Here is a 57,671-nt window from a genome sequence, read left to right on the forward strand (position 1 = left end):
TCAGCTATAATTATACTGTAGTAATTACAGAGGAGGACGCTGAATATGGAGAGAGAAAATCTGATTGCACCTGAAAAGTATAACTTGGTGTCGGAGGTAGAGCGTTTCACTGATGAGAGCAATAGGCTTGCCGTAATGTGGGAAAACGAGACCGGAGAACGCAGACAAATTACATATAAGCAATTGATGGAAGCTGTAAATAAAATTGGAAACGTTTTCTTGGACAGCGGATTAAAGAAAGGTGATGTAGTTTTAGTCATCGTTCCCCGTTTGATTGAGGCTTACCAAGTTTATTTAGCTGCCCTTAAAGCTGGATTGGTAGTAATACCCAGTTCAGAATTGTTAAGGTCAAAAGATCTTCAATATCGGATCACTCATGGTGAAGTTAAAGCAATAATCAGCTACTTTCCATACATCAGCCAGTTCTCTGACATAAAAGAAGCAGAACAGATTAAACGGTTCGTTGTAGGAAAAGAAGCTGAAGGCTGGCTGCACCTTGATAAAGAGATGGAGAAGGCATCTCCTGTTTTAATGTTATCTCCTACCTCAAGAGACGATATGGCATTTTTATCTTATACATCCGGTACCACAGGCAATCCAAAGGGAGTGGTTCATACCCATGGATGGGCATTCGCACATCTACGAACGGCTGCAGCAAACTGGCTCGGTATTGAAGATGGAGATACTGTATGGGCAACGGCTGGCCCTGGATGGCAGAAGTGGATCTGGAGCCCTTTTCTCTCAGTTTTAGGAACTGGTGCAACTGGCCTTGTATACAACGGGAAGTTTGAGCCAAAAAAATATTTGCAGCTTTTAGAGGACTACTCAGTAAATGTCCTTTGCTGTACTCCGACTGAATACAGATTAATGGCAAAGGTTGATAACCTTAATGACTATAGGCTTCCAAATCTCCATAGTGCGGTCTCAGCTGGTGAACCATTAAACAGGGAAGTTATTGAAACTTTTAAAAAGCATTTCAATGTGGATGTCAGGGATGGATACGGGCAAACAGAGAACACTCTTCTTGTCGGTGTAACCAAAGGGATGGAGTTAAAACCTGGCTCAATGGGAAAACCTACTCCAGGAAATCATGTAGACATTATTAATGAAAATGGTGAGTCATGCAAACCAGGTGAAATAGGGGATATAGCTGTTCATGCTGATACACCGGCATTGTTTAAAAATTACTTTAAAGATCCAGAACGAACAACGATGCAGTTCAGAGGGGATTTCTATATTACCGGTGATAAAGCAACGAAGGATGAAGATGGCTATTTTTGGTTTGAAGGCCGTGGAGACGATATAATTATCAGCTCAGGATATACAATTGGGCCATTTGAAGTAGAAGATGCTCTTGTTAAGCATCCTTATGTCAAAGAATGCGCCGTTGTGGGGAGTCCTGATGAAATACGAGGTCATATTGTCAAAGCGTTTGTTGTATTAAAAGAGGAAGTGGACAAAGATGATCCAGCATTGGTAAAAGCTTTGCAGGATCATGTGAAAAGCCTGACAGCACCCTATAAGTACCCTCGCAAAATTGTTTTTTTGCAGGAACTGCCTAAAACCACCTCAGGTAAAATCCGCAGAATTGAGCTTCGAAAACAAGAACTTGAAGGCATTAAAAAATAACTAAGTCTTGCAAAAGAAAAATACAGGCGAACGTAGCCTGTATTTTTTTGCGGGATTGCTTAACTGGACATCGAGTCAGCTGTTTTTTATACTAACAGGAATACACGACTCATAAGAAGGAGAAATGAGTATGGGAAAACTCTGGTTTGGCGGAAAGATTTATACAATGCAGCTTGAAGGGGATATGGCTGAAGCCCTTTATACAGAGAACGGGAAAATTATCGACCTGGGGGATAAATCAAATCTCGAAGCAACCTATAAACAGAGAATCACCGAGCGTATAGATCTCAAGGGAAAGACCATGCTTCCGGGCTTTGTGGACAGTCACATGCACCTTATTGGACACGGCGAATCTTTAATACGTCTTGACTTATCGGAATGTACTTCTAAAAATCAAGTATTTGAGGCACTTGTTAGATACGCAGAATTGCTAAAAGATAAAGAGTGGATAATTGGTGAAGGCTGGAATGAAAATCTCTGGGATAATCAAGAAATCATTCATCGCAAAGAGCTTGATCTGCTGGTACCGGATCGTCCTGTAATCTTAAAAAGAGTATGCCGCCATGCTTTGGCCAGCAATACAGCTGCCTTGGAGAGAGCAGGTATATTATCATCAGCTGTTGTTTGTCCTCCTGGAGGAGTCATTGAAAGAGATGAAAATGGCACTCCAACAGGGATTCTCAAAGATCAGGCTCAGGATTTATTGCTTTCGGCAGTGCCAGATGTCAGTGAAGAATATCTGAAAACGGCTCTTCGATCAGCCATAAAAAGTTCATATAAACTCGGTCTGACAGGAGTTCACACAGAGGATATGAATTACTATGGGAGCTTTAGCCAGACATACGGTGCCTTTCATAAAGTCATAGAAGAGGAAGGATATAGATTTAGAGCCCATCTGTTAATTCATCATGAAGTGGCCCATCAAATTGAGTTTGTCAAGGAGACAAATGCCTCATCAGCTTGGCTTGAATTTGGACCTGTGAAAATTTTTGCGGATGGTGCTCTTGGAGGGCGGACAGCGCTGTTAAGCCACCCCTATGCCGATGCTCCTGAAACACATGGGGTTGCAATATATACTCTGGCGCAGCTGAAGGCACTTGTGGGCAAAGCTCGCAGCCTTGGCCGGGCAGTAGCCATTCATACTATTGGAGACTTAGCTTTTGAATATGCTCTTGATGCAATTGAAGCGAACCCTTTAAAAGGAAATTTACGAGATCGGTTAATACATGCACAAATTTTAAGGAAGGATCTGATTGACCGAGCGAAGCAGCTTCCCATTGTGCTGGATATTCAGCCTCGATTTACGGCAACTGATTTTCCTTGGGTGATTGATCGGATTGGCAGAGATAACATGGAATTCTGTTACGCTTGGAAAACCTTGCTGGATGAAGGCGTACCGTGTGCAGGCGGTTCTGATGCACCGATTGAACCTGTTAACCCCTTACTTGGGATCCATGCAGCAGTCACGCGAACTAATCTTTCAGATCCAGATAAAATTGCTTATTATATTGATCAGGCTTTGACTGTATATGAAGCCGTGTCTCTTTTCACAAAAGGAAGTGCGTACGCTGCCTCTCATGAAAATTTTCGTGGTCAGATCAAACCTGGCTTTGATGCAGATTTCACTATATTTTATGATGATATTTTTGAGACAGCTCCAGATGACTTAGCAGACCTGAAAGTAGCTAAAACTGTGATCGGAGAAAGTACTGTATATGACGGAGACAATTAGAACTAGGGGACTATCCGGGAATAACATTACTTTTAATCGTTGAGATATTTATTTCTCGGAGTTTTGTTGACTCACTCATCATTCTTAAAAGTATTGCAATAATGGCATAATAATATAGTTGTTAAATCGTTCATTGCCACTCAAAGAGGGCAGACCTGACAAAAAATGTGTTGTCAGGTCTTTTTCTTTCGTTTTATAATTAATATTATTTCGAGACTAGAAAGAAAGGGGGATTTCATATGGATACTCAGGAACAAGAGCAGAGGATGGGAATTTTCTACGCAGGATTTGCATACGTACTGTGGGGGTTTTTACCGATCTATTGGAAATTGCTTAATGATATTTTGGCTTATGAAATTCTAGCTAACCGGGTTTTTTGGTCTTTGTTATTTATCCTTGTATTTCTTGTTTTATCAAAGAAGTGGGGAGTTTTTATTCAGACCTTTAGGGGCTTGGCTAAGAAGCCTCGCCAGTTACTCGCCCTAACCGCTGCCTCTTTATTAATTAGTACCAACTGGTTTTTTTACATATGGGCTGTCAATACAAATCAAATGGTAGAAGCAAGTTTGGGTTATTATATTAACCCTTTGGTAAGCGTCCTGCTGGGAATGATATTCCTGAAAGAACGGCTTTCCAAAGCCCAGTATATTAGCTTTGTATTGGCTGGTATAGGGGTTCTGATCCTGACGATCTCATATGGGAAGTTCCCATGGATTGCTGTAACCCTGGCTGCTTCTTTTGGATTGTACGGCCTTGCTAAAAAACTGATTAGGGTTGACTCAGCAATTGGGCTTGCTCTTGAAACAATGGTAGTAATGCCGATTGCTATCGGATACATGGCTTTCTTGTTTTATAAAGGAACAAATTCATTTATGAGCCTTTCAATCACGACCGATCTGCTGTTAATTGGGGCTGGTGCCGCAACAGCTGTACCTTTGTTGTATTTTTCAAAAGGGGCCCAGCGTATTCCACTCTCTATGCTTGGATTTTTACAGTATATTGCGCCGACAATAATGCTGATTTTAGGGATATTTGTATTTCATGAAAGTTTCTCAAAACTTCATTTATTATCGTTTACATTTATCTGGGGTGCCTTGACACTTTATTCCCTTTCTAGAACAAAATTAGCAACGGGCTGGCATCTAAAAAGGAAAAAAGGGCTAGAAATGTAAAGAGAGGTTCGTTTCCGAACCTCTCTTTTTTGCCGTATGTTTTTTGAAGAAAACCCGCTTCTTAGTCGGAGTCTCCAGTTTCTGCGTTTCTTACAGTCGGCTCCGCTTTTCATTGTCCAGCTCCAGCGCCTAGCTCCTCGAGTCGCTTCGGTCTTGCTGATGAAGTCAAAGTACGACTTCATCTCAAGCCCTCCAGCGCTTGTCGGAGCTGATCAAGGCGCTTCCGCTTTTCATTGTCCAGCTCCGCCTCCTAGGGGCTCGGGGTCATAAGTCAATCGCTTCTGAAGGCAAAGAATGCCTTCTGCCAGCGCTCGGCTTATGCCTGTCGCCCCTGGTCAGTCGGCTCCGCTTTTCATTGTCCAGCTCCAGCGCCTAGCTCCTCGAGTCGCTTCGGTCTTGCTGATGAAGTCAAAGTACGACTTCATCTTCAAGCCCTCCAGCGCTTGTCGGAGCTGATCAAGGCGCTTCCGCTTTTATTATAAAAATGTTCTTTTTACTTTTTCCCAGAATGAGTTATCTTTTAATTTTACTGTTTTGATTCTTTTGTCGCTTAGTTTGATATCGATTTTTTCTACATGCTGTATGCTTAATGCTTCATTATCTAACCCCATGGTTGGGTAATCGTTGCCGTCTTGAACAACTTTTAGGGTAAGAGTCCTCTCTTTGCTTAGAATAAAGGAGGAGCCAAGTGTGCGGTACCTGTTATTATTCACGGATGCCAGCTCACTTACCTGAAGGCATGGAAGGAGCGGATCAACAATTGAACCATTAAGAGATTTGTTATAGGCAGTACTGCCTGTTGGTGTTGCAACTACCATTCCATCTCCTCTGAAAGTTTCAAAGTGGAGTTCATCTATAAATACATCCATAACAAAGGTTTTGATAATAGATGAGCGGATGCTAAATTCATTTAAGCAGGAAAAAGCAGTTTCATCATCAATTGTCACATCCAGAATGGGATAGCGTCTGACCTCTATTTCGGTATTGGTAATGGCTTCGATCATTTTTGAGGTGTCTGTTAAATGGAAATCACAGTAAAGGCTAAGACTGCCGGTTGTGGAAATCCCGCCATATAAGCAGTCCTCTCTGTATCCTGTTTTTCTGACGGCCTGCAGGAAGGTGCCATCCCCCCCGATGCTGACTATTATATTCGCTTCTCTGAAGTCTTTTACAATTTTGAAGTTATATCGGTTTGCAATATCATATAAGGGTTCAACTTTTTCGATCATTTCAGAATCGGGCTTGTGGTAAAAATATATATTGCGGCGTTCAGGCATATCTATTCCTCCAGACATTTATGTAATCTCTTATATTGTTACCCATTTGCGGTAACTCTTTGCTAAAATATAGGGGATTGACACAAGTTTAACATGTATAAGGATTTTTTTAAAAGGACGACGCAATGAGAAAAATGAAGGAGGAAACAGCATTATGAGCGGAAAACGATGGGCAGCTCTTGGAATAGCAGCAGGGCTTTTCATAATATCGGCCGTTATCAACCTTTTATCGGTTTTTGCCTTTAACGAGGTTGATTCATCATTAACAGATTTCTTTGCCTCTACAGAAAAAGCCTTTGAAGAACAAATAATTGAAGAGGGCAATGGAATTAAAAAGATTGCTGTTCTGTCAGTGGACGGAGTGATACAGGATACAGGTGATGCAACATCATTTTTGCAAAGTCCCGGGTACAACCACCATTCTTTTATGGATCAGCTCGAGCACGCTAAGAATGACAAATCAGTCGCGGCTATTATCTTGAGAGTTAATTCTCCGGGAGGCGGAGTAGTGGAAAGTGCTCAGATTCATGACAAAATAAAAGAGATTAAAGAAGAAGCTAAAAAACCTGTCTATATTTCCATGGGTTCAATGGCCGCTTCTGGCGGTTATTACATAGCAGCACCGGCAGATAAGATCTATGCAAGTCCAGAAACCATTACTGGTTCCCTTGGAGTCATTATGCAGGGAGTAAATTATGCTGAACTTGCTGAAAAATATGGGGTCGAATTTGTGACTATTAAAAGCGGACCTTATAAAGATATTATGAGCTCAACCCGTGAAATGACCGCCGAGGAACGAGCAATATTGCAAAGTATGATAGACAATTCGTATGAAGGGTTTGTCAAAGTAATCTCGGAAGGACGAAACATGTCTGAAGAAAGAGTCAAGGAAATAGCGGATGGAAGGATATATGATGGCCGCCAAGCGATGGAGATAGATTTAATTGATGGTCATGGCTATTTTGATGATGTGGTGGAGGTCTTGAAAAAAGAACACAATCTCAAGGATGCTCAAGTGGTCAAGTACGAAGAAAATCTAGGATTCGGGTCGCTGTTTAGTATGGGGGCGCAGAAAATGTTTGGGCCTGATTTAGAAACAGCTGCCCTCACCAAGCTGCTTTCACAGCCTAACTCTCCACGTCTCATGTATCTTTATGCTGAATAGGAGGCTCGTCTTATGAGAGAAGATGACGTTTACAATCATAATGAACAACCAAATGAGAAAGCATCGCCAATGAGTTTTTCAGAAGATCAGCCGGCTGGAGAAGTAACCGATGAGAGCGGCGAACGTGGTAATCTGCTGACTGATTCACCGAGTGATAAGGGCACAATGAGATATGCTGGATTTTGGATGCGCTTTTGGGCTTACTCCTTAGACTTAATTGTTATTGGCAGCCTAAATCGTTTAATTCTAGCCCCATCGTTTCGGGCAGCAGGCCTTCCGTTGGCAGAAAGTAATATGTTAGCACCAATGGCAATCGCAACAGCGGTCATTTTTTACCTGTATTTTGTGCTAATGACCAAGCACTATGGCCAGACTCTTGGGAAAATGGCATTTGGTTTAAAAGTAGTGAACTTAAAAGGAAAACAGCTCACCTGGGGGACCGTACTGTTTCGTGAGTGGATTGGCAGATTTATATCAGTGACCATTTTAATAAGTTATATTATTGTTGCGTTCTTGCCGAAAAAACAGGGACTTCACGACCTTTTCGCGGATACGACTGTTGTTCATGAAAATTAATAATAAAAATAACCTTGCCATGCGGCAAGGTTTATTTTTTTTGAATCTGCCGATAATAAAGAGCTGAAAGGTGTGATCTTATTGTGCTCTGGTTATTGGCTGCCCTTACAGTTATTTTACTGGCTATCCTATTGATTTTGCTAACACGAGTCAGTATAACGTTTAGCTATTCGCAAGTTCTTAATGATGTTCAAATTCAAGTAGCTTTTAAAATGTGGTATGGACTTATTCGTTATAAATTGGATATCCCCTCAGTGAAAATGGAAGATTTTCCAGATTCAGTTGTTGTGGAAGAAAAAATAGAAAAGGGCAAGGATCAAACCGTTAGCCAAGAGACAATTAATTTAGAAACAGAGAATATGCTTGTTTTTTTTGAAGACATCAAAAGTTTTGTTGGCCATATAGCTGGGTTTCATAAGATAGTCCGCTATTTTTTAAAAAAGGTATCTTTGTACGATTTGCAATGGAACTCTGTTATTGGGATCGGTGAAGCCGCACATACAGGTGTCATGGCTGGTTCTTTTTGGGCTTTGAAAAGTGGTGTTTTAACTTTGCTTAGCCGATATATAAGACTGCGAACCATGCCCTCTGTATCTATTACACCGCATTTTCAGTTAATGACAGTCCAGACGAGTATTAAATGTATGATTCGGTTTCGAATCGGGCATGCTATTTTGGCAGGAATGAAAATGGTTAAATTCTGGAAAGCTGGCTGGCCAGAATTCAAGTCAAGGCCTTTTTCTGGCTTTTCTAGTAACAAAGCCAAGTCCGTGTAAACAAGGAGGAACCTCGAATGTCTGACCATCCAATTCAAGGACTTATGACGACTGCAATGGAAAATCTAAAAGAAATGATCGATGTAAATACGATCATTGGTGATCCGGTCGAGACTCCGGATGGCAGTGTTATTTTGACTGTTTCCAAAGTCGGTTTTGGGTTTGCTGCTGGAGGAAGCGAGTTTGTTTTAGATAGCTCGGGATCTTCAGATGAGCAGACAAAGCACCCATTTGGAGGAGGAAGCGGCGGTGGAGTTTCTATCACTCCGATTGCTTTCTTAATTGTTAGTTCTAAAGGGGTGAAAATGCTTCACCTTGATGAGAATACGCACCTGTATGAAAAGCTGCTCGATCTTGCTCCGCAAGCAGTTGATAAGATTCAACAGATGCTTTCCAAAAAAAGTGATTCACAAAAATCCGGCCAACAGGACGATAAGAAGCAGGATGATCAAAACAGCAAGAAAAAAGACGAACAGAATGATCAAAAAAACGATCAGAACAAAGAAAATAGTGGCAGCATGAAATTGGATGTTGAATTTTAATCTCCCAAGTTAACTTTCAAGGAAAGTTAACTTTTTAAATGGGCAAGAATGCGCATTGCCCCCTATTTTCCACCCTGAAGCAAAGCCTGAAAGTTCTGAAAGATAGTGGCTATTAATTGCAAAACAAACCTTAAAAAGCTATGATTTACACTGTACATATAAAGAAAAAGGAGATGACTGCGCATGGCATCTGTTACATTTAAAGGAAACCCAGTTACACTAATTGGAAATGAAGTTAAAGTTGGTGACAAAGCACCCGACTTTACCGTTCTTGCGAATGATTTAAGTAAGGTCACACTAGAAGATTCCAAAGGCCAGGTGAGATTGATCAGCGTCGTTCCTTCTGTTGATACGGGAGTTTGTGATGCACAGACAAGACGTTTTAACGAAGAATCTGCAGGGCTTGAAAATGTCAAAGTTTTAACTGTAAGTGTCGATCTTCCATTTGCCCAAAAACGCTGGTGCGGTGCAAACGGTATTGAAAATGTACAAACCTTATCTGACCATCGCGATCTTTCTTTTGGAGAAGCTTTCGGGGTGGCAATCCAGGAGCTGCGCTTATTAGCTAGAGCTGTATTTGTGGTGGATTCAGAAGACAAAGTAACATATGCTGAATATGTTAGTGAAGCAACAAACCATCCAAATTATGAGGCAGCAATCTCGGCAGCAAAAGAAGCAAAGTAAACTTAAAGGTTAAGGGGGAGGTGCAGACATGCAGCTCCTTTACTTATAAAAAAAGAAAGAAAGTATAAAATTTTGAACATTGACTGCTGTCTAGCTCCAGCGCCTAACGGCCTCGAGTCGCTTCGGTCCAGCTGATGAAGTCAAAGAACGACTTCACCTTCTGGCCCTCCAGCGTTTGTCGGGGGTTGTTCAAGGCGCTTGGGCTTTTTTTTCATTCCCCGTTATCGGCCTTCCTGACATAACACGTAAAGCCTTCCCTTATGCTTGTGATTCTTGCAAATTATCGATACAATAAAAAATTATATCAGCAGGAGGAGAATATTTTGAGCATTACTCCGGTAGAAACTCTGTTTGCTGTTTTTAACGAAACTGCCGAACAATTAGAGGAAGAATTATCTTGTACATACTTAGAAGCGCTTGCCGAGACGGGTGAAAATATCTTTCAAGGTACAATCTTGCAAGAGGAACTCAGCGAGCTGACCCAAAAAAGGCTTGCTAAAGATTATGAAAAGGTCAATCTTTCACAATATACAAACGAGGAAATACGAAAGGCTTTTCAGCTAACTATTTTAAAAGGCATGCAACAGAACACACAGCCTAACCATCAAATAACACCAGACTCGGTTGGCATGCTTATAGGATATTTAGCAGCAAAGTTTATAAAAAAGGAAACAATTCAGCTGTTGGATCCTGCAGTTGGATCGGGTAATTTATTATCAACCGTTATCAATCAGCTCTCAGACAGGAATATTGAGTCTGTTGGTGTGGAGATTGATGATCTCTTAATCAGACTAGCTTATATTAATGCTAACCTGCAAAAACATCCGATTCAGCTCTTTAATCAGGACAGCATTGAACCGCTGTTTATCGATCCAGCGGATGCCGTCATTTGTGATCTTCCGATAGGATTTTATCCAAATGATCTCAGAGCTTCAGATTTTGATGTTAAGTGGCAAGAAGGCCATACCTATGCACACCATCTGTTTATCGAACAAAGTACCCGACATACCAAACCGGGCGGATATTTGTTTCTTGTCATCCCTAACGGTCTTTTTGAAAGTGAACAATCGCCTGTACTCCATAATTTTATAAAAGAACATGTTAATATCCAGGCGCTGTTTCAACTTCCGGTATCAATGTTTAAAAACAAAGCAGCTTCCAAAAGCATTCTGATTTTGCAAAAGAAGTCTGAAGATGTTAAACCTCCTAAACAAGCCTTGCTTGCTGAACTGCCAAAGCTCTCAAATGCACAAGCGGTAGAAAGTATTTTTGCTAAAATTGATAAGTGGATAACTGATAATAAATAGGTATATAACTTAGACCGGTGTACATGCACCGGTCTTCTTGAGGTTATGAGAGGCAATGTTCGGGTAAAACAATTAAAAACTAACGGAATTGTCAAAGTATCAGAATAAATCTTTATTTCACTTGAAAACGGTACCAATTACTCATTCTCTTGAAATGTTAAAAAGACAGTGTTTAAATGGGGAATTAAGAGATATATTAGCCTTTGTTTGTGCAAAATAATGAGGTACGAATTAAGTATAGGCTGTATAAAAGGAGCGGTAAAATGGCAAAGATTATTGCAATTAATGCAGGAAGTTCTTCATTAAAATTCCAACTATTCGAGATGCCTGAGGAACATGTCATAACAAAAGGTATTATTGAAAGAATAGGCTTAAACGATTCGATTTTCACCATAACTGTTGATGGGGAGAAAAAGAAGGAAGTTACGGATATCCCTAACCATGAAGTAGCGGTCAATATGCTGCTCGATAAACTTACTGCTTTTGGGATCATTCAGTCTCTTAATGAAATTGAGGGAATTGGACACCGTGTAGTTCACGGCGGTGAGGAATTTAATGATTCTGTTATCATAGACGATTCAGTGCTAGAAAAGATTAATAAGCTGTCAGAGCTGGCACCATTACATAATCCAGCCAATATTACGGGTATAAAAGCTTTTGAGCAGGCGCTTCCTAATGTACCAGCTGTAGCGGTGTTTGACACAGCATTCCATCAAACGATGCCAGAAAACTCTTTTTTATATAGCCTTCCATACCAATATTATAAGAGTTATGGAATTCGGAAATATGGTTTCCACGGCACTTCTCATAAATATGTTTCCCAAAGAGCAGCTGAGATGCTGGGACGGCCAATTGAACATCTTCGATTAATTTCCTGTCACCTTGGAAATGGCGCTAGTATCGCTGCTATTGAAGCAGGAAAATCAATTGATACATCGATGGGCTTTACGCCGTTGGCTGGTGTTACAATGGGGACTCGCTCCGGTAATATTGATCCTGCGCTAATTCCATACATTATGGAAAAGACAGACAAAACCGCTGACGAAGTCCTTAATGTTCTTAATAAAGAGAGCGGAATGTTAGGCGTTTCAGGATTTTCAAGTGATCTTCGTGATATCGAAGATGAAGCATCAAAAGGAAACCAACGTGCAGAACTGGCCCTCCAAGTATTTGGAGATAGAATTCATAAATATATAGGCTCATATGCAGCACGTATGTCTGGTGTCGATGCTATTATTTTTACAGCAGGAATAGGTGAAAATAGTTCTGCCATTCGTGAACGTGTGCTGAGAGGTCTAGAGTTTATGGGTGTCTATTGGGATCCAGCTTTAAACAAAGTTCGTGGTGAAGAAGCTTTTATTAGTTATCCGCATTCGCCTGTTAAAGTTATGGTGATTCCGACTGATGAAGAAGTTATGATTGCCAGAGACGTTGTACGTTTTTCATAAAGTAATGGGCGGGAGACTTAATTGTTCTCGCCCATTTTTTACTTTTAACAAGCAACAGTGCCTGCCAGCTTTTTTAAAGGAATGTATTCGGACTCAGTGAAGCCATTTCCGGCTAGAGCTGTCCGAATGAGCCATGTATTCGGACTCAACGAAGCTATATCTGGCTAAAGCTGTCCGAATAGGCCATTACAGCTTTGTATTCAACTCCCAATTCCTACAACTCACTCGTTGTCCTCCAGTCCATACGTCACTTAACGGTCGCTTGCGCTTTTTTTGTCTAGCTCCAACGACCAGTGACTAGTGAACTTCGCCCACCTCTCTACGATAAGTCAACATCGAATCGCTTGTGCTCTTCGTGTTTCCTATATCTTAGGTCGTTGTCCTCCAGTCCATACGTCACTTAACGGTCGCTTGCGCTTTTTCTACCTAAAAAGTGTTTTATCGGTGATTATGCTATACTTAAAGAAATATTTGGTGTGCTTGGAGGTTTTTAGATATGGTTTTAACGGACCGCGAGAAGACCGTACTCAATGAAATAAAAGAGTGGGAAGAACAGCTCTACAGTTATGAACCGAATGATTTGGAACTTGCCTATGACAGGTTTCTGGATCGTTCTTTTTCGCTTTTGCCTAAGGAAGCCCAACAGCAGTTTTTTAATTCCTTTGACAATTGGCTTTTTCACTTGCATGCGCTAATTCAGGGCTCACAGCTGCAAATGGATGCAAAAGAACGAATCATGACAGCTGGACGTATTTTTAACGAAGAAATAGAATCAGTCAAAGATTTGAGAGCTTTATCGATTGATCAGCTCCAATACATAGCGCATCAACAGATAGCGCGACATCGCCTTTACTCCTTTGTCCAAGGCGGTTTAACTGGAACGGGAGGAGCTTTGATGCTTGGAGCGGATCTGCCTGCTATTGCTGCTGTGAATCTCCGCTCAGTGCAGCTGATTGCCATGACATATGGCTTTGAAGTCAATACGCCTTTTGAAATGATGACTTCTTTGAAAGTATTTCATGCTGCCACCCTCCCAGCGAGACTGCAGAGTGCAGGATGGGACGAGCTGATTCAGGACTTAGAGACGATGGAAGATAACTATTTTTATGAGGGCAAAGAGGATTTAACAGATCTTTCTTGGCTTGAACAGCCGATTAAACAGGTGTTTAAGGGTTTGGCTATCCTTCTGTTCCGCAAGAAAAGTGTTCAGGGATTACCGGTCATCAGTATGGCTATTGGAGCTGGATCGAACTATCAGATGACAAGGAGAGTTACCGATTTTGCACATAAATTCTATCAAAAGAGATATTTTTTAGAGAAAGGTGTATCCTCCCATGAGCAATTTTGAACACAAGCAGGCAGCGCCGAAGCAAGTTCGATGTATGGTAATTACGGTTAGCGACACGAGAAACGAGAACACAGACAAAAGTGGCCGTCTTATAATTCAGCTTCTGGAAGAAGCAGGGCATACTGTCAATGCCTATTCTATTGTAAAAGATGATGCAGAAGCTATTAGGACATCGGTATTGCAGGGCAGTGAAAATCCGGAAATCGATGCAGTTGTCACTAATGGGGGCACTGGCATAGCAAAAAGAGATGTCACCATTGAAACAGTTCAAGGTTTATTTGAGAAGGAAATTACTGGATTCGGAGAGCTTTTTAGAATATTAAGTTACCAGGAGGATATTGGGTCAGCTGCAATACTTTCCAGAGCTGCAGCCGGAGTCATTAATGACAAAGCAGTTTTTTGTACGCCTGGCTCAACCGGTGCCGTCAAGTTGGCTATGAATAAATTGATTTTACCCGAGCTTGGACATGTCATCCAGGAACTAAAAAAGGATTTATAAGCAGAAAACCCCGCTTGAATTAGAGCGGGGTTTTTATTGATGGACTTTTGTTTGAATATCCTGGTGAGTTCTGTACCAAAGCCACAAATCGTTGATGATGGATGCTAACTCGGCTATCTCATAATTTAATTGGCAAGATCGATTAAAATCTTGCTCATCAGATAACTCGGCCTGTTTCGAGTTTATTTTGTGCTCCAAATCGGAGATGCGATCCGGAATCGAGCCGCGTATTTTTTCCCAATAAAGAAGTATATCCTGCTGTGTTCTAACACTGAAATTGTCCCAGGCCTCTTTAAAAGCAGGAATAGGAATTCCCAGCCGGTTGTCCTTCTTAAAATACTGTTCCATCTTGCCGCCCCCAAAAACTTTTGTATGCCCCTATTCTACTATATTAGTGCTGGCATGTCTTGAACTACCCGCCACTTAGCGGCCTTGGTTTGATTGAAGTGGGGAATGCCTAAAATCGTAAAGTATCGCTTTTGTTCCCTCTTAGATATACAAAACTCACAAAGGCCCTGTTGGATAGACAAGCTGGAAAAGGTAAGATAATTATTAAAATCTTACATGCATTTAATGTTTGTTAGTCAGAAACATTCCGGAATCGAGTTTGTACCCTCCTTGTTTTGTATAAATTGTCTTCTGCACAGAAGCCGATTTTAAGAATAAGATTGTAATTCTTATAATAAACTTATTCTTTCCTAAACTTTGAAAACCTTAATATACGGGCACTCTTAACAATTTTATTCATAATTTATTAAAGACTTTTAAAAAAGGGATTGAAATTTGTGCGGAAAACTGGTAGATTTTTATTAATGTTGAATAAAAATATATATAACTGTATAAATATTCAAAGTTGAAAAGGGGTTTTTAAACATGAACAAACAAAAAGTGGTACTCGCATATTCAGGTGGACTTGATACGTCCGTTGCAATAAAGTGGCTTCAGGAACAGGGATACGCTGTTGTCGCCTGCTGCCTCGATGTTGGAGAAGGAAAAGATCTTGATTTTATAAAAGAAAAAGCGATTAAAGTTGGAGCGGTTGAATCTTACGTAATTGATGCCAGACAAGAATTTGCAGATGAGTTTGCTTTGATAGCATTACAGGCTCACACGCTTTATGAAGGAAAATATCCGCTCGTATCCGCGTTATCCCGTCCGTTAATCGCAAAGAAGCTGGTTGAGGTTGCTGAAGCGGAAGGAGCTGTTGCAGTTGCACACGGCTGTACTGGAAAAGGGAACGACCAAGTAAGGTTTGAAGTTTCAATATCGGCATTAAACCCTGACCTTCAGGTATTAGCTCCAGTTAGAGAATGGAAATGGTCGAGGGAAGAAGAGATCGAATATGCTAAACAAAACAATATTCCTATTCCTATAAACTTAAACAGCCCGTTCTCGATTGACCAGAATTTATGGGGACGCAGCAATGAATGCGGAGTTCTTGAAGATCCTTGGGCAGCACCGCCAGAAGAGGCTTATGATTTAACCGTTAGCCTTGAAGATGCTCCTGACACTTCAGACACGTTGGAAATTGCATTTGAGCAAGGCGTGCCTGTAAGTTTAAATGGGAAGAAACTGCCATTATATGAATTAATTCTTGAACTGAACGGTCTAGCAGGTAAGCATGGGGTTGGAAGAATCGATCATGTTGAAAATCGCCTGGTCGGGATAAAGTCTCGTGAGATTTACGAATGTCCGGGAGCTATAACACTTATAAAAGCTCATAAGGAGCTGGAAGATATTACGCTTGTAAAAGAACTTGCTCACTTCAAACCAGTTATTGAAAAGAAAATTACTGAGCTAATTTATGAGGGATTATGGTTTTCGCCGCTGCGTAACGCACTTGAAGCATTTTTAAAGGAAACTCAACAACACGTAACAGGAGTGGTTAGAGTCAAGCTCTTCAAGGGGCATGCCATTGTAGAAGGGAGAAAATCTCCTTACTCTTTATACGATGAGAAACTGGCGACCTATACATCTGATGATGCATTTGATCATAGCGCAGCCGTTGGATTCATTAATCTATGGGGGCTGCCAACGAAAGTTCAAAGTATTGTACAAAACAAGAAGGTGACAGTGTGAAAAAATTATGGGGCGGGAGATTCACTGCTACAGCAGAAGAGTGGGTCGAAGAGTTTGGCGCCTCAATATCTTTTGACCAAGAATTAGTGCTTGAGGATATTGAAGGAAGCCTGGCGCATGTATTAATGCTTGAAAAGTGCGGTATTATCTCCAAAGAAGACCGTAATGCCATTGTAACTGGCTTAAAGGAGTTAAAAGAAAGTGCGGTTAAGGATGAGTTAACCTACTCCCTTGAACTTGAAGATATCCATTTAAACCTGGAAAGTAAGCTAACGAACAAGATCGGCCCGGCTGGCGGAAAGCTTCATACCGCCAGGAGCCGTAATGATCAGGTTGCTGTTGATATGCATTTATATTTGCGCAGGGAGATCGAAGAAATCATAGGGTTAATTGGAGAATTCCAAGAAGCCCTGCTTTCCCAGGCAAAAGACAATATAGAAACCATTATGCCTGGTTATACTCACTTGCAAAGAGCTCAGCCGATCTCTTTTGCCCATCATCTAATGGCTTACTTTTGGATGCTTGACAGAGACAAGCAGCGCTTAAGTGAGGGACTTAAGAGAGTCAACAAGTCGCCGCTTGGGGCTGGAGCGCTTGCAGGAACGACTTTTCCAATCGATCGTCACTATACAGCAGACCTTCTTGGATTTGACGGGATTTACGAAAATAGCTTGGATGCAGTCAGTGATAGAGACTTCATAATTGAATTCCTGTCTTCAAGTTCAATCATGATGATGCACTTATCAAGGCTTTCTGAAGAAATGATTTTATGGTCAACCCAAGAGTTTGGCTTCATCGAATTGGATGATCGCTTTGCAACAGGAAGCAGTATTATGCCGCAAAAGAAGAACCCTGACATGGCTGAACTTATCCGCGGAAAGACCGGGAGAGTATATGGGAGCATGATCGGCCTGCTAACGGTTTTAAAAGGCCTGCCTCTCGCTTATAACAAGGACATGCAGGAAGACAAAGAAGGTATGTTTGATACCGTTAAAACGGTAAAGGGCTCCTTGAAAATCTTTGCCGGTATGATTAATACAATGGCGGTAAATAAAGAGGCTATGGGGAACGCGGTTAAAAAGGATTTCTCTAATGCAACTGAATTGGCTGATTACTTAGCTGGGAAGGGCTTGCCATTTAGAGAGGCTCATGAAGTGGTTGGAAAGCTTGTTTTGGAATGCATTCAGCGAAGCTGTTATCTTGCCGACTTGCCAATTGAAGAGTTTAAATCAGCCAGCTCGTTATTTGAACCAGATATATATGAAGTATTAAGTCCTTACGAGGCTGTGAAAAGAAGAATCAGCAGCGGAGGCACCGGGTTTAGTGAGGTAACCGCGATGATTGCTAAGGCAGAACAAACCCTAAAAGAAAAATAACAGCACACAGCCTGGGATGGCTGCGTGCTTCTTTTTTGTTTGTTAGTCAGAGAGTTATATGTCTTTTGGAGTTCGAACGATTAGAACATCACAAGCTGCATAGCGGGTTATATGTTCGGAAACACTCCCAATAATCAAACGCTCTACAGCATTCATCCCTGTTGCACCGCAAATGATTAAATCAGCTTGGTATTTTCTAGCAACCTCTTTTGCAATCTTCACTCTTGGGGAACCGTAGTCGATTTCATAGGTAACATTTTCGACTCCTTGCTCGATTGCATCATGCTTATAGCTTTCCATAAGCTGAGTAGCAAAGCGTTCCGCCCGTTCTGCGATGGTTCGGTCGTAGGCCTCAACGGTAGCAAATGTTCGGAGATCAACAATGTGGGTCAGGACAATCCTCGCAGAGTTTCGCTTGGCAATTTCAATTGCCTTTTTAAAAGCCCAAGCAGCTTCCTTAGAACCATCCACGGCAACTAAAATGTTTTTGTACATCAGTCCCATAGTACTCTCCTCCTTTATTTAATTATACAATATTTGCTAACGTATATCCTTGACAATCTAATGAACACTAAAGAAGGACTAAAGAGAAGGGGGGCAAAAAAGATGAAAAACGAAGGACCAAAAGGACAGTCTTCTTTAATTTACGATGAGCAGGGAGCAGGGCAGGTTAGCAGACAGATAATGGATTCTTATAACAGTGGTGTGCTAGACCCAGCAGAACATAAAATGAAGCTTGGCATAACAGATGACACCGAGGAGAGCTTACACTGATAATCGGGCTGATCAAGCCCGATTTTTTTTATGGATTAATTCTAAGTACAGTGGCTAGTGGTTTCCCTCACCGCTACTAACTCAACACCTGGTTGCTTTACTATTGTTAAATGAGAAAGATGGGTACAAAAGTGTTTTTAAAAACATACTATGGTGGTATAGAAGAACGGTCAACATTGCTAATATGGGGGGGCGGTGATCATGCGTATTGGTGTGCCTGTCGAATTAAAGAATAATGAGAATAGAGTAGCGATAACGCCTTCAGGGGTAGTAACCCTTATTTCTTCGGGCCATGATGTATTTATTGAAACGAATGCAGGAGCTGGGTCGGGATTTACTGACGAAGACTATAGAAAGGCCGGCGCTGCAATTGTTCCGTCTGCTAAAGAAGCTTGGTCCAATGAAATGGTCATGAAAGTAAAAGAGCCTCTCCCCTCAGAGTATCAATATTTCCGTGAAGGATTAATATTGTTTACATATTTGCATCTAGCCGCGGATCCGCAGCTAACAAAATCTTTATTAGATCATAAAGTTATTGGAATTGCTTACGAGACTGTACAGCTTTCTAATGGATCACTTCCATTATTAACTCCTATGAGTGAAGTAGCCGGAAGAATGTCTGCTCAAATAGGAGCCCAGTTTTTAGAGAAAGTACATGGAGGGATGGGCATCCTGCTTTCGGGTGTACCGGGAGTGCAGAGGGGACGGGTTACAATTATTGGCGGGGGTATAGCAGGAACGAATGCAGCAAAAATGGCGATCGGATTGGGAGCTAGAGTAACAATTATTGATCTGAACCCTGAACGTCTACGGCAGCTTGATGATATTTTTGGCAATGATGTTACAACATTGATATCAAATCCGTATAATATTGCTGATGCGGTAAAGCAGTCAGATCTTGTGATTGGAGCCGTTTTAATTCCCGGGGCAAAGGCACCAAGGCTTGTGACAGCTGAGATGGTTAAGTCAATGAAAAGAGGTTCAGTAATCGTTGATATTGCGATTGACCAGGGAGGGTTATTTGAGACAACTGGCCGGATTACGACCCACGATAAACCGACTTACGAAATGTATGGCGTAGTGCATTACGCAGTTGCTAATATGCCAGGCGCCGTACCTCGGACTTCCACCATTGCGCTTACTAATGTAACAGTACCGTTTGCCTTGCAAATTGCAAATAACGGCTACAAACAGGCTTGCCTTGATAATGAAGCATTATTAAAAGGAATTAATACACTGAATGGCACTGTGACGTACAAGGCAGTTGCCGACGCTCAAAACCTCCAATATACTAATGCTGAAGCTCTTTTAAAGAGGATGAATTAAAACTTACAAGCTTAAAAATAAATGACACAATTTTTTTCCATTGACGAATGGGCTGTCTTTCTATTATAGTTACCTTTGTTAATTAAATAATTAAATATTAAACGTCCCCGTTTACGGGAGAGGTTCATAGCGAACACCCTCTATAAAAAACTATGGATTTGAATTTATTCAGCCATATCCTAGGAGGATATGGCTTTTTATTTTCATAGCCGCTGTTTTTTGCTATGCCTCCTCGTTACGGTCAGACAAGGAGGTTTTTTTTATGGCAGGAAGAAAAAGTGAAGAAATGCAGGATTTAACGCTGCTAGGAAATCAAGGAACAAAGTATGCATTCGATTATGCTCCGGAGGTTTTGGAGTCATTTGATAATAAGCACCCATATCGGGATTATTTTGTTAAGTTTAATTGCCCAGAGTTTACGAGCCTTTGTCCGATCACAGGCCAGCCTGACTTTGCTACTATCTATATCAGTTATATACCAGATGTAAAAATGGTAGAAAGTAAGTCATTAAAATTGTATTTATTTAGCTTTAGGAATCATGGAGATTTCCATGAAGACTGCATGAACATTATTATGAACGATTTAATTAAGCTAATGGATCCAAAATATATTGAGGTTTGGGGAAAATTTACTCCTAGGGGCGGTATTTCAATCGATCCTTATACCAACTATGGAAAGCCAGGAACAAAATATGAACAAATGGCCGAGCATCGGCTTATGAATCATGATATGTATCCTGAAAAAGTGGATAACCGTTAGGAAAGGAAGATAAGTCATGCTCTTATATTTGAATGCTTTATTTGCAGGATTATTAATTCTGTCGAATATCCTGGCAGTAAAGCTATTTTCCCTTGGTGAGTGGGGGGTTCTTCCTGCAGCGGTCATTGTTTATGTTTTTACGTATCCAATCACCGATATTATTGGGGAAGTTTATGGAAAGGATGCAGCTAGACAGACGGTAAAAGCCGGTCTTTTAACACAAATAGCTGCAGTTATTTTTATCTTTGCAGCGATTCAGCTGCCGGAGGCATCATTTTTCACCATGCAGCCCGAGTTTGAGTCTATTTTAAGCGGGAGCATTCGTATTACGATTGCAAGCCTGGTATCATATATGATCAGCCAAAACTTTGATGTCTTTGTGTTTCACAAACTAAAAGAAAAGCATGGAGATAAAAAGCTATGGCTTAGAAATAACCTTTCAACTTCATTGAGCCAGCTAGCTGATACAAGCCTGTTCATCTTAATTGCGTTTTATGGCACAATGCCTTTTGCGGCCTTGCTTGGCCTAATTGTAACTCAGTATGTTTTTAAAGTTGCTGTAGCCCTGGTAGACACGCCGTTGGTCTATTTTATAGTTAAACTGTGCAAAAAGGAAAAAAGTTCCCAGCTGAACATAGCTGGGTAAAAAGAGCAGCCGCGAAGGCTGCTCTTTCTTTTTCAAGCTGCGGCAGCATTTGGATTACACCCTTAGTGCCACTTTTTTTAGTAGTCCATTTTTAGATGATTTTCAGTTCCTTTGGATACTTTGTTAAGGTTTCAAATCCGTTGGCTGTCACTAGGACATCATCTTCAATTCTGACTCCTGCTACATCCGGGACGTAAATTCCCGGCTCAATAGTAAAAACCATTCCCTCTTTAAGTTCTAAGGGGTTGGTTTCTGTGATTGAAGGATATTCGTGGACACTTATTCCTAATCCATGCCCTAGCCTATGGGGAAAATGATCTCCATAGCCAGCTGCTGCAATTTCCTTCCTCGCTGTCTGATCAAGCTCCATACAAGTGACTCCGGGCCTTACAATAGACAAAGACTTAAGTTGTGCTCGCAGCACAGCATCATAAATCTCTTGCTGCTGCTGATTAATTTCACCAAATGCCAAGGTCCGTGTTATATCTGAACAATAGCCATCTAGCACAACCCCAAGGTCAAATAAAACAAGATCTCCGCGGCTGATTTTGGTAAGTCCAGGAGTCCCGTGGGGAGCTGCCGCGTTTTTTCCGGTTAATACCATTGTGGAAAAGGACATCTCGGAGATACCTTTCCTTTTTAACTCATACTCAACCGCTGCGAGTATATCCATTTCCGTTTTGCCTTCGCTTAGTTCGGCAGCTCCCACTTCAATAGCGTAGTCGGCCAGCTGGCAGGCTTCGCGCAGGGTGGCTAATTCCTTAACATCCTTCACCATACGGAGCTGGTGAAGCTTTTCTTCCGCTGATAGAAAAACAGCTTTGGGGAATAAGTGAGTAAAAGCCTCAAATCGCTCAACGTTCATGTGCTCTTTCTCAATGGAAATCGTCCGGACATTTGAAACTCGCTTCCCTATTGCTTGTTTTGTGAGCTCCCAAGGATTGTCAGTATCACTGTGGCTAACAACTTCATGACTCCAGCCAGACTTTCTAGCGTTACCGGCGTCCATCCCGGGACAAATGAGAAATGGTTCGATATCCTGAAAAACGGCCATGCCCAGCAGCCTTTCATGTGCCTCGCTGTAAAAACCGCTTAAATAAAATACATTTTCCTTTGATGTAATAAAACACACATCTACATTATTTTCCTTCATCCAGTCCGACAACTGGCTTATACGGTCTGACATTTTGAATTCCCCCTCACATGACTTAGTTCGAGATTAGCAGAAAAGCGACTAAAAAGTAAACTTTTAAAATAGTTATAGAATGGGTAAAAAGGGGATAACAGCAGGAAGCAGGTTCCTTTGTGTGGAAAGTAATATAGAGGACACAAAAGCTTGGTATTTCTAGACATCATTTTTAATTATGAAGGGAGACAGAAGGATGAAAGTATTTTATCACGGCCATTCAGTGGTCAAAATTGAAACGAATGGGAAGACGATATTAATTGATCCGTTTATTAGTGGAAACCCGCTTACAGACCTTGATGCAAGCCAGGTGAAACCAGATGTAATTTTACTTACACATGGGCATAGCGACCATCTCGGAGATACGGTAGAGTTGGCTAAAAGAAATGGAGCACTTGTTGTTGCCAATTTTGAATTAGCTACATATTTAAGCTGGCAGGGAGTTGAAACCCACGGCATGCATATTGGTGGAGCATATGAATTTGATTTTGGAAAAGTAAAGCTCACTCAAGCATTTCATGGATCCGGTTTAGTTACTGATAATAATGAGATTATTTACTTGGGTATGCCAGCTGGCATTCTTTTTACAGCAGAAGGAAAGACTGTTTACCACGCGGGAGACACAGGGCTATTCTCTGACATGAAACTGATAGGGGAACGACACCCGATTGATTTGGCGTTTCTGCCAATTGGTGATAATTTCACAATGGGTCCCGAGGATGCAGCTCTTGCAGCGGAGTTTTTGCAAGCGAAACAGGTTGTGCCTGTGCATTTCAACACCTTTCCGCCTATTAAACAGGATCCACATAAATTCATTAATATGTTAAAGCCTGAGACCGGTAAAGTACTTGAAGCAGGGGAATTTATTGAACTATAATTCTGCCTTAAGCATTAATTTATCGGCAAGCAATTAATTTTTTCCTCCGTGAGAGCATAGATATAAAACAAGCCTTAAAATCTGGAGGAGATTATGAAAAAGAACCGATATATTTTATGTTTACTGTTGAGTGCGTTCATGCTCTATTTTGCGGTCCCCAGACTTTCTATTACAGCCTCAGGCCTTGATGGTTTATTTTCAATTGCTTGGCTTGGCTTAGCACTTTGTGTGGTCGCAGGTAATCTAACCGCTTTGCTCTATTCTGCAAATAAAAGAGCTAAAGAGCCCGCGCGAAAGACTGTTCAGGGAGTTAAAAGCAGAAGCCGTGTTTATTAGAGATCCATTTTATTGCCGGTACTGAGACATATCGAATTGAATCAAGACCTTATTCACCTTATAATAAGAAAGAACGATTAGCAGCGGAATATGATTATAAAGGGTGAAGGGTCTTGGCTACGAAGCATGAACAAATCTTACAATATATTGATGAGCTTCCGATAGGTGAAAAAATTTCGGTCCGGCAGATCGCCAAGGCGCTGACTGTCAGTGAAGGAACGGCATACAGAGCGATTAAGGATGCAGAGAACAAAGGGTATGTCAGCACTATTGAACGAGTTGGAACGATTAGGATTGAAAGGAAGAAGAAAGAGAATATCGAGAGGCTGACGTTTGCCGAGGTCGTTAATATAGTGGACGGACAAGTTCTGGGAGGAAAAGCAGGACTGCATAAGACACTCAATAAGTTTGTAATTGGAGCAATGAAGCTTGAAGCTATGATGCGTTATACCGAGGCAGGAAATCTGCTGATAGTCGGCAACAGGACCAAAGCTCATGAACTAGCCCTAAAGGCAGAAGCAGCTGTTTTGATTACAGGGGGATTTGATACAGACGAATCTGTTAAGAAGCTCGCGGACGAGCTCCAGCTCCCCATCATCTCAACTAGCTATGATACATTCACAGTCGCAACAATGATAAATCGTGCCATATACGATCAATTAATAAAAAAAGAAATTGTATTGGTTGAGGACATTCTAACTCCTATACCAGAGACAGTCTTCTTGAAAACAACTGACCCTGTTTCGGTTTGGTATGGCTATAAAGAGGAAACCCAGCACAGCCGCTTTCCTGTTGTTGACCAAAATATGAAGGTGCAAGGAATGGTGACCTCAAAGGATATTATGGGACATGACCCAAAAACGATAGTTGAAAAGGTGATGACAAAAAATCCAATGACAGTCAGCCTCAAAACAAGTGTAGCTTCTTCAGCACATATGATGGTGTGGGAGGGTATTGAGGTTATCCCAGTGGTTGATGATAACAATAAGCTTGAAGGAATCGTCAGCAGACAGGATGTTCTAAAAGCCTTGCAAATGGTTCAAAGGCAGCCGCAAATGGGTGAAACGATTGATGATATTGTAACTAGCCAAATTGTTCTTTCAAGAGGGAAGACAAAGGGGAAAGAAGAGGATATTTTCAAATGTGATGTGACTCCACAAATGACAAATCACCTCGGAACAATATCTTATGGTGTTTTTACTACAATTGTTGCAGAAGCGGCTAACCGCGTCTTGAGGAATTATAAAAAAGGCGACTTGGTTGTTGAGAATATGACAGTATACTTTATAAGGCCTGTTCAAATTGATAGTACGATTGAAATACATCCGAAAGTTCTCGAAGTAGGGAGAAAGTTTGGGAAAGTTGATGTTGAGGCTTATAACGAAGGCACTTTAGTCGGTAAAGCAATGATGATGTGCCAGCTATTAGACCGGCAATAATAAAAGCGGAGCCGACTGTACAGAAACGAGAAAACTGGAGGCTTCGACAAAGCAGCGGTTTATGCTGCTGAAGGAGGAGCAGAAGTTTTCCGAGTTTCTAGGAGGCGCAGCTGGACAAATAAAAGCGGAAGCGCCTTGTCCAGCTCCGAAAAGCGCTGGAGGGCCTGAAGATGAAGTCGCTTTTTGACTTCATCAGCTAGATCGAAGCGACTCGAGAAGCTAGGAGGCGTAACTGTAAAAGCGCGGGAGGACCTGAGATGAAGGGGTTCCTAGTGGTAAAAGAGATTAAATTACAAAGAAGCCGTTTCATATTGAAACGGCTTCTTGCTAAAAGGCCTGATGGCTAATTATTGTTTCTTGCATCTGCGGCTTCCTTTGCAGCATATGGAAGGTAATGCTGGTAAGATTTAAAGCCTGTCCAGACGTTAAGCGTGCCTAGAATTATAAATACGGCTGCAACGATATAGGTAACTGTCGTTTGGAAAAGGAACAATTGATTTAGGCCAAATAAGCCTACGAACATCCCGAGTGCTATTCTGGATTTAGAGGAGATCCAGTCCTTTTCTATAGGCCGATTGCTTCGGACGTACTTAATTTTATAAAATACATATAAAGAGAATGAGATGACGATTAAAACAACTAGAACAGGCATTTTACAACTCCTCCAAATATAAAAATCATCTACTATTTTAACGGTTATTTGAGTGAAATGCCATAGTTCAACATAAATAACTCTTTGCAAATAAGAAAAAAGGAGTCTGTTATGAAACAAAAGATTTTAGAGGCGATCCAAAAATATGAAAAGATTATCATCCATCGCCATGTTAGACCGGATCCGGATGCCTATGGGTCTCAGGGGGGCCTTGCGGAAATATTAAGAGCTTCCTACCCTGAGAAGACGATTTACACTGTTGGGCAGGAAGAACGAACCCTTAATTTCTTGCGTCGTTTAGATCATATTCCGGATAATGCTTACGAAGGGGCGCTCGTAATTGTATGCGACACTGCAAATAAGGAGCGAATATGTGACAGCCGGTATACTCTCGGAGAGTTGCTTGTGAAAATCGACCACCATCCAAATGAAGATCCATATGGTGACTTGATTTGGGTTGACACGACAGCAAGTTCTGTCAGCGAAATGATCTATGAATTCTATTTGTTTGGAAAAGAGCAAGGTCTCAAAATATCTGATGAAGCTGCCCGCCTCCTTTATGCTGGGATCGTTGGAGATACAGGCCGGTTTCTTTATCCAAGCACAACCGAAAAAACGTTTATGTACGCAGGTGATTTAATCCATTTTAATTTTTCACGAACAGAGCTTTACGACAAAATGTACGAGTTGCCGCCCAACTTGGTGAAACTTAACGGCTATGTTCTGCAAAATTTTGAAGTCTTGCCTGGAGGAGCAGCCTTTATGATTATGAATCAAGAACTCCTTCAAACTTTCTCAGTAGTTCCTTCAGAAGCATCTCTGTTAGTTAGTAATTTAGGTGATGTAGCGGGAATCAAAGCATGGGCTTATTTTATTGAAGAGGACGACCAAATTCGTGTGAGACTCCGTTCCAAAGGTCCTATAATAAACAAAATTGCGCAGAAATACAAAGGGGGAGGACATCCGCTTGCGGCCGGGGCATCGATTTACTCTTGGGATGAGGTTGAACAAGTAATGCAGGACCTTGTTACGGCCTGTAATCACTACTAAGCTGTCATTTATATTTCGTAAAAACGGCCCAGGAATTGACCTGGGCTGTTTTGGTTTTCTTATTCAAGATAAATTTCGAGTTGGATCGAGACCTTTGTGTAAACAAACAAAGTCTTTACCTCAAGACGGTATCTTTTTTGGTTTATACGAACGATCTTATTTTCAATGGCTCTTTTTACTAAGTCCCTGCTTTTAAACACGGTGTCCAGGTCCTTTGCCATCATCATATCGATATCGTCCTTAACGTCCTGTTCAACTTCAAACACGCTTAAAGAATCTAGCTTATATCTCTCTGAGTTAACAATTTTAACTGATATCTCTTGAACCGTTAACAATTCTTCGTTTTGCTTGTTGAGTGCCTTGAAGTCCTCCTGCCATATTTCCTTCTCCTTTATAAGCTTCTCGATTTGCTCTTCCTGGTCTCGGTTTTCTTTCGTCTTTCTTTCCATCCATACTCCATGAATGTATAGAAAAATAAACCAGCTGACAATTGCCCCGACTGCCATGCCAGCAAAGAATCTTTGCCAAGACTGGCTTCGATAGTACGGTGGGATACGCATCGGCTAAATATGCTCCTGAGTGAGCCACGTAATAAGAAGTGAGCCTGTTTTAGCGCCGCCCATTGCTGATAAAATTAATAGAAACTGCTTGAAGATGTCTTTTGTCTCCCCATCAAGCAGCCCTCGCTCAAAGCTGTATACTGTATCAAAGGTGCCGCCTATTGCAGCAATGATTGCCCAAATTCGTATGGAATTAGAAAAACGGAATATTTCTGTCATAAGTGGCTGTCCAGTTAAAAAAGCGGCAAGGCCTCCGATTATAGAGCCCCCAAGCAGGACTCCTAGAGCAATAAAATAGCTTTCGAACAGGTGAGCAAAGAAGGGCTGATTCATACTGCATAACCGCCTTTTAGTTAAAATAATGGTTATTTTAATCATATGGACAATCAAGGACGATTATGTTAAATCTTCCCGCCAAAAATGAGAACATATTTTCTTTTTTAAATTTTTAGCTCTATAATAAATGGAGAAGAACCTTTAAGGGTGTGAGAGAAAATGTCATTTAACCACCTTCATGTATACAGTGCTTACAGCCTGCTTACTAGTACAGCTCCAGTGGAACGGCTTGTCAGGGATGCTAAGGCTAAGGGCTTTACTGCCTTGGCTTTAACAGATCGAAATGTTATGTACGGAGCTGTTGCTTTTTACAATGAATGTTTGAAAAACTCTATAAAGCCAATTCTAGGGCTTACAGTTGATATATTAAGTGAATCTGAAGGGGAGGAGTCCTATCCTCTCATTTTGCTTGCCCAGAACAATACTGGATTTCAAAATCTAATGAAAATATCCTCTGCGGTTATGACTAAGTCTCCTAAGGGGCTCCCGATGAAATGGTTAAAGCATTACGCAAAAGGGCTTATAGCTATTACGGCAGGTATGGAAGGAGAAGTGGAGCAGCTTCTCTTACAGGGAAAAACCGATGAAGCACGTAAAGCAGCCAATCTCTATCTGCAATTGTTTGGACCTAATAACTTTTACCTTGCTTTACAGGATCATGGATTGGAATTGGAAGCAGGTTTGAACCGACATGTAGTCCAAATTGGAGAGGAGCTAGGAATACATACAGTTCCAACGAATCAAGTATTCTACCTAAATAGAGAAGATTCCTTCGCTCACGAATGTCTCCTAGCCGTAAAAAATGGTGATAAAATGCAGGATGAAGGCAGAGAGCGACTGGAAAATGACCAATATTACCTTAAGGATCCTGCAGAAATGGTTGAACTGTTTTCAAGCAATCCAGATGCTTTAGAAAATACGCTGGTAATCGCAGAGCGCTGTAATGTGACTCTTGACCTAGAAACGCAGCATCTGCCAAAATATCCTTCTGAGAATGGTATGTCCTCGGAAGATCTTTTGGACAGCCTGTGTATGTCGGGGCTTGAATCCAGGTATGAAACCCCGTTGGCGGAACACCGTGATCGTCTGCAATATGAATTAACGATTATAAAAAGGATGAAGTTTAGCGATTACTTTTTAATCGTATGGGATTTTATGAAATATGCCAGAGATAATGGAATATTAACAGGACCTGGCAGGGGGTCGGCTGCAGGATCAATTGTTGCTTATGTTCTGTATATAACAGACGTTGATCCCATTAAACACGAGCTGTTTTTTGAACGTTTTTTAAATCCAGAGAGAATATCTATGCCAGATATTGATATAGATTTTCCTGATCACCGAAGAGAAGAAGTGATTGAGTATGTTGCTGAGAAATACGGTGAGCAGCATGTTGCGCAAATTGTAACCTTTGGAACAATGGCTGCTAAGGCAGCAGCAAGGGATGTAGGGAGAGCCTTTGGGTTAAACACAAAGGAATTGGACCGGCTGTCAAGGACGATTCCCTCTCGATTGGGAATCACCCTTGAGGAAGCATATAGAGAATCGGAGGCGCTGCGAGCGTTCATAAAAGAATCTGAACTTAACAGAAGGTTGTACGAAACAGCGCTTAAGCTCGAGGGGCTGCCACGGCACACCTCCACTCATGCAGCTGGGGTTGTAATCAGCGAGCAGCCGCTCGTACACGTGGTACCGGTACAGGCTGGTCAAGAAAAAGTATACCTTACCCAATATTCCATGGAACATTTGGAGCAAGTTGGTTTGTTGAAGATGGACTTCCTTGGGTTAAGGAACCTTTCTTTGATTGAAGCTATTCTTGAGAGGATTTACCGCAATACCGGTAAGAGGGTTAATATTCACCAGGTTCCAGAGGAAGACTCCAAAACGTTCGAATTGCTTGGCAAAGGGGATACGACGGGTATATTCCAGCTTGAGTCTGAAGGAATGAGAAAGGTCTTAATTAAGTTAAGTCCCTCCAGGTTTGAGGATATCGTCGCTGTAAACGCTCTTTATCGTCCAGGCCCAATGGAAAATATTCCTTTGTTTATCGACAGAAAGCATGGCAGGCAGGAAGTGGAATACCCTCATCAAGATTTGAAAGAGATATTGGAGAACACATACGGTGTTATTGTGTACCAGGAACAGATCATGCAGATTGCAGCAACAATGGCCGGTTTTTCGCTTGGTGAAGCAGATCTTTTGCGGCGGGCTGTTGGAAAGAAAAAGAAGGAAGTACTTGATCAGGAAAGAAGTCATTTTGTCGGCGGAGCCCTAAACAAAGGGTACAGTGAGAAAACTGCCAATGAAATCTATGATCTGATTGTCCGATTTGCGAATTATGGATTTAACCGAAGTCATGCAGTTGCCTATAGCATGATTGCCTATCAGCTGGCGTACCTGAAGGCTCATTTTCCTCTGCACTTTATGGCGGAGCTGCTTACATCTTCTATGGGGAGTGACCAAAAAATTGCCCAACATGCCAGAGAACTGCAGCAAATGAATATTTCTTTGCTCCCTCCTTCGATCAATAAGAGTCATTTTAGCTTCCAGCCAGAAAAGGAAGGGATCCGTTATAGTTTAGCAGCAATAAAGGGTGTTGGCATGAATGCCCTAAAAGAGATTTTTAGGGTGAGAAGGCAGAAGCGGTTTAAGGATTTATTTGATTTTTGTATTCGGGTTTCTCCAAAAGCGGTGAACAGAAAAACGCTTGAGGCACTTGTATATTCAGGAAGTTTTGATGACTTCGGTGAGGACCGGGCGATTCTGCTTGCTACTCTTGATGTTGCCCTAGAGCATGCAGAGCTTGTTGTTCCTGATAACAGCGGCCAGTTCGACCTATTTGAAGAGGAAGAATTTTCACTCAAACCAAAATATGTTAATGTTGATCTCATGAGGATTGAAGATAAGCTTTCATTTGAAAAGACCGTGCTTGGGCTTTATTTATCAGAACACCCTGTGTCCGTGTATAAGCAGTATTTTGATATTTTAGGAATTAAGCCTATTGCTGCTGGTAGAATTCAAAAAGGGAAAGTTGCCGCTTATATTACTATGTTAAAGACAATAAGGACTAAAAAGGGAGATACGATGGCTTTTTTGACGATCAGTGATAAAAGTGGGGAACTTGAGGCTGTGGTCTTTCCAGCCGTTTATAAAAAGTTCAGCTCAGTGCTTAAGCAGGGAGAGGTTGTAGTCCTTGAAGGTAAGTATGAAGAACGGGATGATAAAACACAGTTTATTATTCAATCAGCAAATCCAATCATGGAAGCCATCAAGCATTCGAATGAAGGGACACAGCCTTTGCTTTACATTCGGATTGTAATTGGATGGCAAGGGGAACTGAACAGGCTAAAAGAGCTTCTGCAGCAGCACAGCGGGAGCATTTCCGTGATTCTTTATTATGAAGGCACGGATAAAAAAGTTCTCTTACCCGATCAATTTAAGGTAGATCCGACTTCTGCCTGTCTTGAGGAATTGTATAAATTCATGGGGCAAAGGAATGTTATTTTAAAAAATTAACTCTTTACAAGCCTAGGAGCGGTTGTGTTATATTGTAAAGATACACGTGGTCTGACCACTTTCTTTGAACTATATAATTCATTATAAAAACACAGTTCTCAGTATTCCCAGTCTAAAACAAACCCGGCCCAACCCACTGAGGCCAGCCTAAGGAGAGGATTAGTTTGACTTTGAAAGAAGAAGCGTTGCATATGCATCGTGTTAATAGAGGGAAATTGGAATCGAAATCTAAGGTGCCGGTTCGAAATGCCAGGGATCTTAGCCTTGCCTATTCTCCAGGTGTGGCAGAACCATGTAAGGCAATTTATGATAAACCAGAATCGGTATATGAATATACGATGAAGGGTAATATGGTTGCTGTGGTTTCAGACGGAACAGCGGTACTTGGTCTGGGAAATATCGGACCGGAAGCTGCATTGCCTGTTATGGAAGGAAAAGCAGTCCTTTTTAAAAGTTTTGCAGGAGTAGATGCATTTCCAATTTGTTTAAACACGACTGATATCGATAAAATTGTAGAAACAGTAAAGCTGCTTGAACCAACATTTGGCGGGGTTAATCTTGAGGATATCGCTGCACCAAACTGCTTTGAAATTGAAGACCGGTTAAAAAAGGAAACAAATATTCCTGTATTCCATGATGATCAGCATGGTACTGCAATAGTTACTGTTGCCGGTTTAGTGAATGCTCTTAAGCTGGTTGGAAAACAAATGAACGAAATTAAGGTAGTAGCAAATGGAGCGGGAGCCGCGGGAATTGCGATCATTAAGCTTCTGTATGCTTATGGTGTACGTGATGTCATCATGTGTGACACTAAAGGAGCGATTTACGAGGGTCGTCCCCAGGGAATGAATAAAATCAAAGAAGAAGTAGCCAAGTTTACGAACAGGGACAACGTAACGGGCAGCTTAAGTGATGCAATAAAGGGTGCAGATGTATTTATTGGTGTATCTGTTGCAGGGGCATTGACAAAAGAAATGATCCAGTCGATGAACTCCGATTCAATCATTTTTGCGATGGCTAATCCTAACCCGGAAATTATGCCGGAGGATGCCAAGGAAGCCGGAGCTAAAGTAATTGGAACAGGCCGGTCCGACTTTCCGAATCAGGTTAATAATGTTCTTGCCTTTCCGGGCATTTTTAGAGGAGCTTTAGATGCAAGAGCAACACATATTAATGAAAAAATGAAAGTGGCGGCGGTCGAAGCAATTGCTGGTTTAATTGACGACAAAGACCTTGCGTATGATTATGTAATCCCAGGCCCATTTGATCCGAGAGTTGCTCCAGAGGTTGCAGCAGCGGTAGCCATGGCTGCTATGGAAACAGGTGTAGCGCGTATAAAAGTAGATCCAGATGAAATTAGAGAACGTACAAAAAAACTTGCCATAATTGACAAAAGTGAGTGATAAATAAAAGTGAATCAATCAGAGGGAAAATCAAAGGTTTATATTGAAATCGTCAAGCAGTTAAGGGTCATGATCGAAACGGATGGCCTTAAAGCAGGCGATAAAATCCCTTCTGAGCGGGAACTTTCAGAGCGTCTGGATGCCGGACGCTCTTCCGTCAGGGAAGCCTTGAGAGCTTTGGAGCTGCTGGGGCTGATTGAGACCAGGCGTGGTGAAGGGACTTTCATCCGGGACTTTAGAGAAAATCAGCTTGTCCAGCTGTTAAGCACATTTATTTTACAAGATAAAAGAGCCAAACGTGATGTAGTAGAAACAAAGTATTTGATTGAGATGGACTGCCTCAGGCAAGCAGCTGCAAAAAGCGGAGATGATAAGCTGGCACAGTTGAAACAGTGGACCTCAGCTTCAGAATTCAGCGACGATGACTTTTTCTTGAAAATAGCAGATATGGCAGATAATCATCTTCTATTTAGAATATGGAAAATCTTAAAGGATTACTATAACTCGCTTGGAATAAATCCTCCGGCTGTTAATAAAGCTTATTATGAAAAACTTACGGATGATTTGCTCGCTGGTGATATTGATAGGACCCTTCTCTCATACTGGCAGTTAAGAGATTTGTCGAAGGAGTAGCGACAAACCTTTACAAAATTTGTATTTCAGTTGATATATAGTAAAGGACAGGCTCCATTTAATAGGGAGATTTTTTGCTTTGAGTGGTCTGACCACTCAGTTGAATTTTAAAAATTATAAAGTGATTTTAAACTACCAACAAGGAGGTTACACCTTGCTGAAAGAGCTATTTACAAAGTCGAAGAAAAAGAAATATGCAACCATTCCTTCAGACCTAACTAAACAGGATGTGCCGGAAGGAATTATGACCAAGTGTCCTAACTGCAAAAAAATCATGTATACAAAAGAACTAAATAAGAATTTTAAAGTTTGCTTTCATTGCAGCTATCATCATCAAATGAATTCAAAAGAGCGAATTGAAAGCTTTGCAGACAGAGGTAGTTTTGAAGCTTTAAATGAAAACATGATTTCTGAAAATCCGCTTCAATTTCCAGACTACACGGAAAAGCTAGAGAAAGACCGAAAAAAGACAAAATTAAATGAAGCGGTCGTAACTGGTTTATGCGAAGTCAATGGCAAGAAAGTATCTCTTGCCATTATGGATGCTTCATTTCGGATGGGAAGCATGGGTTCAGTCGTAGGAGAAAAGATCACGAGGGCAATCGAAAAGGCAGACGAACTTGGCATTCCATTTGTTATCTTTACTGCCTCAGGAGGAGCCAGAATGCAAGAAGGAGTACTAAGCTTAATGCAAATGGCGAAAACAAGCGTAGCCCTGAAAAGGTTCAGTGACAACGGCGGACTAATTATTTCAATCATGACGCATCCAACAACAGGCGGGGTTTCTGCAAGCTTTGCCTCGCTTGGAGACTATAATCTTGCTGAGCCAGGGGCCTTAATTGGATTTGCAGGAAGGCGTATCATTGAGCAAACCATACGCGAAGACTTACCAGATGATTTCCAGACTTCAGAATTCCTATTAAAGCATGGACAGCTGGATTCAGTCATTTCAAGACTGGAATTAAAAGAAAAGGTTTCAAATATAATTGACATCCATTATCCAGGGGGGAGTTTTGATTGGTAGGAGAGTTAGAATTTGAAAAGCCGGTAACCGAGCTGAGAAAAAAGATTGCTGAACTTAAAGAGTTCACTACAAGTGCTGATATGGATTTGTCCGATGAAATAGAAAAACTTGAAGCTCGTCTCAAGAGGCTTGAAACTGACGTATACGAAAATATGAAACCATGGGATCGGGTGCAACTGGCTAGACATCCTGAACGCCCTACTACACTAGATTATATTGCGCACTTATTTACTGACTTCTTTGAATGCCATGGTGACAGATTATTTGGGGACGATGCAGCGATAGTCGGAGGGATAGCCCGATTTAATGGAATGCCGGTAACGGTAATTGGACACCAGAGAGGCAAGGATACAAAAGAAAATATTCGCCGGAACTTTGGTATGCCTCACCCTGAGGGATATAGGAAGGCCATGAGATTAATGAAACAGGCTGAAAAGTTCAGAAGGCCGATTATATGTTTTATTGACACAAAGGGAGCTTATCCTGGAAAAGCAGCAGAAGAAAGAGGCCAAAGCGAGGCAATTGCAAGGAATTTATTTGAAATGGCAGGCCTTAAGGTTCCAGTTGTCTGCATTGTGATTGGCGAGGGAGGCAGCGGCGGTGCTCTTGCGCTTGGTGTTGGAAACCATATTCACATGCTTGAAAACTCAACCTATTCGGTTATTTCTCCTGAGGGAGCTGCTGCATTGCTTTGGAAAGATGCTTCACTTGCTAAAAGAGCGGCAGAGACGATGAAAATTACTGCACCAGATCTTAAGGAGCTTGGTATAATTGATGAAATTATTCCAGAACTTAAGGGCGGTGCACACAAGGACATTGCATTACAGGCTGAGGAAATTGGCAAAATTCTGAAGGGCTCTTTGCAAAATTTAATTAAGATGTCTGAAGCGGAAATTGTAAACCAGCGCTATAACAAATATAAAGCAATAGGCAAATACTCGTTTCTGAACGATTTTATAGGGGTAAATTAGAAGCGTGCGGTAAAGCACGCTCTTTTCTTTTGTTCTAGTAAAGATGTAAGCCTTAAGATTTACAGATTATCCACTCTAGTAGGCGATACTTTTTTAGTTCTAGCTTCAACTCGGTGTAACTGGAAAACCTTAAGCTCCCTGTCAGAGTAGAAATGCTTTTTTTGGAGGAGTCTCCAGCTTCTGTGTTTCTTACAGTTGGCTCAGCTTTTCTTTGTCGAGCTGCAGCGCCTAGCTCCTCGAGTCGCTTCGGTCTTGCTGATGAAGTCAAAAAACGCCTTCACCCTCAAGCCCTCCAGCGCTTGTCGGAGCTGTTCAAGGCGCTTCCGCTTTTCTTTGTCCAGCTGCGCCTCCTAGGGGTTCGGGGTCATAAGTCAATCGCTTCTGAAGGCACAAAACGCCTTCTGTCAGCGCTCGCCTTATGCCTGTCGCCCCTGGACATTCGGCTCCGCTTTTCTTTCTAAAGCGGTTGCATTTACTTGATTATTCTGTATTCACCTAAATGGATGGTATTAAGTTGTTATAGCCTAGCCTTCATGGTATTTTAGAAATATTAACGGGGATTCTGTTTATAATAAGATGGAGAAACAATCAACTTTTTAACAAATTTGATTACATAGATTTTAAATGAGGTGAAAGTTAGTGAAAAGAATTGGAGTCTTAACTAGCGGAGGAGATGCTCCGGGGATGAATGCGGCCGTTCGTGCAGTGGTACGTAAAGCTATATTCCAAAATATTGAGGTTTATGGAGTTTATGGCGGATATGCCGGTTTAATGGGCGGAAATATAAAAAAATTAGAACTAGGTTCAGTAGGAGATATTATTCACCGCGGAGGTACGGTTTTATATTCTGCCAGATCCGAGGAGTTTAAAACTAAAGAAGGACAGCAGAAAGGAATCGAGCAACTAAAGAAGTTCGGTATCGATGGATTAGTTGTTATTGGCGGGGACGGATCCTACAGAGGTGCAAAAGCTTTAACAGAACAAGGTTACCCATGTGTAGGTGTTCCCGGTACTATTGACAATGATATTCCTGGAACAGAATTCACAATCGGATTTGATACTGCTTTAAACACAGTTATAGATGCAATTGACAAGATTAGGGACACGGCGACTTCTCATGAACGTACATTTGTAATCGAAGTGATGGGAAGAAATGCAGGTGATATTGCTTTATGGGCCGGACTTGCTGGTGGTGCGGAAACTATTTTAATTCCAGAAGAAAAGCACAGCATGGAAGAGATAGCTGAACGCTTAAAGAAAGGGCAAGAACGTGGTAAAAAACACAGTATTATTGTGGTTGCTGAAGGTGTAATGAGCGGGGTGGATTTTGGCAGGGAAATTGAAAAACTGACCGATTTTGATACACGCGTTTCTGTACTTGGTCACATGCAGCGCGGTGGTTCTCCAACTGCATTTGACCGAGTCCTGGCAAGCCGTCTTGGGGCCAGGGCTGTTGAACTGCTAATAGAAGGAAACGGCGGCAGGGCTGTTGGCATGGAAAAAAATCAAATGGTGGATTATGATATTATTGAGGCATTGGCTAAAGAGCACCATCTAGACCTTAACTTATATAAATTATCAAAGGAATTATCGATTTAATAAGGCTTTTTATTATCAGGAGGTTTGCTATATATGCGTAAAACAAAAATTGTTTGTACAATCGGCCCAGCTAGCGAAAGTTTAGAAAAATTGACAGAGCTTATGGATACTGGGATGAATGTAGCCCGCTTAAATTTTTCTCATGGAGATCATCAGGAGCATGGCCAGCGGATTAAAAATATACGATCTGCTGCTCAGTCGACCGGAAAAACGGTTGCTATCCTGCTAGACACTAAAGGTCCTGAAATTCGTACCAATGATATGGAAAACGGAGCTGTTGAATTAACAGCCGGACAGGATATCAGTGTGTCAATGAACCAAGTGCTTGGTAATGCTGAAAGGTTTTCTGTTACATATGAAAATTTGATTAACGATGTCCATAGTGGCAGCCGAATCCTGCTTGATGATGGACTGATTGGTTTACAAGTAACGAGCATCGATAAAGCTAATAATGAAATTAAAACAAAAGTCCTTAACAGTGGAACTCTTAAAAATAAAAAGGGTGTCAATGTCCCTGGTGTTTCTGTAAAACTTCCTGGGATCACAGAAAAAGATGCGAAGGATATTTTATTTGGAATAGAACAGGGTGTTGATTTTATTGCTGCATCTTTTGTAAGGCGTGCATCGGATGTCCTAGAAATCCGTCAGCTTTTAGAAGAAAATAATGCCTCACATATTCAGATCATCCCAAAAATAGAAAATCAAGAGGGCGTCGATAATATAGATGAAATTCTTGAGATTTCAGATGGCCTTATGGTAGCACGGGGAGATCTGGGTGTTGAAATTCCGGCTGAAGAAGTCCCTCTGGTCCAGAAGGAATTGATTAGGAAGTGTAATTTCTTCGGTAAACCAGTTATTACAGCCACACAGATGCTTGATTCAATGCAGCGCAATCCACGTCCAACACGTGCGGAAGCCAGTGATGTTGCGAATGCTATATTTGATGGAACAGATGCGATCATGCTATCCGGAGAAACAGCTGCTGGGCAATACCCTGTCGAGGCTGTTCAAACAATGCATAATATTGCTTCCAGAGCAGAGTCTGCTTTAGACCACAAAAATATCCTGACTAATCGCAGCAAAAATACAGAACATAATATTACCGATGCAATTGGGCAGTCTGTTGCCCATACTGCGCTTAATCTTCAGGCAAAATCAATCATCACGCCAACAGAAAGTGGACATACGGCTCGGATGATTTCAAAATATCGCCCGAAGGCACCAATTGTCGCAGTTACTGCAAACGACCATGTATGCCGCAGACTAGCCTTAGTTTGGGGAGTTTACCCTCAATTAGGTGAAGTGGCCAAGTCAACGGATGAAATGCTTGACAGTGCCGTTCAGGAATCGCTGAATAGCGGTCTTGTTTCTCATGGAGACCTGGTTGTAATTACAGCTGGTGTACCTGTTGGAGAAGCCGGAACAACAAACTTAATGAAAATCCATGTTGTCGGCGATATTCTTGTGAAAGCGCAAGGTATTGGCAGAAAATCAGCATACGGAAAAGTGGTAGTCGCCAAGAATGCCGAAGAGGCTTTAGCGAAAGTAAAAGAAGGCAATATCCTGGTAACATTTGGGTCGGACCGTGAGATGGTTCCAGCATTAGAAAAGTGCAGTGGACTTATAACAGTAGAGGGCGGGCTGACAAGCCATGCAGCAGTTGTAGGGTTAAATCTTGGGATCCCTGTTATAGTTGGCGTGGATGATGCTTTTACACTGTTTAAAGATGGACAGGAAATAACAGTGGATGCTTCAAGAGGAGTTATTTACAACGGACATGCTAGTGTTCTTTAAAAAAAGGATGGGGCTCCCATCCTTTTTTTATTAAAGGTAGTATAAGTTTGATATAATTAATGGACTAGTGTTAAAAGTGGGGGTTGCTTATGCGTTACTTGATTTTACTTTTGATTATTGTCCCGGCGGCAGAAATAGGAATTCTTCTTTGGTCTGGTAAAACAATAGGTGTCCCATTAACGATATTGGTGATTATTTCAACTGGATTGCTTGGAGCCTATCTAGCTAAGCGGCAAGGTTTGGAAACCATTCGAAGAGCTCAGGACCAGATTAGGTATGGGAGAATGCCTGGAGACACCATCTTAGATGGAATTTGCATATTAGTTGGCGGTACATTGCTGCTCACTCCCGGATTTATAACAGATGCCATTGGATTTATGCTGCTGGCACCGCCAACACGAATTTTCTTTAAAAGGCTTCTGATGAGGATCTCCACTAGATGGATCAACAACGGAAAAATCACAATTATACGCTAAAAAACCCAGCTCTAAATCCGAGCTGGGTCTTTCTTCTTTGTAATGGAGAGAAGCCTCAGTCCATCCGTCGCTTAACGGGCGCCTCAGCGCCTAGCCCCTGTCCAGCTGATGAAGTCAAAGAACGACTTCATCTTCAAGCCCTCAGCGCTTGTCGAAGCTAAACAGTCGGCTTCATATTAAGGTTTGTCGGGGCTGTTCAAGGCGCTTGCGCTTTTGGTTATTGAGGTGTTCTTTTTTCATCATCATTTCCCTTTATAAAGGACCATAGGTCTCTAAACACGTTCGCACGATGAAGAGTTGTTAGGATAACCAAAGTAACTGGTCCGGCAATCAAACCGAGAAAGCCGATGAGTTTAAACCCGACAAACAGGGAAATTAAGGTTGCCAGCGGATCAAGTCCTATATTTGAAGATAGTATTTTAGGCTCCATTACCTGCCTTTGTACAAGGACGACAATATACAGAATTCCAAGACCAATGGCCAGGCTCATCTCTCCAGCGATAATTTCAAAAATGATCCATGGAACAAAAATTGCTCCAGTTCCTAAATAGGGAATAATGTCAACTAATCCTGCTACTAAAGCAATTGTTATTGCGTAATCTACCCTCAAGATAAGCAAGCCGATTAAAATAATGACAGTCGTTATCGAAATAAGAGTGGCTTGGGCTTTGATAAAACCAAATAATGCTTTTTTTAAATCAGCAAACACAGTTGCTCCACTAGATTTAGCTCTGTTAGGCATTATGCGGGAACCAAGAGCATATAGGCGGTACCAATCCTTGCTGATAAAGAAGGTCGCAAGCAAAGAAAAAATAAGAACTGTAGCAGCATTGGGAAACCAGGATAAGATATTAGGTATATTCTCAAAGAAGGTTTGAACAAAATTTCCGACAGTCGTGCCAATATGGGCTCCAACATTTTGGATGTTAGCCATAATTGTATCCTGCTGACCAGCGTCTAAATTGTTGAAGATACCTGTTATTTGGTTGTAGAAAGGGATTAGCCTGCTTGCTATTAATTCTTCAATAAAGTCGATTAGCGTAACTAAATGATGGGGAACTACACGTGCAAAATACTCCGCGCCAGAAACGATTTCTGCGATCAAAAGTGTTATGAGGCCAGCAAAGATGGAAAATATAAGAATAAGCGAAATTAGAACTGCAAGAAATCGGGGTATGCGGACTTTTCTTTCAAGAAAATTAACAAGCGGGTTTAGAAAAAATGCAATCATCAGCCCTATAATAAACGGATACGTTACCTTTGATAAATAATACAGAGAAAGTGCGGATACTATAATGACAGCTGCTATGAAAACTGCTCGTAAAATGCTTCGATATAGATAGGGTGGGTTCAATAAGGTACCTCCTTGAATTGATTTATAAATATATATTAATTTTAACAGCTTGTCCAATTACCGTGAAGCATAAGTATTGTACGTATCCAAAGGCAAAAAGATTCCAATAGTTTTCCAAAAATACGTAATTAATTTCTCACCACAGAATTGCATCATTATAAATAAGTGTAGATTTAGAACCAAGCCTAAAAAAAATAATTATGTTAATATAGTTTAATGCCGGAAGGATGAAGTAATGTTATGTTGGAACCGTTCCTTTTCTTATTTGTTTTGCTGTCTATTGCTTTTATAGCAAAAAACCAATCTTTAATTATAGCTGTCATTTTTCTGATCGTTATGAAAGCTGTAGGGTTTGAAGGGAAAACATTTTCAATGTTACAATCTAAAGGGATTAACTGGGGAGTAACGATCATAACGATTGCTGTTTTGGCTCCCATTGCAAGCGGAGATATCGGGTTTAAGGATTTATCGGGCGCGTTTAAGTCACCTTATGCCTGGATTGCTTTAGTATCCGGAATACTGGTAGCCCTTCTGGCAAAAGGGGGCATCGTCCTGCTTGCTTCAGATCCGCATATAACGACGGCCTTGGTATTAGGTACTATTTTAGCGATAGCATTGTTCCAAGGTGTGGCAGTGGGCCCTTTAATAGGGGCTGGAATTGCATTTGCTGCAATGAAACTGTATGAATTTATCAAATAGTTTTTTTGTGAAATAATAATTTTTTTTTAAATAAAGGTGTTTTCATTCACAAAAATCTGATAATTGTTTATAATAGGACTTGTAACTGTATTCTTCCTTTAATATTAGTGGTTAAATAGGTATCAGGACTTGTCTTTTTATATTGAAATGTAAGCATTTTCTTTTTTTATGGCTGTCCTGAGCAAGCGCTCGATATGCTGGAGAAATACAAGGGACGAGCACTTCCGGCAAAGCCTTTAAGGCTTTATTTCTAAAACTGGTATAATAGTATCGGTATTAATGTTTAACCTTTTACAGACAAATGGGATGGGGAAATTATTTATCGTAAAGGAGAGATTCATATGACAGTAACAAGAGGACTCGAAGGAATAGTGGCAACAACATCCTCCATCAGCTCCATTATTGATGATACACTTACATATGTGGGGTATGATATCGATGATCTGGCTGATAACGCAAGCTTTGAAGAAGTAATTTATTTGTTATGGCATCGCAAACTGCCGACAAAGGCTGAGCTTGAGGAATTAAAGGGGCAGTTATCTGCCAATGCAGCAGTTCCAAAGGAAGTTCTTGATCATTTTAAAACTTATCCAATTGACAAAGTTCATCCAATGGCTGCTCTTCGCTCTGCTGTTTCGTTACTTGGGCTATATGATGACGAAGCTGATGTAATGGATGCAAAATCAAATTACATGAAAGCGGTTCGCCTTCAGGCCAAAATGCCTGCTCTTGTAACAGCATTCGCCCGCGTCAGAAAAGGGCTTGAACCTGTTGATCCTAGAGAGGATTTAAGCTTCGCTGCGAATTTCTTATATATGCTTTCAGGAAAAGAGCCTGAGGCAATAGAAGTTGAGGCATTCAATAAAGCACTTGTCTTACACGCTGACCATGAATTAAACGCTTCTACCTTTACAGCACGCGTTTGTGTTGCTACCCTGTCTGATGTGTATTCAGGTGTTACTGCTGCAATTGGTGCACTTAAAGGGCCATTGCACGGAGGCGCAAACGAAGCAGTAATGAAAATGCTAACTGAGATCGGTGATCTTGAAAATGTAGATTCCGTGATTCGCGGAAAACTAAGCAATAAAGAAAAGATTATGGGCTTTGGACACCGTGTATATCGTGAGGGCGACCCGCGTGCTAAGCACCTTCGTGAAATGTCAAAAAAATTGACTGAGCTCACTGGTGAGCCTCATTGGTATGAAATGTCTACAATGATCGAAGCAATCGTAACAGGGGAAAAAGATTTACCGCCAAATGTAGACTTTTACTCAGCATCTGTCTATCATAGCTTAGGCATTGACCATGATTTATTTACACCTATCTTTGCTGTAAGCCGAGTTTCGGGCTGGCTGGCTCATATCCTCGAGCAATATGACAATAATAGATTGATCCGTCCGCGAGCAGAATATACTGGCCCGGGAAAACAAGATTACATCGCCATTGATCAAAGAAGTTAATAAAGAGACTCAAGTCCAAGTAAAACAATGGATTAACGATCCTAAATTAAGACGTTTTTAAAAGAAATATATATATATAGATAAGCAGCATTTTACTTTTGGTAAAAAAATTGCTGTAATAGGAGAGTATAGATTGTACCCTTTGCAACAAAGTCTCGGCAGGTTTTCTTTTGAGGAAACTGTTTATCAAGGGATTAATAGGCAATTTCAAAGGTTAGAGGCAATTGCCGGCTAACCTTTGATGCTGAATTTAGGCTAAGCTTTGTTGTGCTTCTAAAATGCTATAACAGCTAGAGAGGGTAACAATTTTTGAATGCATTTTATTTTTGGAGGGAAAAAACATGCAAGGTGAAAAAATTACAGTAAAAGATGGCGTTCTAAATGTACCAAACAATCCGGTTGTGCCTTTTATTGAAGGCGATGGAACAGGTCCAGACATCTGGGCAGCTTCTCAAAGAGTCTTAGATGCTGCAGTAGAAAAAGCATATAAAGGCGAAAGAAAAATCACGTGGAAGGAAGTTCTTGCTGGTGAAAAAGCATTCAACCAGACTGGAGAATGGCTTCCAGCAGAAACCCTTGATGTAATCAATGAGTATCTAATCGCAATTAAAGGACCGCTGACAACTCCAATCGGTGGAGGTTTCCGTTCTCTTAATGTAGCATTGCGTCAAGAATTAGATTTATTTGTATGCTTGCGTCCTGTACGCTGGTTTGAAGGGGTACCATCACCAGTAAAGCGTCCTCAGGATACAGACATGGTTATCTTCCGTGAAAACACAGAAGATATTTATGCCGGTATTGAGTACCAACAAGGTTCTGATGAGGTTAAGAAGTTAATTGCTTTCCTTCAAAATGAACTTGGTGTAAATAAAATTCGTTTCCCTGAAACTTCTGGTCTAGGAATTAAGCCAGTTTCTGAGGAGGGAACAAGCCGTTTAGTACGTGCTGCTATCGACTATGCAATTAAAGAAGGCCGCAAATCAGTTACCCTCGTACATAAAGGGAATATCATGAAGTTTACTGAAGGTGCTTTCAAGAACTGGGGCTATGAGTTGGCTGAGAAGGAATTTGGCGAACAAGTATTTACCTGGAACCAGTACGATCGCATCAAAGATGAGCAGGGATTGGATGCTGCGAATCAAGCTCAGTCTGATGCTGAGGCTGCAGGCAAAATCATCGTAAAAGATGCTATTGCTGACATCTTCTTACAACAGATTCTGACTCGTCCAAAAGAATTTGATGTTGTAGCAACAATGAACCTTAACGGTGACTATATTTCTGATGCACTTGCCGCACAAGTTGGCGGAATTGGAATTGCTCCAGGTGCTAATATCAACTATGAAACAGGCCATGCAATTTTTGAGGCTACTCATGGAACAGCTCCTAAATACGCTGGATTGGACAAGGTTAACCCTTCTTCAGTCATTCTTTCCGGAGTATTGCTTCTTGAACATCTTGGATGGACAGAAGCTGCCAGCATGATCCTAAAATCAATGGAAGATACCATTGCATCAAAGGTTGTAACGTACGACTTTGCAAGATTGATGGATGGTGCAACTGAAGTGAAAGCTTCAGAGTTTGGAACTGAGTTAATTAAAAACATGAAATAATTCCCAGATTGGGGAACTGGGGCTATGCTGATAAGTGTAGCCCTTTTTCATAGGGAAAATAAGATATGAAAAAGGAGGAAAACTCATGACTTTAAATAGAAAAAAGGTATCCGTAATCGGTGGCGGATTTACTGGAGCAACAACTGCATTTTTATTGGCCCAAAAAGAGCTTGGTGATGTTGTGCTTGTTGATATCCCGCAAATGGAAAACCCAACTAAAGGAAAAGCGCTAGATATGCTGGAAGCCAGTCCCGTACTAGGCTTTGATGCTAATATTACTGGCACTTCCAATTATGAGGATACAAAAGACTCGGATATCGTCGTTATTACTGCTGGAATTGCACGGAAACCAGGTATGAGCCGTGATGATTTAGTTCAGACAAATCAAAAGATCATGAAAAGTGTTGCTCAGGAAATCGTCAAATATTCCCCGAATTGCTATATCTTAGTGTTAACGAACCCTGTAGATGCAATGACTTATACTGTATTTAAAGAAGCGGGTTTTCCTAAGAACCGGGTAATCGGACAATCGGGTGTCCTTGATTCAGCACGCTTCCGTACCTTCGTTGCCCAAGAACTGCGATTATCAGTAAAAGATATTACAGGCTTTGTATTAGGCGGGCATGGGGATGACATGGTTCCGCTAGTTCGCTATTCTTATGCAGGCGGTATTCCGCTTGAAGCATTAATCCCTAAGGAGCGCCTTGATGCAATTGTAGAACGAACGCGCAAGGGTGGCGGTGAGATCGTTAACTTGCTAGGAAACGGGAGTGCCTACTATGCACCAGCAGCTTCTTTGGTCGAGATGGTTGAAGCTATTTTAAAAGACCAGCGCAGAGTTCTTCCTTCAATTGCATATCTTGAAGGAGAGTATGGATACGATGGCATCTATCTTGGCGTTCCAACCATTCTAGGTGCGAATGGAATCGAGAAAATTATTGAATTAGAGTTAACTGCAGAGGAAAAAGCCGCTCTTGATAAGTCTGCTTCATCTGTTAAATCAGTAATGGAAGTTTTAATATAGGTTAGCAAAATCGGGGATGCTTCCCCGATTTTTTTCTAGGACACTTTGTATCATAATAGTCTAAATGCTATAGTATGAATTAATACAGCAGTGACTCGACCCTAACGTAATTGTTTATGGAGGTGCAGTATTAATGTTGCTGGGAAAAAAACGTAAGCTGGGAAGGCAAATCGGTGAGATTTCAACAGGAGAGAAACTTTCGCTTACCGAAAAAATGGAAGATAAGGATTTACTGCTTTATCTAGGGCTGACAAATGATTCGAATCCACTTTATATTCAGCATGATTACGCTTCACAGACTCCCTATGAAAAGCCAATTGTTCCACCGATTATGCTGACTGGTGTCATCACATCAGCTATCTCTAAGTACTTGCCCGGTCCTGGAAGCTATGTTCTAAAACAGGAGATCGAATTCCTGAAGCCTGTTTATCATTACGATACCGTGCTGTTCATTTTTGAAGTAACCGAGGTAAACCGAAATAACCACTTTATTGAGATTTCTGTTACGGTTTCGAATGAAAACGAGGATGAGGTTGCAGCAGGGAAGCTTAAGGTGTGCCCGCCCTACCGCCAGGAGCGGCTTGAAGGAAAGGCGCTTGAGAATTTCTAGCAACAAATTGAAGATGTACATATGTACATCTTCTTTGTGTTTTGTCAGCTAATAAAGTCGGTTGTTCCACCTTACTCTGTTAAACTTGGTTCTTATCTTCGATACAGGTAATCGTTTTCCTTAGACTTTTTATAAATTAAATTCCAGGTGTAACACACCTTCATTTGCAGTTTTTTCAGATGTGCAATTAACCCCTCAATATTCTGTGGAGACCCAGCCAGTCGAGACCCTTATGTAAGGAATCATTTTTGGAAAGCGTGCTGAATTGAACAGTCAGTAATCAGCAACTTTGAAGTGTATATTATAAATGCCTTTCCAACAATTATAGGAGAGAGTTTTAATATGATATGATAATAAAATAGATCGTACCTTACTTATTTTGGAGGCAGTTATGGGGAAAAAAATACTAGTTGTTGATGATGAGCCATCAATTGTTACGCTGTTGCAGTATAATCTTCAACAGGCCGGATACACCGTTGTTACGGCTGTGGATGGAGAAGAAGGAAAAAGACTTGCGGAAACAGAAATTCCTGATTTTATTATTTTGGATTTAATGCTGCCTAAATTGGATGGGATTGAAGTATGTAAACAGCTCCGCCAAAACAGGATCGAAACTCCTATTCTTATGCTTACCGCAAAAGATGATGAGTTCGATAAAGTTCTGGGCCTGGAACTTGGAGCAGATGACTACATGACAAAGCCTTTTAGCCCTAGAGAAGTGGTTGCAAGGGTAAAGGCAATTCTAAGGCGGTCACAGGGACAGGCGGAGAGTCAATCTAAACAAGAAGAAACAGATGACATTAAGATTGGTGATTTGCAAATCTTCCCTGAGCGATACGAGGCCTTTTTCGACGGTAAACAGCTTGAAATAACCCCTAAAGAGTTTGAACTCCTCTTATACCTAGGTAAAAATAAGGGGCGAGTGCTAACAAGAGATCAGCTCCTTCGTGCCGTTTGGAACTATGACTTTGCAGGGGATACAAGAATTGTGGATGTACATATCAGCCATGTTAGGGAAAAAATTGAGAGAGATACAAGAAAGCCAGCATATATAAAGACCGTACGGGGTCTCGGCTATAAGCTGGAGGAGCCAAAGGGAGAATGAACAAATACCGTACGAAACTTCTATTTGCTCTTATAAGCGTGATAGTTTGCGTTCTTATAGGTCTTGGCCTGTTGCTCGGACAGTTGTTTAAAAACTATTATGTTAATGCTTTTAATGAGCGTGTGAAAAGTGAAATGAACATTATTAGCACCTATATCATGGGTGACGGGGGCTTGGGACAATTCCAGGAGCATGATATTGCCCAAGTAGGTGAACTTTTAAATGCCCGAATTACCATAGTTGATTTATCGGGAGCATTTGTTTACGACAGTGGAGAATTGCATGGAAGACAAATTAGCAGGCATAGAGAGATTATAGAAGAAGTTATCCATGAAAGACCTGCCCGGCCTGATATGCTTGAAGTAGGAGGCGGATATGATGTCCATTATTTTTGGAAGCCGCTTGAACAGAATGGAGAAATAGAAGGCTATATTTTTCTGACTACTAAATTTAATGAACTGCAAAAAGCCTACCGGCAAATCTGGTGGCTGCTGACTATAAGTCTTGGAATCGCACTCTTGGTTATTATTTTAATGAGTCTGCGTATAACAGCCAGGTACACAAAGCCGATTGAGTCAGCTGCCAACGTTGCAATTGAGCTGGCTAAAGGAAATTTTAAAGCTAGAACTTATGAAGAAAAAGAGGACGAAACAGGTATGCTGAGTGCGTCCATTAACATTCTGGCAAGAAATCTTCAGGATATGGTTAAATCGCAAGAAGTTCAGCAAGACAGACTTAGCACACTAATTGAGAATATGGGCAGCGGTCTGATCCTGATTGACAGCAGAGGATATATTAACCTTATAAATAGGGCTTATAAAGACATTTTTCATGTTGGCTCTTCCGATTATCTTGATAAGTTATATCACGAAGTAATCATCCATAACGAGGTTGTCAGCATTATAGAAAAAATATTTATGACAGAACAGAAGGTACGAAAGCAAATCATTCTTCCAATTGGAATAGAAAGGCGCCATTTTGAGGTGTATGGAGTTCCGATCATAGGAACAAACAAAGTTTGGAAGGGTGTCTTACTTGTTTTTCATGATATTACGGAGCTTAAAAAGCTTGAACAAATCAGGCAGGACTTTGTTGCCAATGTCTCCCATGAGTTAAAAACACCAATAACCTCTATAAAAGGCTTTTCTGAAACCCTTCTTGATGGTGCTATGGAGGATGAAGCATCCTTAGAGGCGTTCCTATCGATAATTTTAAAGGAAAGCAATAGGCTTCAAGCCCTTATTGAGGAGTTGCTCGACCTTTCCAAAATGGAGCAGCAGGGATTCAGGCTCACCATTCACATGCTTGATATCAACCAAGAGTTAAGGGAGATCCTGCCTATTTTGCAAGGGAAAGCAGAAAGAAAAAAAATCGAGCTTAAACTTGAGGCGAGTGACGACTCTTTACTGATAGAGGGAGACAGTGACAGGCTAAAACAAGTATTCCTTAATCTGATCAGTAACGCAATTGCCTACACGCCTGAAGGGGGCAAGGTAATGGTCTCCGTCATTAATGAAACAGACACTGTGACTGTCCAAGTGAAAGACACAGGAATAGGAATAGAACAAGATGAACTCCCGAGAATATTTGAGCGCTTTTATCGGGTGGATAAAGCGAGGAGCCGTAACTCTGGAGGTACGGGTCTAGGCTTGGCAATCGTCAAACATATCGTTGAAGCCCACAAAGGAACTATTGAAGTCAGCAGCGAGAAGGATAATGGAACCACTTTTTCTGTCAAGCTAAATAAGGTTCATTAGATTGAGTTACAGAGTAACCTTAGACGATAAAGTATCATGTGATCTGAAGAATAATATTCAGTAGGGCGCATGCCAATCCGGCTGCGTCCTTTTGTCATTGTTCGGGTTTTAACTGATGGCTAATCGTATACATTGTCTCTCTTATTTCCATCAACTACTGACTCTGAAGATTAACAGCGAAGTGTTACCGTCTTTTATTTGCTCTGGTGTAAATGTCATTTAAGGGCTCTTGCCACTATGTTATTGTCAGAAATGTGCAGGTAGTCTAGCGGGCCTGCTCTAGCCTGCAATTTAGGGCACTACACTCCGGATTAGTTAGATTTTTAAGTAACGAAGCTTTTAGCCTAGATAATGAAACCTTTCCGGCAATTAACCGTATTAATTTTATAGAATTATAGATATGATTGTATATGGGAGAAGCTTTTAGGGTTTATTTAAGAATTAGAGAAGGGGGAGAGTATGTGGTTAGCTTAAGGAAAGTATATATAACTATTGGTGCAGTATTTCTTGTCATAATCTTAGGACTGCTCGCCTTTACAACCTGGTATACTGTGGACGAATCTGATCAGGCCGTTATACTTACATTTGGAAAAGTGGAAGCGGGGATAACAGAACCTGGTCTTCATGGGAAGCTTCCATGGCCAATTCAAAGCGTAGAGAAAGTTTCAAAAGAAACCTTCAGTCTTCAATTTGGTTATGAAGAGAAAGATGGAGAGATTAAAGGTTTTCCTGATGAGACTAAAATGATTACCGGTGATGAAAACATCGTCCTGGCGGATTTGGTCGTACAATGGAAAATAACTGATCCGTCTAAGTTTCTCTTTAATGCGGATAATCCAGAAGAAATTCTTTATGATGCTACCTCAGCTTCGCTTCGGAGTATTATCGGAAGCTCGAAAATTGATGATGCATTAACTTCTGGAAAAGCAGAGATTGAAGCAGATGTTCGGGACTTACTGGCGACGCTTATTGAGAAATATGATGTTGGTATTTCAATCACAGCGGTCAAGCTGCAGGATGTAGAACTGCCAAATGATGAAGTGAGAAGTGCTTTTACGAATGTTACAGATGCACGTGAGACTATGAATACAAAGATCAATGAAGCCGGGAAATACCGAAATCAGAAGATCAATGAAGCAAAAGGGGAAGAGGATGCCCTTATATCTAGAGCGCAGGGAGATAAAGCTGCCCGGATAGAGAAGGCAAGAGGTGACGTGGCCATTTTCAATTCTTTATATGCTGAGTACAGAAACAATCCAGAAATTACAAGACAGCGTCTTGTACTGGAGACTCTCGATGAGGTACTGCCTGGAACAGAAATATATATTATGAACGATGACGGAAATACATTGAAATACTTTCCGATTCGCCCGCTTGAAAAAGAAACACCAAAGCCGGGTACAGAAGGAAGTGATAATCAATGAGCGACCAGAACATAATCAACTTTAAAGATAAAGCAGGAAATTCTATTAACTGGCGTAATTATATTAAAATTGGCATCCTCCTGCTCCTGCTGGCCATTGTTCTAATCTTTACATTCACTAATTTATTCATTGTTAAAGAAGGAGAATACAAAGTTATCCGTCAGTTTGGAGAAGTTGTACGCATAGAAAGAGAGCCAGGGTTATCGTACAAAATTCCTTTCATTCAAAGTGTTACCAGTTTGCCTAAATATCAAATGACCTATGATGTTTCCGAAGCTGAGATCAACACAAGGGATAAGAAACGAATGATTATCGACAACTATGCAATTTGGAGGATAGAGGATCCAAAGAAAATGATCTCAAATGCCAGAACGCTCATAAATGCTGAATCAAAGATGGAGGAGTTCATCTATTCGGTTGTACGCGGTGAGCTCGGGCAATTAAATTATGATGAAATTATTAACGATGAAAAGTCCTCTAGAGGCTCCTTAAATGACAGGGTAACCGAACGTGTAAATGAACTCTTAGCCACCGATGGATACGGAATCGTAGTCACAGATGTGAGAATTAAGAGAACGGATTTACCTGAAGAAAATGAAAATTCCGTATTTGTTAGAATGATTTCTGAACGAGAATCAAAAGCACAGGAATATTTATCAATGGGCGATGCCGAAAAGAATCGAATAACGGCAGAAACTGATAGAGAGGTTAAAGAGATTCTTGCAACAGCATCTGCGGACGCCGAATCTATCAGAGCGGAAGGAGAGGGAGAGGCAGCCAAGGTGTATAATCTTTCTTTCTCAAAAGATCCAGAATTTTATACCTTGTTCCGAACGCTTAATTCCTATAAACAAACTATAAATGGAGAAACGGTAATCGTTCTTCCGTCAGATTCTCCTTATGCACGAATGTTAATGGGCTATACTGAATAATATGCAGACCGTTATTTTTCTTTATTTTATCAATCATGATAAAATGAAGAAAATAATGGTCTTTTTTTTATGGCCTTTTACCTGAAATTTTAGGTTTAGGAGGATTAACTTTGACAAAAAAACTCGTATTGATTGATGGAAACAGCATTGCATACCGGGCTTTTTTTGCACTCCCCTTATTAAATAATGACAAAGGGATACATACCAATGCAGTGTATGGTTTTACGATGATGCTGATGAGGATACTTGAAGATGAAAAGCCTACTCACTTACTGGTAGCGTTTGACGCTGGCAAAACGACTTTCAGACACAAGACATTTAAGGAATATAAAGGCGGCAGACAAAAAACTCCGCCTGAGTTAAGTGAGCAGTTTCCTTTTATTAGGGAACTACTTAAAGCATACCGAATTTCGCAATATGAGCTGGAGAATTACGAGGCGGATGATATTATCGGAACCCTTTCTTTACAAGCTGAACAGGACGGCTTCGAAGTAAAGATAATTTCAGGTGATAAGGACCTTACCCAGCTAAGTTCTGATAAAACCACGGTTAGCATAACCAAAAAGGGTATAACTGAAATCGAAGAGTATACTCCTGAACATATCCTCGGAAAATACGGGCTAACCCCTAAACAAATCGTGGATATGAAAGGATTGATGGGAGATGCTTCTGATAATATTCCGGGTGTTCCTGGTGTTGGCGAAAAAACGGCTATCAAGCTTTTAAAGGAATATTCGACATTAGAGAATCTCCTCGAATCTCTTGATAAAATTAGCGGAAAAAAGCTGCAAGAGAAACTGCAGGAGTTTAAAGAGCAAGCTGTAATGAGCAAAGAATTAGCAACAATCACCAGAGAGGCTCCTGTCGAGATCCAGCTTAATGATTCCGAATATGAGGGCTTTGACCGGGACGAATTATTACGGTTCTTCAGAGAGCTTGGGTTTAATTCCTTGTTAGACAAGCTTGGTGCTGATCCTGAGTCAGATTCAGAAGAGCTCGAAGAAATTGAATTTGAAGTGCCTGAGGAAATTAAGGAAGAATATTTTGCTGAAGAAAACTCCTTATATATTGAAGTGTTGGAAGAGAATTACCACTACGCTCAAATTGTCGGATTTGGACTTGTTAATGAAAAAGGGCGTTTCTTTTTTGCTGCAGAAAAAGCTCTTGAATCTAAAGTCTTTAAAAATTGGGCAGAGGATGGGAGCAAAAAAAAGGCAGTATATGATGCTAAACGATCTGAAGTATCATTGAGGCATAAGGGCATTCATTTAAAAGGTGCAGAATTTGATTTATTACTTGCATCTTATGTCCTGAATCCATCGGAAACAACAGATGACTTTGCATCAGTGGCTAAACTCCATGGCTATAGCAGCATCCAATCAGATGATGTGTTTTACGGGAAAGGTGCGAAGCGAAGAGTTCCTGACCAAGGAGCGCTGGCTGAGCATTTGGTCCGAAAGGCAGCGGGGCTTCATGTCTTAAAAGACAAACTGGATGAACTTCTATCGGACAATCAGCAGTATGAGCTGTTTACAAAGCTGGAAATGCCATTAACACTTGTTTTAGCTGATATGGAATTCCTCGGAATTAAGCTGGATATCGCCCGATTAAATAAAATGGGCATAGATATACGCGGGCAGTTAACTGCAATTGAACATAGAGTATTTGAGCTGGCTGGTGAGTCGTTTAACATAAACTCCCCTAAGCAGCTCGGTATCATCTTATTTGAGAAACTGGGTCTTCCGGTTTTTAAAAAGACGAAGACAGGTTATTCAACATCAGCTGATATTCTGGAAAAACTAGAATCTAAGCATGAAATTATCAGCGAGATCCTTCATTATCGCCAGCTGGGAAAGCTTCAGTCTACGTACATTGAGGGCTTGCAGAAGGTGGTCAATCCCAAAACTGATAAGGTTCATACCCGTTTTAATCAAGCACTTACTCAGACTGGCCGGTTAAGCTCGACGGATCCTAACCTCCAAAACATTCCTATCCGCCTAGAGGAAGGGAGAAAAATCCGGCAAGCGTTTATTCCTTCGGAGGATGACTGGGTTATTTTTGCAGCGGATTATTCCCAAATTGAGCTAAGGGTTCTTGCACATATTGCTGGGGATGCGAAACTTATTGAGGCATTTCAGGAAGATCTTGATATTCATACCAAGACAGCGATGGAAGTGTTCCACGTAAAGGCTGATGAGGTCACAAGCAATATGCGCCGCCATGCGAAGGCTGTAAACTTTGGAATTGTATATGGAATTAGTGATTATGGTCTTTCTCAGAGTCTTGGCATATCTAGGAAGGAAGCAGGGGAATTTATTGACCGCTACCTTCAAAGTTATCCGGGTGTAAAGGATTATATGGAGGAAATCGTCAAGGATGCAAAGCAAAAAGGGTATGTTTCAACGCTTTTGCAGCGCAGGAGATATATTCCAGAAATAACGAGCCGAAATTTCAATCTGCGCAGCTTTGCGGAACGAACAGCAATGAATACGCCGATCCAGGGAAGTGCCGCTGACATTATTAAAAAGGCTATGATTGAAATGGCAGACAGATTAAGCAGTGAAGGATTAAAAACTAGACTGCTTCTGCAGGTTCACGATGAATTGATCTTCGAGGCTCCAAAGAATGAAATTGAAAAGCTGAAGGAGATTGTTCCTGAAGTTATGGAAGGTGCAGTAGAGCTGGATGTACCGTTAAAGGTCGATTACTCATACGGCCCAACCTGGTTCGACGCGAAATAGAAAAGTAGAGCAGACTGAAAGAAACACAGAAACTGGCCGACTAAGTACGCCACTTCCTGTGGCAAAGTCGGCACTTGTACATCCTGTACTTCGAAGACTCCGACAAAGAAGCGGTTTTTGCTTCTGAAGGAGGAGTTGAAGTTTCAGAGTTTCTAGGAGGCGGAGCTAGACAAAGAAAAGCCACGCTCGAAGCTTGCCGCGTCCTGCGGCACTCGCCTGGCTAGGACATCCTGTCCGTCGCTCGCCGACTGAAAGAAGCACAGAAACTGGCCGACTACGTACGCTACTTCCTGTGGCAAAGTCGGCACTTGTACATCATGTACTTCGAAGAATCCGACAAAGAAGCGGTTTTTGCTTCTAAAGGAGGAGTTGAAGTTTCAGAGTAGCTTTACGCGCTTGCACACGAATTCTGCTAGGAAATTAAATTTATGGAAGATACTCAATCTTAAGGGGGAAAGTACATGCCAGAACTTCCCGAAGTAGAAACTGTCCGCAGGACATTGGCAGAGCTTGTTATTGGAAAAACAATTGACCATGTTTCCATTTCATGGCCTAAGATGGTCAAACACCCTGCCGAAGTGATCCAATTTACTGATGCTTTGAAGGGACAGTCTTTTCTGGAAATCGGACGCCGCGGCAAATTTCTCATCTTTTATACAAATGATTATGCCCTTGTTTCTCATTTGCGTATGGAGGGGAAATATGGTGTATTTAATTCTGATTCAGAAATAGACAAGCATACACATGCTGTTTATCATTTTACAGATGGATCTGAGCTCCGCTATAAGGATGTCAGAAAGTTTGGGACGATGCACCTGTATAAAAAGGGGGATGAGTTTAAGCAGGCACCTCTTTTAGACCTAGGACCGGAACCTTTCTCTGATCTTTTTACAATAAACGATCTTTGGGTAAAACTTCAAAAAACTAGCCGGAAAGTTAAGCCTGCCCTTCTTGACCAAAGGGTACTAGTCGGACTCGGAAATATATATGTTGATGAGGCATTATTTAGGGCAGGGATTCATCCGGAAAGGATCGCTTCTTCGTTAACTGAAGAGGAAGTAAAACTTCTTCATAAAGAAATAGTCTCCACTCTTGGAGAGGCAGTGGAAAAAGGCGGCAGCACGATTCGCTCCTATATTAATTCCCAAGGACAAATTGGAATGTTCCAGTTGCAGCTTTTTGTTTATGGAAAAAAGGGAGAACCGTGCATAAATTGTGGGACCCCACTAGAAAAAACTGTCGTTGGTGGACGAGGAACCCATTTCTGCCCGAACTGCCAGCCGCTTAATTAGTAGAACTTATCAAAATGGAAACTGGAATAGCTCTGGTTATTTTTGATCTAACCCTTCGAAGGCACAATATCCTTAGAAGGGAATGCCCTTTTTAAAAAATTTGATAAACTGGTGAAATTGTTAAATTCATCTCATACACTTTACACCTGAAAATGTAAATCCAATTTTCCTATTTAACATCGGATGGGCTCCTTCCATATACTATTGTAGCGATCGATTGACAGGAAGGAGTACTCAAAATGGGGCATACATTTCCGCTGCTGATTCTTGCTTTTGCTGTTAGCCTTGACAGCTTTAGTGTTGGATTTACGTATGGGTTAAGAAAGATGGCTATTCCTTTAAGATCTATAGCGATTGTTGCCATATGCTCGGCTGTGATGTTGGTTGCAGCGATGGCATTCGGAAGTTTCTTGGAGAATCTATTAACACCGAAAATGGCTGAAAGGATCGGTGGGATTATCCTCATTATGCTCGGCGCCTGGATTTTATTTCAATTTTTCCGCCCAGAAAAAGCAGATGGGGTTGGACAGGAAAAAATGATTATTAAGTATGAAATAAAGTCGCTTGGCATTGTCATTCATATTTTAAGAAAACCAATGAGCGCCGATTTCGACCGCTCTGGAACGATTACGGGAATTGAAGCGTTAATGCTTGGTATTGCTTTATCATTAGATGCATTTGGAGCAGGAATAGGTGCTGCCATGCTAGGTTTTTCACCATTCTTACTGGCAATTTCAGCTGCAGTCATGAGTTCTCTTTTTGTTTTTCTTGGCTTAAAAGCAGGCGGGGTTTTCTCACATATGAGCTGGGCGCAGAAGTGTTCTTTCATTCCGGGAATCCTTTTAATTTTTATTGGTATCTGGAAAATTTAAACGTATTCAGAAAGGAACTAATTCATGTCACTTGTTATTGGGTTAACTGGCGGAATTGCCAGCGGTAAAAGCACAGTGTCAAACATGTTAAAGAAACTGGGTGCAGTTATAATAGACGCTGACATAGAGGCGAGGCTAGCTGTTGAACCGGAAGAGCTGGCTTACAAAAAGATCATAGAGTTTTTTGGAGACACTGTTCTCAATGAAGATAAAAGCCTAGATAGAGGCAAGTTAGGTTCAATTATTTTCCATGATCCTGAAAAAAGAAAAGTACTGAACGAAATTGTTCATCCTGCTGTCCGGGAAAGGATGCTTCAAAAAAAAGATAAGGCTATAAATGACCATAAAGAAATTATTGTCCTTGACATACCTTTATTGTTTGAAAGCAAACTAGCTTATATGGCAGAGAAAACTCTGTTAGTGTATGTAACCGAAGAAGTTCAGCTAAGCAGGCTTATAAGCCGAAACGGATTCACGGAGGAAGATGCGCTGGCGAGAATTAAATCACAAATGCCTCTAAAAGATAAGATTCCGCTTGCTGATGCCGTGATTAACAATAATGGTGATTTATCTGATACAGAGAGTCAGCTTATAAAAATTGTTAACCAGTGGCAAGGTAAACCGCTCACTTCTTGATTAGCGCATATAGTCTAACCATCTGTAAATGGAACAGCTGACTTTAGGCTGTTTTTTTTGTTTTGTTTTGTTTTGTTTTGTAATCCGTATACAATTCATACTCATTTGCCGCTTCGCTCCTGTGGCTCCCCTGACCTGCCTTTTTCGCAGGACTATTAATTCGGCCCTCCAATTAACCTGCAAATAAAGAACATACTAATGGGGTTAAATCATCAACATTGCCTTTAACAGAGTTTATTGTTTATAAAATAATAGAGTTTATATTTAAAATAACCTATGTATTATCTGCATCCAACTTATCGTGAAGCATCTAGTTCTTCGCTCATCTTTACAATGATAAGTCGGTTTTCGCTTGATTGAATCAGGTCCCTATACGCTTTAGAGGCGCCCCACATTCTAATGGACACCCGCTCTCACTTTTCTGAATTATAAAACTTTTAAAATGTGTGATTTTATTTATCACAATTATTCCTTATTATGTTATACTAATTACATATAAAGGGTATTAGAGTATAACACTAATGTGGAAGGAGCCGTCAAATGAAGGCGAGAATCGCAATTAACGGTTTTGGAAGAATTGGAAGAATGGTGTTTAGAAAGGCAATTCTTGAAAATAATCTTGATATTGTGGCCATTAATGCCAGCTACCCAGCTGAAACTTTGGCACATTTAATAAAATATGATTCTAATCATGGTCAATTTGAGGGAGAAGTCACTGCTCAGGATCATGCAATTATTGTCAATGGCAAGAAAATCCGCTTAATCAACCAACGTAATCCCGCAGAGCTTCCTTGGGGAGAGTTAAACATAGATATTGTTATAGAAGCTACAGGAAAATTCAATAATCGCGAAAAAGCTGGCTTGCATATCGATGCAGGTGCAAAAAAAGTAATCATTACAGCCCCGGCCAAGGATGAGGATATAACAATTGTGATGGGCGTTAATGAAGACCAGTTTAATATTGAAACGCATGATGTCATCTCAAATGCTTCATGCACCACTAATTGTTTAGCGCCTGTTGCAAAAGTGCTAAATGATAAATTCGGAATTGAAAATGGATTAATGACGACTGTACATGCCTATACCAATGATCAAAATAATATCGATAATCCTCATAAGGACCTTCGCAGGGCACGTTCCTGTGGACAATCGATTATTCCGACATCAACTGGAGCAGCTAAGGCGCT

General features: G+C 41.1%; 52 protein-coding genes and 1 riboswitch (1 of these 53 only partly in view). Of the genes, 44 read left to right on the forward strand and 8 right to left on the reverse strand.

The genetic code is table 11. The features are described from left to right. Window positions 1–45: 45 nt before the first annotated feature. From mbcS to rarD, 3 genes are all read left to right on the forward strand, one after another. Window positions 46–1,629: an acyl-CoA synthetase MbcS gene (mbcS, locus tag HRJ06_RS04325; RefSeq protein ID WP_174729471.1), complete on the forward strand. Its 1,584-nt coding sequence runs from the start codon at window positions 46–48 to the stop codon at window positions 1,627–1,629. Window positions 1,630–1,759: 130 nt separating this feature from the next. Further along, window positions 1,760–3,361: an amidohydrolase gene (locus tag HRJ06_RS04330; protein ID WP_174729474.1), complete on the forward strand. Its 1,602-nt coding sequence runs from the start codon at window positions 1,760–1,762 to the stop codon at window positions 3,359–3,361. Window positions 3,362–3,600: 239 nt separating this feature from the next. Next, complete coding sequence (gene rarD / locus HRJ06_RS04335) at window positions 3,601–4,533, forward strand: EamA family transporter RarD (protein WP_174729477.1); 933 nt, start codon at window positions 3,601–3,603, stop codon at window positions 4,531–4,533. Window positions 4,534–5,009: 476 nt separating this feature from the next. On the opposite strand, the gene HRJ06_RS04340 is transcribed toward rarD, so the two are convergent. Continuing rightward, window positions 5,010–5,810, reverse strand: coding sequence for an NAD kinase (locus tag HRJ06_RS04340; protein WP_174730222.1), 801 nt, complete (start codon window positions 5,808–5,810; stop codon window positions 5,010–5,012). Window positions 5,811–5,964: 154 nt separating this feature from the next. On the opposite strand from HRJ06_RS04340, the gene sppA reads away from it, so the two are divergent. The 9 genes from sppA (at window position 5,965) to HRJ06_RS04385 (ending at window position 14,155) form a co-directional block, all read left to right on the forward strand. After that, complete coding sequence (sppA, locus tag HRJ06_RS04345) at window positions 5,965–6,975, forward strand: signal peptide peptidase SppA (protein ID WP_174729480.1); 1,011 nt, start codon at window positions 5,965–5,967, stop codon at window positions 6,973–6,975. Window positions 6,976–7,140: 165 nt separating this feature from the next. Then, entirely contained in the window at window positions 7,141–7,551 is a 411-nt protein-coding gene (locus tag HRJ06_RS04350) for an RDD family protein (protein ID WP_422392713.1), read from the forward strand. An 83-nt stretch (window positions 7,552–7,634) separates the two neighbouring features. Next, window positions 7,635–8,327, forward strand: a complete 693-nt coding sequence (locus HRJ06_RS23565; RefSeq protein WP_174729483.1) for a DUF2953 domain-containing protein — start codon at window positions 7,635–7,637, stop codon at window positions 8,325–8,327. A gap of 17 nt (window positions 8,328–8,344) precedes the next feature. After that, window positions 8,345–8,869, forward strand: coding sequence for a GerW family sporulation protein (gene ytfJ, locus HRJ06_RS04360; protein WP_242035135.1), 525 nt, complete (start codon window positions 8,345–8,347; stop codon window positions 8,867–8,869). Between the two features lie 183 nt (window positions 8,870–9,052). Then, window positions 9,053–9,553 (forward strand): thiol peroxidase, encoded by a 501-nt coding sequence (gene tpx, locus HRJ06_RS04365; protein WP_174729486.1) that lies wholly within the window; start codon window positions 9,053–9,055, stop codon window positions 9,551–9,553. A gap of 323 nt (window positions 9,554–9,876) precedes the next feature. After that, the gene (locus HRJ06_RS04370) at window positions 9,877–10,860 is read left to right on the forward strand and encodes a class I SAM-dependent methyltransferase (protein WP_174729489.1); all 984 of its coding nucleotides are present in this window, start codon (window positions 9,877–9,879) and stop codon (window positions 10,858–10,860) included. Window positions 10,861–11,123: 263 nt separating this feature from the next. Next, the gene (locus HRJ06_RS04375; RefSeq protein WP_174729492.1) at window positions 11,124–12,308 is read left to right on the forward strand and encodes an acetate kinase; all 1,185 of its coding nucleotides are present in this window, start codon (window positions 11,124–11,126) and stop codon (window positions 12,306–12,308) included. 496 nt (window positions 12,309–12,804) lie between these two features. Continuing rightward, the gene (locus HRJ06_RS04380; protein ID WP_174729495.1) at window positions 12,805–13,656 is read left to right on the forward strand and encodes an EcsC family protein; all 852 of its coding nucleotides are present in this window, start codon (window positions 12,805–12,807) and stop codon (window positions 13,654–13,656) included. Next, window positions 13,643–14,155, forward strand: coding sequence for a MogA/MoaB family molybdenum cofactor biosynthesis protein (locus HRJ06_RS04385; protein WP_174729498.1), 513 nt, complete (start codon window positions 13,643–13,645; stop codon window positions 14,153–14,155). Before HRJ06_RS04380 ends, HRJ06_RS04385 begins: the two co-directional genes overlap by 14 nt. A 33-nt stretch (window positions 14,156–14,188) precedes the next feature. Here the strand turns inward: HRJ06_RS04385 and HRJ06_RS04390 are convergent, their stop codons facing one another. Beyond that, on the reverse strand, window positions 14,189–14,503 hold the full coding sequence (locus tag HRJ06_RS04390) for a hypothetical protein (protein ID WP_174729500.1): 315 nt from the start codon (window positions 14,501–14,503) through the stop codon (window positions 14,189–14,191). A gap of 525 nt (window positions 14,504–15,028) precedes the next feature. Between HRJ06_RS04390 and HRJ06_RS04395 the strand changes: the two genes are divergently transcribed. Both HRJ06_RS04395 and argH read left to right on the forward strand, forming a co-directional pair. Further along, window positions 15,029–16,234 carry an argininosuccinate synthase gene (locus HRJ06_RS04395; RefSeq protein WP_174729503.1) on the forward strand — a complete coding sequence of 402 codons (1,206 nt, stop codon included), beginning with the start codon at window positions 15,029–15,031 and terminating at the stop codon, window positions 16,232–16,234. Continuing rightward, window positions 16,231–17,610 carry an argininosuccinate lyase gene (argH, locus tag HRJ06_RS04400; protein ID WP_174729506.1) on the forward strand — a complete coding sequence of 460 codons (1,380 nt, stop codon included), beginning with the start codon at window positions 16,231–16,233 and terminating at the stop codon, window positions 17,608–17,610. Before HRJ06_RS04395 ends, argH begins: the two co-directional genes overlap by 4 nt. A gap of 54 nt (window positions 17,611–17,664) precedes the next feature. Here the strand turns inward: argH and HRJ06_RS04405 are convergent, their stop codons facing one another. Next, window positions 17,665–18,114, reverse strand: coding sequence for a universal stress protein (locus HRJ06_RS04405; protein ID WP_174729509.1), 450 nt, complete (start codon window positions 18,112–18,114; stop codon window positions 17,665–17,667). A gap of 102 nt (window positions 18,115–18,216) precedes the next feature. On the opposite strand from HRJ06_RS04405, the gene HRJ06_RS04410 reads away from it, so the two are divergent. The 4 genes from HRJ06_RS04410 (at window position 18,217) to HRJ06_RS04425 (ending at window position 21,116) form a co-directional block, all read left to right on the forward strand. Beyond that, window positions 18,217–18,384 (forward strand): hypothetical protein, encoded by a 168-nt coding sequence (locus HRJ06_RS04410; RefSeq protein ID WP_174729512.1) that lies wholly within the window; start codon window positions 18,217–18,219, stop codon window positions 18,382–18,384. 201 nt (window positions 18,385–18,585) lie between these two features. Continuing rightward, on the forward strand, window positions 18,586–19,710 hold the full coding sequence (gene ald / locus HRJ06_RS04415) for an alanine dehydrogenase (RefSeq protein WP_174729515.1): 1,125 nt from the start codon (window positions 18,586–18,588) through the stop codon (window positions 19,708–19,710). Window positions 19,711–19,823: 113 nt separating this feature from the next. Beyond that, window positions 19,824–19,870, forward strand: a riboswitch (PreQ1 riboswitch). Window positions 19,871–19,972: 102 nt separating this feature from the next. Beyond that, a complete protein-coding gene (gene queF / locus HRJ06_RS04420) occupies window positions 19,973–20,470 on the forward strand; it encodes a preQ(1) synthase (protein WP_174729518.1) in 498 nt (165 codons plus the stop codon). Between the two features lie 16 nt (window positions 20,471–20,486). Next, window positions 20,487–21,116, forward strand: coding sequence for a queuosine precursor transporter (locus HRJ06_RS04425; protein WP_174729521.1), 630 nt, complete (start codon window positions 20,487–20,489; stop codon window positions 21,114–21,116). 91 nt (window positions 21,117–21,207) lie between these two features. On the opposite strand, the gene HRJ06_RS04430 is transcribed toward HRJ06_RS04425, so the two are convergent. Then, complete coding sequence (locus tag HRJ06_RS04430; protein ID WP_174729524.1) at window positions 21,208–22,302, reverse strand: M24 family metallopeptidase; 1,095 nt, start codon at window positions 22,300–22,302, stop codon at window positions 21,208–21,210. A 196-nt stretch (window positions 22,303–22,498) separates the two neighbouring features. Here HRJ06_RS04430 and HRJ06_RS04435 point away from each other — a divergent pair, with 196 nt between their 5' ends. The 3 genes from HRJ06_RS04435 (at window position 22,499) to HRJ06_RS04445 (ending at window position 24,954) form a co-directional block, all read left to right on the forward strand. After that, the gene (locus HRJ06_RS04435) at window positions 22,499–23,179 is read left to right on the forward strand and encodes a metal-dependent hydrolase (RefSeq protein ID WP_174729527.1); all 681 of its coding nucleotides are present in this window, start codon (window positions 22,499–22,501) and stop codon (window positions 23,177–23,179) included. 93 nt (window positions 23,180–23,272) lie between these two features. Next, on the forward strand, window positions 23,273–23,515 hold the full coding sequence (locus HRJ06_RS04440) for a hypothetical protein (protein WP_174729530.1): 243 nt from the start codon (window positions 23,273–23,275) through the stop codon (window positions 23,513–23,515). A gap of 113 nt (window positions 23,516–23,628) precedes the next feature. After that, window positions 23,629–24,954, forward strand: coding sequence for a CBS domain-containing protein (locus HRJ06_RS04445; RefSeq protein WP_174729533.1), 1,326 nt, complete (start codon window positions 23,629–23,631; stop codon window positions 24,952–24,954). Between the two features lie 343 nt (window positions 24,955–25,297). Here HRJ06_RS04445 and HRJ06_RS04450 read toward each other — a convergent pair whose 3' ends face one another. After that, window positions 25,298–25,606, reverse strand: coding sequence for a YtpI family protein (locus HRJ06_RS04450; protein ID WP_174729536.1), 309 nt, complete (start codon window positions 25,604–25,606; stop codon window positions 25,298–25,300). Window positions 25,607–25,717: 111 nt separating this feature from the next. Between HRJ06_RS04450 and HRJ06_RS04455 the strand changes: the two genes are divergently transcribed. Next, entirely contained in the window at window positions 25,718–26,656 is a 939-nt protein-coding gene (locus tag HRJ06_RS04455) for a DHH family phosphoesterase (protein ID WP_174729539.1), read from the forward strand. Window positions 26,657–26,715: 59 nt separating this feature from the next. Here HRJ06_RS04455 and ytrI read toward each other — a convergent pair whose 3' ends face one another. Next, window positions 26,716–27,216 (reverse strand): sporulation membrane protein YtrI, encoded by a 501-nt coding sequence (ytrI, locus tag HRJ06_RS04460; RefSeq protein ID WP_174729542.1) that lies wholly within the window; start codon window positions 27,214–27,216, stop codon window positions 26,716–26,718. 3 nt (window positions 27,217–27,219) lie between these two features. After that, window positions 27,220–27,549, reverse strand: coding sequence for a sporulation membrane protein YtrH (gene ytrH / locus HRJ06_RS04465; RefSeq protein WP_174729545.1), 330 nt, complete (start codon window positions 27,547–27,549; stop codon window positions 27,220–27,222). A gap of 162 nt (window positions 27,550–27,711) precedes the next feature. Between ytrH and dnaE the strand changes: the two genes are divergently transcribed. The 8 genes from dnaE to HRJ06_RS04505 all read left to right on the forward strand — a co-directional run bounded on the left by dnaE (window position 27,712) and on the right by HRJ06_RS04505 (window position 38,968). Continuing rightward, a complete protein-coding gene (dnaE, locus tag HRJ06_RS04470; protein ID WP_174729548.1) occupies window positions 27,712–31,068 on the forward strand; it encodes a DNA polymerase III subunit alpha in 3,357 nt (1,118 codons plus the stop codon). Between the two features lie 164 nt (window positions 31,069–31,232). Further along, window positions 31,233–32,471: an NADP-dependent malic enzyme gene (gene ystJ, locus HRJ06_RS04475; protein ID WP_174729551.1), complete on the forward strand. Its 1,239-nt coding sequence runs from the start codon at window positions 31,233–31,235 to the stop codon at window positions 32,469–32,471. A gap of 9 nt (window positions 32,472–32,480) precedes the next feature. Then, on the forward strand, window positions 32,481–33,104 hold the full coding sequence (locus HRJ06_RS04480; protein ID WP_338421051.1) for a FadR/GntR family transcriptional regulator: 624 nt from the start codon (window positions 32,481–32,483) through the stop codon (window positions 33,102–33,104). Window positions 33,105–33,258: 154 nt separating this feature from the next. Then, window positions 33,259–34,128 carry an acetyl-CoA carboxylase, carboxyltransferase subunit beta gene (gene accD / locus HRJ06_RS04485; protein ID WP_174729554.1) on the forward strand — a complete coding sequence of 290 codons (870 nt, stop codon included), beginning with the start codon at window positions 33,259–33,261 and terminating at the stop codon, window positions 34,126–34,128. Further along, window positions 34,122–35,099, forward strand: a complete 978-nt coding sequence (accA, locus tag HRJ06_RS04490; protein ID WP_174729557.1) for an acetyl-CoA carboxylase carboxyl transferase subunit alpha — start codon at window positions 34,122–34,124, stop codon at window positions 35,097–35,099. Before accD ends, accA begins: the two co-directional genes overlap by 7 nt. A 639-nt stretch (window positions 35,100–35,738) precedes the next feature. Beyond that, entirely contained in the window at window positions 35,739–36,698 is a 960-nt protein-coding gene (gene pfkA / locus HRJ06_RS04495) for a 6-phosphofructokinase (protein WP_174729561.1), read from the forward strand. Between the two features lie 33 nt (window positions 36,699–36,731). After that, window positions 36,732–38,492: a pyruvate kinase gene (gene pyk / locus HRJ06_RS04500; protein ID WP_174729564.1), complete on the forward strand. Its 1,761-nt coding sequence runs from the start codon at window positions 36,732–36,734 to the stop codon at window positions 38,490–38,492. An 89-nt stretch (window positions 38,493–38,581) separates the two neighbouring features. After that, window positions 38,582–38,968, forward strand: a complete 387-nt coding sequence (locus HRJ06_RS04505; protein ID WP_174729567.1) for an FxsA family protein — start codon at window positions 38,582–38,584, stop codon at window positions 38,966–38,968. Window positions 38,969–39,185: 217 nt separating this feature from the next. Here the strand turns inward: HRJ06_RS04505 and ytvI are convergent, their stop codons facing one another. Continuing rightward, entirely contained in the window at window positions 39,186–40,322 is a 1,137-nt protein-coding gene (gene ytvI / locus HRJ06_RS04510; protein ID WP_174729571.1) for a sporulation integral membrane protein YtvI, read from the reverse strand. 240 nt (window positions 40,323–40,562) lie between these two features. Here ytvI and HRJ06_RS04515 point away from each other — a divergent pair, with 240 nt between their 5' ends. From HRJ06_RS04515 to HRJ06_RS04580, 14 genes are all read left to right on the forward strand, one after another. After that, window positions 40,563–41,021 carry a DUF441 domain-containing protein gene (locus tag HRJ06_RS04515; protein ID WP_174729574.1) on the forward strand — a complete coding sequence of 153 codons (459 nt, stop codon included), beginning with the start codon at window positions 40,563–40,565 and terminating at the stop codon, window positions 41,019–41,021. Window positions 41,022–41,362: 341 nt separating this feature from the next. After that, window positions 41,363–42,481 carry a citrate synthase gene (gene citZ, locus HRJ06_RS04520; RefSeq protein ID WP_174729577.1) on the forward strand — a complete coding sequence of 373 codons (1,119 nt, stop codon included), beginning with the start codon at window positions 41,363–41,365 and terminating at the stop codon, window positions 42,479–42,481. Window positions 42,482–42,822: 341 nt separating this feature from the next. After that, window positions 42,823–44,091, forward strand: coding sequence for an NADP-dependent isocitrate dehydrogenase (icd, locus tag HRJ06_RS04525; protein WP_174729580.1), 1,269 nt, complete (start codon window positions 42,823–42,825; stop codon window positions 44,089–44,091). Window positions 44,092–44,176: 85 nt separating this feature from the next. After that, window positions 44,177–45,115, forward strand: a complete 939-nt coding sequence (gene mdh / locus HRJ06_RS04530; RefSeq protein WP_174729583.1) for a malate dehydrogenase — start codon at window positions 44,177–44,179, stop codon at window positions 45,113–45,115. A 133-nt stretch (window positions 45,116–45,248) separates the two neighbouring features. After that, window positions 45,249–45,725, forward strand: a complete 477-nt coding sequence (locus HRJ06_RS04535; protein ID WP_174729586.1) for a MaoC/PaaZ C-terminal domain-containing protein — start codon at window positions 45,249–45,251, stop codon at window positions 45,723–45,725. A gap of 391 nt (window positions 45,726–46,116) precedes the next feature. Next, window positions 46,117–46,830: a response regulator transcription factor gene (locus HRJ06_RS04540; RefSeq protein ID WP_174729589.1), complete on the forward strand. Its 714-nt coding sequence runs from the start codon at window positions 46,117–46,119 to the stop codon at window positions 46,828–46,830. After that, window positions 46,827–48,587: a two-component system histidine kinase PnpS gene (gene pnpS, locus HRJ06_RS04545; RefSeq protein ID WP_174729592.1), complete on the forward strand. Its 1,761-nt coding sequence runs from the start codon at window positions 46,827–46,829 to the stop codon at window positions 48,585–48,587. The genes HRJ06_RS04540 and pnpS overlap by 4 nt, the downstream gene beginning before the upstream one ends. 461 nt (window positions 48,588–49,048) lie before the next feature. Next, a complete protein-coding gene (gene hflK / locus HRJ06_RS04550; protein WP_174729595.1) occupies window positions 49,049–50,011 on the forward strand; it encodes an FtsH protease activity modulator HflK in 963 nt (320 codons plus the stop codon). Further along, window positions 50,008–50,943, forward strand: coding sequence for a protease modulator HflC (gene hflC / locus HRJ06_RS04555; protein ID WP_174729598.1), 936 nt, complete (start codon window positions 50,008–50,010; stop codon window positions 50,941–50,943). Before hflK ends, hflC begins: the two co-directional genes overlap by 4 nt. A gap of 110 nt (window positions 50,944–51,053) precedes the next feature. After that, complete coding sequence (polA, locus tag HRJ06_RS04560) at window positions 51,054–53,684, forward strand: DNA polymerase I (protein WP_174729601.1); 2,631 nt, start codon at window positions 51,054–51,056, stop codon at window positions 53,682–53,684. A gap of 461 nt (window positions 53,685–54,145) precedes the next feature. Continuing rightward, the gene (gene mutM / locus HRJ06_RS04565) at window positions 54,146–54,976 is read left to right on the forward strand and encodes a DNA-formamidopyrimidine glycosylase (RefSeq protein WP_174729604.1); all 831 of its coding nucleotides are present in this window, start codon (window positions 54,146–54,148) and stop codon (window positions 54,974–54,976) included. Between the two features lie 239 nt (window positions 54,977–55,215). Further along, a complete protein-coding gene (gene ytaF / locus HRJ06_RS04570) occupies window positions 55,216–55,848 on the forward strand; it encodes a sporulation membrane protein YtaF (protein ID WP_174729608.1) in 633 nt (210 codons plus the stop codon). Window positions 55,849–55,872: 24 nt separating this feature from the next. Continuing rightward, on the forward strand, window positions 55,873–56,484 hold the full coding sequence (coaE, locus tag HRJ06_RS04575) for a dephospho-CoA kinase (RefSeq protein ID WP_174729611.1): 612 nt from the start codon (window positions 55,873–55,875) through the stop codon (window positions 56,482–56,484). Window positions 56,485–57,024: 540 nt separating this feature from the next. After that, window positions 57,025–57,671 carry the 5' portion of a glyceraldehyde-3-phosphate dehydrogenase gene (locus HRJ06_RS04580; protein WP_174729614.1) on the forward strand. Its footprint extends 385 nt past the window's final position, so 647 of the gene's 1,032 nt are visible here — the first part of the coding sequence; the start codon lies at window positions 57,025–57,027; its stop codon lies off the right edge, out of view.

It is taken from the genome of Mesobacillus harenae, assembly GCF_013343715.1.
GTDB lineage: Bacteria > Bacillota > Bacilli > Bacillales > Cytobacillaceae > Mesobacillus_A > Mesobacillus_A harenae.

Excerpts from the sequence above, each read along its gene's own strand:
- mbcS (WP_174729471.1), top strand. The coding sequence starts at position 46 with ATGGAGAGAGAAAATCTGATTGCACCTGAAAAGTATAACTTGGTGTCG.
- HRJ06_RS04330 (WP_174729474.1), top strand. The coding sequence starts at position 1,760 with ATGGGAAAACTCTGGTTTGGCGGAAAGATTTATACAATGCAGCTTGAA.
- rarD (WP_174729477.1), top strand. The coding sequence starts at position 3,601 with ATGGATACTCAGGAACAAGAGCAGAGGATGGGAATTTTCTACGCAGGA.
- HRJ06_RS04340 (WP_174730222.1), bottom strand. The coding sequence starts at position 5,810 with ATGCCTGAACGCCGCAATATATATTTTTACCACAAGCCCGATTCTGAA.
- sppA (WP_174729480.1), top strand. The coding sequence starts at position 5,965 with ATGAGCGGAAAACGATGGGCAGCTCTTGGAATAGCAGCAGGGCTTTTC.
- HRJ06_RS04350 (WP_422392713.1), top strand. The coding sequence starts at position 7,141 with ATGAGATATGCTGGATTTTGGATGCGCTTTTGGGCTTACTCCTTAGAC.
- ytfJ (WP_242035135.1), top strand. The coding sequence starts at position 8,345 with ATGTCTGACCATCCAATTCAAGGACTTATGACGACTGCAATGGAAAAT.
- tpx (WP_174729486.1), top strand. The coding sequence starts at position 9,053 with ATGGCATCTGTTACATTTAAAGGAAACCCAGTTACACTAATTGGAAAT.
- HRJ06_RS04375 (WP_174729492.1), top strand. The coding sequence starts at position 11,124 with ATGGCAAAGATTATTGCAATTAATGCAGGAAGTTCTTCATTAAAATTC.
- HRJ06_RS04380 (WP_174729495.1), top strand. The coding sequence starts at position 12,805 with ATGGTTTTAACGGACCGCGAGAAGACCGTACTCAATGAAATAAAAGAG.
- HRJ06_RS04385 (WP_174729498.1), top strand. The coding sequence starts at position 13,643 with ATGAGCAATTTTGAACACAAGCAGGCAGCGCCGAAGCAAGTTCGATGT.
- HRJ06_RS04390 (WP_174729500.1), bottom strand. The coding sequence starts at position 14,503 with ATGGAACAGTATTTTAAGAAGGACAACCGGCTGGGAATTCCTATTCCT.
- HRJ06_RS04395 (WP_174729503.1), top strand. The coding sequence starts at position 15,029 with ATGAACAAACAAAAAGTGGTACTCGCATATTCAGGTGGACTTGATACG.
- HRJ06_RS04405 (WP_174729509.1), bottom strand. The coding sequence starts at position 18,114 with ATGGGACTGATGTACAAAAACATTTTAGTTGCCGTGGATGGTTCTAAG.
- HRJ06_RS04410 (WP_174729512.1), top strand. The coding sequence starts at position 18,217 with ATGAAAAACGAAGGACCAAAAGGACAGTCTTCTTTAATTTACGATGAG.
- ald (WP_174729515.1), top strand. The coding sequence starts at position 18,586 with ATGCGTATTGGTGTGCCTGTCGAATTAAAGAATAATGAGAATAGAGTA.
- queF (WP_174729518.1), top strand. The coding sequence starts at position 19,973 with ATGGCAGGAAGAAAAAGTGAAGAAATGCAGGATTTAACGCTGCTAGGA.
- HRJ06_RS04425 (WP_174729521.1), top strand. The coding sequence starts at position 20,487 with ATGCTCTTATATTTGAATGCTTTATTTGCAGGATTATTAATTCTGTCG.
- HRJ06_RS04430 (WP_174729524.1), bottom strand. The coding sequence starts at position 22,302 with ATGTCAGACCGTATAAGCCAGTTGTCGGACTGGATGAAGGAAAATAAT.
- HRJ06_RS04435 (WP_174729527.1), top strand. The coding sequence starts at position 22,499 with ATGAAAGTATTTTATCACGGCCATTCAGTGGTCAAAATTGAAACGAAT.
- HRJ06_RS04440 (WP_174729530.1), top strand. The coding sequence starts at position 23,273 with ATGAAAAAGAACCGATATATTTTATGTTTACTGTTGAGTGCGTTCATG.
- HRJ06_RS04450 (WP_174729536.1), bottom strand. The coding sequence starts at position 25,606 with ATGCCTGTTCTAGTTGTTTTAATCGTCATCTCATTCTCTTTATATGTA.
- HRJ06_RS04455 (WP_174729539.1), top strand. The coding sequence starts at position 25,718 with ATGAAACAAAAGATTTTAGAGGCGATCCAAAAATATGAAAAGATTATC.
- ytrI (WP_174729542.1), bottom strand. The coding sequence starts at position 27,216 with ATGCGTATCCCACCGTACTATCGAAGCCAGTCTTGGCAAAGATTCTTT.
- ytrH (WP_174729545.1), bottom strand. The coding sequence starts at position 27,549 with ATGAATCAGCCCTTCTTTGCTCACCTGTTCGAAAGCTATTTTATTGCT.
- dnaE (WP_174729548.1), top strand. The coding sequence starts at position 27,712 with ATGTCATTTAACCACCTTCATGTATACAGTGCTTACAGCCTGCTTACT.
- pyk (WP_174729564.1), top strand. The coding sequence starts at position 36,732 with ATGCGTAAAACAAAAATTGTTTGTACAATCGGCCCAGCTAGCGAAAGT.
- HRJ06_RS04505 (WP_174729567.1), top strand. The coding sequence starts at position 38,582 with ATGCGTTACTTGATTTTACTTTTGATTATTGTCCCGGCGGCAGAAATA.
- HRJ06_RS04515 (WP_174729574.1), top strand. The coding sequence starts at position 40,563 with ATGTTGGAACCGTTCCTTTTCTTATTTGTTTTGCTGTCTATTGCTTTT.
- citZ (WP_174729577.1), top strand. The coding sequence starts at position 41,363 with ATGACAGTAACAAGAGGACTCGAAGGAATAGTGGCAACAACATCCTCC.
- icd (WP_174729580.1), top strand. The coding sequence starts at position 42,823 with ATGCAAGGTGAAAAAATTACAGTAAAAGATGGCGTTCTAAATGTACCA.
- mdh (WP_174729583.1), top strand. The coding sequence starts at position 44,177 with ATGACTTTAAATAGAAAAAAGGTATCCGTAATCGGTGGCGGATTTACT.
- HRJ06_RS04535 (WP_174729586.1), top strand. The coding sequence starts at position 45,249 with ATGTTGCTGGGAAAAAAACGTAAGCTGGGAAGGCAAATCGGTGAGATT.
- HRJ06_RS04540 (WP_174729589.1), top strand. The coding sequence starts at position 46,117 with ATGGGGAAAAAAATACTAGTTGTTGATGATGAGCCATCAATTGTTACG.
- pnpS (WP_174729592.1), top strand. The coding sequence starts at position 46,827 with ATGAACAAATACCGTACGAAACTTCTATTTGCTCTTATAAGCGTGATA.
- hflC (WP_174729598.1), top strand. The coding sequence starts at position 50,008 with ATGAGCGACCAGAACATAATCAACTTTAAAGATAAAGCAGGAAATTCT.
- mutM (WP_174729604.1), top strand. The coding sequence starts at position 54,146 with ATGCCAGAACTTCCCGAAGTAGAAACTGTCCGCAGGACATTGGCAGAG.
- ytaF (WP_174729608.1), top strand. The coding sequence starts at position 55,216 with ATGGGGCATACATTTCCGCTGCTGATTCTTGCTTTTGCTGTTAGCCTT.
- coaE (WP_174729611.1), top strand. The coding sequence starts at position 55,873 with ATGTCACTTGTTATTGGGTTAACTGGCGGAATTGCCAGCGGTAAAAGC.